Below are 57,100 nucleotides of genomic sequence, written 5' to 3'. Positions count from 1 at the left end.
GGTGCCAGCGCCTGGCCCAGCAGCGTGGCCTGGGCGGCTTCTGGCGCCAGCGCCGTGGATTCGCTGCGGCCGGCCAGCGGCGGCAGGCTGCAGCCTGCCAGCAGCAGGGCCAGGACGAGCGCCTGGGTGGTGGCAAGGGCGCGGCGCAGCAGGGGCATGGTGCGTTCGGTGTTTGCGATGGTCAGTGCAGCCAGCGGATGAACAGCTGGATCACCGTGGCATTGACGATGTCGACGAAGAAGGCGCCCACCATCGGCACGATGAGGAAGGCCTTGTGCGAGGGGCCGTACTGGTTGGTGATGGCCTGCATGTTGGCCACGGCCGTGGGCGTGGCACCCATTCCGAAACCGCAGTGGCCGGCGGCCAGCACGGCCGCATCGTAGTTGCTGCCCATGATGCGGAAGGTCACCAGCGCGGCATACAGGCCCATCACCAGGGTCTGGGCCGCCAGGATCACCATCAGCGGCGCCGCCAGCCCCGCCAGCTCCCACAGCTTGAGCGACAGCAGGGCCATGGCCAGGTAGATGGACAGCGAGGCATTGCCGAAGACGTCGATGGCCCGGTCGAATACCTGGAAGTGAAAGACATAGTCCAGCGTATTGCGGATCACGACGCCGCCTGCCAGCGCCCAGACGAAGGTGGGCAGGGAGAACAGGGTGCCGGCGGTGAACTGCGCCATGAACTCGGCAAAGCCCAGGCAGCCTGCGAACAGGGCCAGTGTTTCTATGGCCGCGCTGGTGGTGATCAGGCGCGTCTGCTCGGGATTCTCGAAGCCGCCGTGGCTTGCACTTTCGCCCAGCGGGGGCTGTTTTTCGGGGGCGGCTGCGGGGTCGTGCACGGCAAGCCTGCGGCGCGTGATCAGGGCCTTGGCCAGGGGACCGCCGATCAGGCCGCCGATCACCAGTCCGAAGGTGGCACAGGCAATGCCCAGCGTGACCGCGCCCTGGATCCCGTATTCGCGCTCGAAAACCTGGCCCCAGGCGCCTGCCGTGCCATGGCCGCCCGTCAGGGTGACGGAGCCTGCGATCAGCCCGAACAGCGGGTCGAGCCCGAGCATCGTGGCCAGGCTCACGCCCACCAGGTCCTGCAGGCCGATGAAGACGGCGACCACGGCCAGGAACAGCAGCAGCGAACGGCCGCCTTCGCGCAGCTTGGCGAAATTGGCGCTCAGCCCGATGGATGAGAAAAACACCAGCATGAAGGCCATCTGCAGCTCGCTGCTGAAGCTGAAGGTGTAGCCCAGGGTCTGGTTGAGCACGAACAGGGCGACGGCGACGACCAGACCGCCGGCCACGGGTTCGGGGATGTTGAATTCGCGCAGCAGGCGCAGGTGCTGCACCAGCCATTTGCCCAGCAAAAGGACGAGGGCGGCGAAGATCAGGGTGTAGTAGGCGCTGAAAGTCAGGTGCATGGCTTCCGTGTTCTGGTGGGCGGGGCAAGGCAGCTCACCATACGATAGGCGGCATGCCGGGTGGCGATGTCAGGATAGCCACTGGTTCCGAGGCCTGCTGAAAGTGCCCTTCGGTCGTGCCCTGTGTCAGTGCCCTGTCAGCTGGCTACGGGGCCGGGCCGCCTGTCCTCGACGGTGAAGCGGGCCAGCGTGTAGATGCGGCTGTCGGCGCGCATGGGGTTGGCCACGGCACGCAGCTCGCTGGTCCAGCGTTCGGGCGTGATGTCTGCCAGGCCATAGCCGCGTTCCTCGCAGCGTGCGTACAGCACCTGCGGGTTGTGGGCGACGATGGCATCGACCTTGGCCTGTGTGGTGCCGCTGCGCGAGGTGATCGAGGTGCTGCAGAACTCGCTGGCCACGATGGGGTTGCGCCGTTCGGGCGCGGCCTCGGGATCGGCATGCACGGCACAGACGTAGTTCTGGTGCAGGTCGCCGCCCAGCAGCACGCTGTTGCGCGGCGTGGGCTGGGCGCCCGGCGTGAGGTGGCGCACCAGGCGCTGGCGCGCGGCCGGGTAGCCGTCCCAGCTGTCCGTGGCCTGCGATCCCGAGGGCGGCCGGTGCGCCGACAGCAGGGTGGGCTGGGCCAGGATGCTCCAGCGCGGCCCCTCGCTGCCCTGGTGGCGGGCGTCCTCGGCCAGTTGGCGGTACAGCCACTGCTCCTGGGTCCAGCCCAGGAAGCTGCGCGCCGTGTCCGACAGGGCCGCACATTGCGCAGGGCGCACGCTGCCCTTGTCTGCCTCGCCCTCGATGCGGCAGGCCTGGGCGCTGCGGTACTGGCGGCCGTCCAGCAGATGCAGCCGGGCCAGCCGGCCCCATTGCAGGCTGCGGTACAGCTGCAGGCCGCCGCCGCCATGCGATGCCCCGGCGCCCGTCAGCGCGCTGGCACGCAGCGGCATGTTTTCGTAGAAGGCCTGCCAGGCGGCCATGCGCCGGGCCAGGAAACGCGCGGCATCGCCCTGGCCCTGGTCGCCCGCGTAGTTGTTCTCCACCTCATGGTCGTCCCAGCCCACGGACCAGTTGCACAGGGCGTGCGCGGCCTGCAGCAGCGGGTCGCTCTTGTGCAGGGCGTAGCGGTCGCGGTAGTCCTGCAGGGTCTGCGCGGCGCGCAGGTTGTGCGTGCGGGCCAGGCCCAGCGTCATGGCGGGCGTGGCGTATTCGTAGATGTAGTCGCCCAGGAAGATCACCAGGTCCGGCGCATCCTGCACCACCTGGCGCCAGGCCGCGTAGTAGCCGTGCTCCCAGCGCTGGCAGGAGGCATAGGCCAGGCGCAGGCGCTGCGGCATGCTGCCGGGGGCGGGCGCCGTGCGGCAGCGGCCCGTGCCGCTGACCGCCTGTCCCAGCATGAAGCGGTAGTGGTACCAGCGGTCGGGCGCCAGTCCTCCCACCTGCACATGCACGCCGTGGCCCCATTCGGGCTGCGCCATGGCCTCGCCGCTGCGCACGATGTGGCGGAACAGCGGGTCGTGCGCCAGCTCCCAGCGGATCTTGAGCGCAGGCATGGCCGTGGTGTCGGTCTCGCCCAGCTGGGCCAGCGGTGGCGTCAGCCGCGTCCACAGCAGCACGTTGTCGGGTTCGGGGTCGCCGCTGGCCACGCCCAGCGTGAAGGGGTTGTGCGCAGGCCGCTCGCCCAGCCGGGCCCAGGCAGGCAACTGGCCCAGCGCCGTGGCCAGGCCCGAGCCGACCAGAAACTGGCGCCGCGGTGCAGGGACGGAGGCGCTGAAGGGCAGGTGCATGGCGGTTCGGGGCAGGTGGCGCAAAAAAGCGGGGAAAGACGGGGCGTGGCCTTGGGGTGGATCAAAGGCCGGCGCCTGCATTTCCAACTGGCTGCCATTGTGCGCCTGATGCCGTGGCAATGCAGTGCTTGCCGCGCTCCTTGGCCTGCAGCATGGCGGTGTCGGCGCGGCGCAGCACGTCCATGCCGTTTTCGTGGCTTTGCAACTGGGCCACGCCCGCGCTGAAGCTCAGGGGCCGGGGTGCGGGCTGGCCTGGGGGCTGAGCAGATGCGGGCAAAGGCGCCTGCTCCAGCAACTGCAGAAGGCGCTGCAGCGCCTGGGCGCCCGCCGTCTCCGGGGTCTGTGGCAGCAGCAGCACGAAGGCCTGGCCTTCATAGCGGCCCACCACGTCTTCCGGGCGCAGCCCTTGGCGCGCCAGCTGGGCCACATGCACCAGCGCGGCATCGCCCATGGCGTGCCCCAGCTCGGCATTGAGGGCCTGCATGCCGTCCATGTCGACCAGGGCAACGCTCAGCGGCTGGCCATGGCGCTGGGCGCGTGCCACCTCGCGGTCCAGCGCCTCGCTCACGCCCAGGCGGTTGAGCTGGCCGGTCAGCGGGTCGTGGCGTGCGCGGCGCGCGGCCTCGTCCAGCTCCTGCTGCAGTGTTTCGATGCGGGCCTCGCAGGCATCGACATGGGCGCGCAGCGCCTGCAGTTCCTCCTGGGCCACGCGGCTGCCGGCGGCCATGGTGCGCGTGGCCTCCAGCACCTGCTGCAGCAGCGGGGCTGCATCTTCCAGGCGCTGGATGCCGTCCAGCTGGCGTGCCGCCTCTTCCATGCGGGCGCCCAGCGTTTCGTTGCTGCTCGTGATCTGCGCCAGGTGCTGGACGAAGCCGCCCAGCATGTCCCTGAGCGCCTGCTGCGCGGCGGCCATGCCGTCCTGCAACTGCAGGCGCCGGTGGATCACGGTCTGCAGCTCGCGCCGTGCATCGGCCAGGGGTGCGGGCGACAGCGGCGGGGTGATGGCCTGCTCGATGGCCGTGAGCTGCTGCACCAGCCAGCTGCCATGCGTGGGGTCCTGGGCCAGGTGCTGCACCAGGGTCTGCAGCAACTCCTGCATCAACTGCAGGACCTGAAGCTGGTCGGCGATGGCGAACGACAGCTGGTAGTGCTGGTCGTGCAGGCGCCGCGCCAGGGCCTTGGCATCCACGGGCGGCGATTGCAGCTGCTCCATCAGCTGCTGGTGCAGTTGCCCGGTTTTGGTGTCCTGGGTGTCCAGCAGCGTGGACAAGGCCTCGAAGCGCCGCGCCAACTGCTGGGTCAGGTCGTCGGGCAGGGCCTGGACGGGCGGCGGCACGGGCAGCTCCACGGGCCTGGCCTCATGGGCAGGCGGCTGCAGGGCCGCGTTGGCATAGGCGGTGATGACCTGCTGCAGCCCTTGCCAGTCGCTGCGCTCTATGGCGGCGCCCAGCTGGTCGCGCAGGCGCTTCTGTCCGGGCGTCTGCGCAGGCAAAAGCGCATGCACGTGGCGCAGCGGGCCCTGGGGAAAGCTGGCGGGGCCGGGCTCGCCAGCCGCCTGTTCATAAAGGCGGGTGTAGTTTTCCGGGGTGGGCGGCAGGCGGTTCAGCGCCAGTTGCCGCAGGGTTTCGCGTGCCAGTTCGGAAGCGGAGCGCTCGGCCATGGGTGGGCAGTTGTTTCAGAATGCAATGCCCTCCAGTGTGGCATGGCCAGCGCCCGGTTCACTGCTCGTTGACCATCACCAGCTTGCCCTGCACCTGGCGCGATCCCATGCGCGCATAGGCGGCGTGCAGCTCGGCCATGGGCATGGTGCGGTCGATCACGGGCTTGATCTTTCCCTGGCCGTACCACTGCGCCAGCTCCTGCATCATGGCCGCATTGGCCTTGGGCTCGCGCCGGGAAAACTCCCCCCAGAAGACGCCCACCAGCGATGCGCCCTTGAGCAGCGGCAGGTTCAGCGGCAGGGCAGGAATCGGGCCTGCGGCAAAGCCCACGATCAGATAGCGGCCGCGCCAGGCGATGGAGCGGAAGGCCGGCTCGGCGAAGTCGCCGCCCACGGGGTCGTAGACCACGTCGGGGCCCTTGCCGTCGGTGGCTTCCTTGATGGCGGCGCGCAGATCGCCCTGGCTGTAGGTGATGGTGGCATCGGCGCCCTGTGCCTTGCACAGCGCGCATTTCTCGTCGGTGGAGGCCGCTGCGATCACACGCGCACCCGCCGCCTTGGCGATCTGGATGGCGGCCGTGCCCACGCCGCCCGCTGCGCCCAGCACCAGCACGGTCTCGTCCGCGCGCAACTGGCCGCGGTCGATCAGCGCATGGTGCGAGGTGGCATAGGTCATGATGAAGGCCGCAGCATCGACGAAGCTGAAACCGTCTGGCAGCGGCATGCACAGCGCGGCCGGCGCCAGCGTATGGGTGCCGAAGCCCCCGGTGCCCGACAGGCAGGCCACGCGCTGGCCCACGGCCAGGTGGCTCACGCCTTCACCCACGGCCTGGACCACGCCCGCGTATTCCGAGCCCGGCACGAACGGCAGCTCAGGCTTCATCTGGTACTTGTTCTGCACGATCAGCAGATCGGGAAAGTTCAGGCTGGCCGCCTTCACTTCGAGCAGTACCTGCCCCGGGCCCGGCGTGGGCGTGGGCAGCTGCGTCCACTGCAGTTGATCGACGCCTGTGGGCGTGGTGCAAAGCCAAGCGTGCATGGTGGTTGTCTCCTGTGATTGAATGCCTGGCCGATGATAGGAGTGTGGTGGGAATGCCTCCTGTCCCTCGGGCGACGAGACGCCCGCCTACAATCGCCCGCAATCCCTGCTGTATCCATGAAGATTCTCATTTGTAACGACGACGGCTACCAGGCGCCCGGCATCCAGGCCCTGTACGAGGCGCTGCGCACGGTGGCAGACGTCGAGGTGGTGGCACCGGAGCACAACAACAGTGCCAAGTCCAACGCCCTGACGCTGAACGCGCCGCTGTATGTGCACCAGGCCCACAACGGCTTTCGCTATGTCAATGGCACGCCTGCGGACTGCGTGCACATCGCCCTGACCGGCCTGCTGGGCTACCGGCCCGACCTGGTGGTCTCCGGCATCAACAACGGCGCCAACATGGGCGACGACACCATCTATTCCGGCACCGTGGGCGCCGCCATGGAGGGCTTTCTGTTCGGCATTCCCTCCATTGCCTTCTCGCAGGTTGACAAGGGCTGGTCCGAGATCGAGGCCGCTGCCGCCGCCGCGCGCCAGCTGGTCATGGACATGCAATCGCAGGAGCTGATCGGCCTGTCGCCCTGGCTGCTCAACGTGAACATTCCCAACATGCCCTTGTCCGCGCTCAAGCCCCTCAAGCTGTGCCGGCTGGGCCGCCGCCATGCGGCCGAACGCGTCATCACCCAGGAGAGCCCGCGCGGCGAAATGATGTACTGGATAGGCAGCGCAGGCGCGGCCAAGGATGACTCGGAGGGCACGGACTTCCATGCCACGGCGCACGGCCATGTGTCCGTCACGCCGCTGAAGGTGGACCTGACCGACCACGACAACCTGGGCTACTGGGCACAGACGGCGGCCAGGCTGGCGTCGGCCGGCCAGGGCGTGCAGGCGGCCCAGTGCGGGGTGGTGCAACCGTGAGCGAGCGCCGTCCCGGAGTTCCCTCGTGGGTGGCGCGCTCGGTGCAGACCCCTGCGCCGGCCTCGCGCGCGGCGCCTGCGCGCTCTGCGCTGGCGCCGGCCGGCGCCCATGCCCCGCAACAGCCTTCGGGCATCGGCCTGGACTCGGCCGCCGTGCGCGCGCGCATGGTGCAGCGGCTGGCTGCCACCGGCATACAGTCGCCGGCCGTGCTGGCCGCCATGGGATCGGTGGAGCGCCACCGCTTTGTGGACAGCGCCCTGGTCAACCAGGCCTATGAAGACACCAGCCTGCCCATTGGCCTGGGCCAGACGATCTCCAAGCCCAGCGTGGTCGCCCGCATGACCGAGCTGCTGCTGGGTTCGGAGGCCGCGAAGTCGGGCCTGGGCCGCGTGCTGGAAATCGGCACGGGCTGCGGCTACCAGGCGGCGGTGCTGGCCCGCGTGGCACGCGAGGTCTATTCGATCGAGCGCCTGCGCGGCCTGCACGAGAAAGCGCGCAGCAACCTGCGGCCCTGGCGGCTGACCAATGTCCATCTGATCTTTGGAGATGGCATGGAAGGCTATGGCAGCGGCGCGCCGTATGCGGGCATCATCTCGGCCGCTGGCGGCGAGAGCATGCCCTCGGCCTGGTGCGACCAGCTGGCCGTGGGCGGGCGGCTTGTCGCCCCCATGGTGGTTACGGGTGGTAAGCAGGCACTGCTGGTGATTGACAAGAGTTCACACGGGTTTACGCAGTCGATTTTGGAGGCCGTGAACTTTGTCCCCCTAAAATCGGGCATCGCCTAGAAGGGAATAACTTATGTTGGTATCGCGAAGTCTTGGGGCTTGGGGAACGGTGGTGCTGGCCGGCATGGTTCTGGCAGGCTGCACATCCCAAGTGAACAGGGCTCCCGTGGAGGACCGTGGAACGACCACCACCTCCTCCACCTCTTCCTCGCCATCGGCAGCCGTCAAGCCGCTGCCCGGCGTCGAAAACGCCGGCAAGCCCGGCTACTACACGATCAAGCCCGGTGACACGCTGATCCGCATCGGCCTGGAAACCGGCCAGAGCTGGAAGGACATCGCGCGCTGGAACAATCTGGAGAACCCCAACCTGATCGAAGTCGGTCAGGTGGTGCGCGTCGTGCCGCCGACCAGCTCGGACAGCGTCGGCACGCGCCCCTCGTCCACCGCCTCCTCCACGCCCAGCGGCTCGCCCGTGGTGGCAACGCCGCTGCCGCCCGTGGCATCGTCGGGCGGCTCCACGGCAACGCCTGCACCCGCACCGACCCCGGCACCCGCCCCTGCACCCGCAGCCGGCAAGGGCGCCGACGATGTGGACTTCATCTGGCCTGCATCGGGCAGCCTGATCGCCGGTTTTGACGAGGCGCGCAACAAGGGCTACGACATCGCAGGCAAGGCCGGCGATCCCGTGATGGCCGCTGCCGATGGCCGTGTGGTCTATGCCGGCGCCGGCCTGCGTGGCTATGGCAACCTGATCATCCTCAAGCACAACAACACCTACCTCACGGCCTACGCGCACAACCAGACGCTGCTGGTCAAGGAAGACCAGACCGTGCGCAAGGGCCAGAAGATCGCCGAGATGGGCAGCACCGACGCGGACCGCGTGAAGCTGCACTTCGAGGTGCGTCGCCAGGGCAAGCCTGTCGATCCTTCGCGCTACCTGCCTTCGCGCTGATGAGCCGCAGCACCAGGCAAACCGGACAAGCCCCTGCCCCGCAGGGGCTTGTTTCTTCTGCGCCCGGCGAATCGCCGTGGGAGCCGGTCGAGGACGAGGCCGAAGGCGGCGAGGTCGAGGCTGCCGCAGCCGAGCTGCGCGAGATCACCGTGCCGCCGGCCCAGCACGGCCTGCGCGCCGACAAGGTGCTGGCCGAATGCGTGGCCGAGTTCTCCCGCAGCTATCTGCAGCAACTGCTGGCGCAGGGCGCGGTCACGCTCAATGGGCGTGTGCTGGTCAAGCCGGCCACCAAGGTGGCCGCCGGCGACCGGATGGTGCTGGAGATGCGGCCCACGCAGCAGAGCATGGCCTTCCAGCCCGAGGACATGGCGCTGGACGTGGTGTATGAGGACGAGCACCTGCTGGTCGTCAACAAGCCGGCTGGCCTGGTCGTGCACCCGGCTCCGGGCAATTGGACTGGAACCCTGCTCAACGGCCTGCTGGGGCGCGACCCCAAGGCGCGGGAGGTGCCGCGCGCCGGCATCGTCCACCGCCTGGACAAGGACACCAGCGGGCTCATGGTGGTGGCACGCAGCCGCGCCGCCATGGACGCGCTGGTGGCCATGATCGCCGCGCGCGATGTCAGCCGCCAGTACCTGGCGCTGGCCCACAAGGCCTGGGGTCCGCGCAAGCGCCGCGAGGTCGATGCGCCCATCGGCCGCGACCCGCGCAACCGCCTGCGCATGGCCGTGGTCGACCTGGCGCAGCATGCAGGCAAGACCGCGCGCACCGACATCGACCTGCTGGCCGGCAACGAGGAAGTCAGCCTGGTGCGCTGCACGCTGCACACGGGCCGCACCCACCAGATCCGCGTGCATATGGCATCGCTGGGCCACCCGCTGGTGGCCGATGCCGTCTACGGCGGCAAGGAGGCTGGCGGCATGGCGCGCCAGGCGCTGCACGCCTTCCGGCTGGCCTTCACCCATCCCATGACAGGCCAGGCCCTGGTGCTGCGCGCGCCGCTGCCGCCCGATATGGCACAGGCGCTGGAAAATTGGGGGCTGAGCTACAATCCCGCCGAAAGCCTCTGACCATCTCTCGCATGGCATCCGTGGAGCGCTTGCTTCCTCTTCTTTGATTCGGCGCACCCTGGCTGCCACCTCTGGTGGCACGCGCGCCTTTGTTCCCGAGACGCTGAGCCATGAATACGGTAGATGCCAAGCGGGTCCTGGAAACTGCATTGATCTGTGCGCCGCAGCCTGTCACGCTGCGTGAGCTGCGCTCGCTGTTCGATGACGTGCTGGGCTCCGACACGCTGAAGGACCTGCTGCTGGACCTGCAGAAAGACTGGGCGCAAAAGGGTGTGGAGCTGGTGCAGGTGGCGTCTGGATGGCGCTTCCAGAGCCGGCCCGAGATGCGGGTCTATCTGGACCGGCTGCATCCCGAAAAGCCGCCACGCTACACCCGCGCGACCCTGGAGACGCTGGCGATCATCGCCTACCGCCAGCCAGTGACGCGCGGCGACATCGAGGACATACGCGGCGTGACGGTCAACAGCCTGCTGATCAAGCAACTGGAAGACCGGGGATGGATCGAGGTCATTGGCCACCGGGAAACCGTGGGCCGGCCCTCTTTGTTCGCCACCACGCGCCAGTTTCTGGACGACCTGGGCCTGCAGTCGCTGGACCAGTTGCCCATGCTCGAGGAGCCCGAATCCCAGCAAAGCCTGTTCAAGGCGCTGGAAGAGTCGGGTGCGCAGGAATTGGCAGCGGACGAGGCCGCGCCAGCCGGTGACGCTCCCTTGCCCGAAGAGCCCCCGGGCGAGGCAGATGCCGCGGGATCGGACGGGGCAGATGCCGCAATGGCAGCAGATACGGCTCAAGCAGATACAGCAGACCTGTCGGATGCAGCGGATGCGGCAGACGCAGCGGATGCGGCAGAGACAACAGACGCAACGGATACAGCGGATACAACGGATACGGACGGCGCTGCAAAGCAGGCCGAAGAAGGAAAGCCATGACGGGTAGTGATATCTCCAAAGACCAGGACGCCCAGCCGGCGTCCGATGAGGCCGGCGCGCAGCGCAAGGCCCGCCCTGCGCGCTCGCGCGCTCCCAAGGCCGGGCCGCGGCCCGGCGCCAAGCCTGTGCGCAAGCCGCGTCCGGCCGCCGAGGCGGTGCATGCCGAAGACACCGTGCAAGAGCTGGTGACGGCTGATGCATCAGAGCCGACCGACTCAGGGTCTGTCGAAGGCTACGATTTTGCGGACGTCATCTCGGGCGAACTCGACGCCGCCGAAGAGCGCGACGATGCCGCGCCTGCCAAGCGTGTGCTGCTGCCCCAGGTCGATTCGCCCAAGCTGCACAAGGTGCTGGCCCAGGCCGGGCTGGGATCGCGCCTCGAAATGGAGCAGCTCATTCTTGAAGGCCGCATCTCGGTCAACAACGAGCCTGCCCACGTGGGCCAGCGCATCCAGTTCGGCGACCAGATCAAGGTCAATGGCCAGCCCATCCGCTTTCGCATCGACCCGCCGCCGGCGCGTGTCATCGCCTATCACAAGCCCGTGGGCGAGGTCGTCACGCATGACGATCCGCAAAACCGTCCCACGGTGTTCCGCAAGCTGCCTCGCCTGCAGCATGGCAAATGGCAATCGGTGGGCCGCCTGGACCTGAACACCGAAGGCCTGCTGCTGTTCACCAGCTCGGGCGAGCTGGCCAACTCCCTGATGCACCCGCGCTTCGGCCTGGAGCGCGAATACGCAGCCCGTGTGCTGGGCGCGCTCAGCAAGGAAGAAAAGCAGCGCCTGACCGACGGCGTGCAGCTGGAAGACGGCGTGGCCGCCTTCGGCTCCATTGAGGACGGCGGTGGTGAAGGCGCCAACTGCTGGTACCGCGTGACCATTTCCGAAGGCCGCAACCGCGAAGTGCGCCGCATGTTCGAGGCGGTGGGCCATGCCGTGAGCCGGCTGATCCGCATCCGCTACGGCGCCATGGTGCTGCCGCGCGGCCTCAAGCGCGGCGCCTGGGTGGAGCTGGACCAGGCCGATATCCAGTCCCTGGCTTCGGCAGCCGGCATGCAGGCGCGTGCGCCCGCTGCACCCAAGCCACCGGCCGGAAGCCGCCGTGGTGGCCCGGCCGACCGCAATACCGTTCGCCGCGAAGGCGGCGGCCGCTACTTCGACGGCAATCGCCCGGCGCCCAACGCCATGCTCGACGGCCCGCGTGCCAAGCCTGCCGCCAAGGGCGGCAAGGCTGACGGCGGCCAGGGACAGGGCAAGGGGCAGGGCGGTGCAGGCGCGCGTGGCAAGGGCGGCGGCAGCCAGCAGCCCGATCCGATGCGTACATCGGTGGGCTACATCGGCTCCGACAGCCTGTCGCGTGCACGCCAGAACGCCAAGCGCAAGCCGGGAGGACGCCGCTGAAAGGCGGCCGGGCCGTCCGCCTTCTGTTTCATCCAGAGGTGGTCGGCCCGCCCTGTAAGCCTGCCATTTGGCAGCACCATGTCATCAAGGACTTTGATGGCACAGCTAGAATCAACGGTTTTGTCCAATTGACAAAAATCCATAGTAACCCTGATTAGGAACCATTCAAATGGCCATCGAACGCACTCTTTCCATCATCAAGCCCGACGCCGTTGCCAAGAACGTGATCGGCCAGATCTACGCACGCTTCGAAGGCGCTGGCCTGAAGGTCATCGCTGCCAAGATGGTGCACCTGTCGCGCGGCGAAGCCGAGCAGTTCTACGGCGTCCACAAGGAGCGTCCTTTCTTCAAGGACCTGGTGGACTTCATGGTCTCCGGCCCCGTGATGATCCAGGCTCTGGAAGGCGAGAACGCCATCCTGAAGAACCGCGAACTGATGGGCGCCACCGACCCCAAGAAGGCTGAGAAGGGCACGATCCGCGCCGACTTCGCCGACAGCATCGACGCCAACGCCGTGCACGGCTCTGACGCCGCTGAAACTGCAGCCGTGGAAGTGGCTTTCTTCTTCCCCGGCATGAACGTCTACTCGCGCTAATCCCCGCGTCTTCCGCGGCCGTCATGGTCTGTCCGGTGCAGGCCGTGCCTGCCGCGGAAGAGCCGAGAGCGGCGTGGCACCGGCCTGCCGACATGAATACCAATTTGCTAGATTTTGATCTCGACGGACTTGCCGCTTACTGCGAGCAACTCGGCGAGAAGCGTTTCCGCGCGACGCAGCTGTTCCGCTGGATCCACCAGCGAGGCGCCAGCGACTTCGACCAGATGAGCGATCTGGCCAAGTCCCTGCGCGAAAAGCTCAAGGCGTGTGCCCACATCACGGCCCTGCCGGTTCTGACCGAGCATGTGTCTGCCGATGGAACAGTCAAGTGGCTGTTCGACGTGGGAGGCGGCGATGCCGTCGAAGCCGTTTTCATTCCCGAAGATGACCGGGGCACGCTGTGCGTGTCGTCCCAGGCGGGCTGCGCCGTGGGCTGCCGCTTCTGCTCCACGGGTCACCAGGGCTTCAGCCGCAACCTCAGCACGGGCGAGATCCTGGCCCAGCTGTGGTATGCCGAGCATGCGCTGCGCAAGCGCCTGGGCACGGGCGGCGAGCGCGTCATCTCCAACGTGGTGATGATGGGCATGGGCGAGCCGCTGCAGAACTACACGGCCCTGGTGCCGGCGCTGCGCGCCATGCTCGATGACCATGGCTACGGCCTCTCGCGCCGCCGCGTGACCGTGTCCACCTCGGGCGTGGTGCCGATGATCGACCGGCTGTCCCAGGACTGCGCCGTGGCCATGGCCGTGTCGCTGCATGCGCCCAATGACGAGCTGCGCGACCCGCTGGTGCCGTTGAACCGCAAGTACCCCATCCACGAGCTGCTCGATGCCTGCGAGCGCTACCTGGAATTCGCGCCCCGTGACTTCATCACGTTCGAATACTGCATGCTCGATGGCGTCAATGACCAGCCTGAGCATGCGCGCCAACTGATAGAGTTGGTCCGCGCGCGTGGCGATGGCCGCAGCTGGTGCAAGTTCAACCTGATTCCGTTCAATCCGTTCCCGGCCTCGGGGCTGCTGCGTTCACCCGCAGCGCGGGTGACGGAGTTCGCCAGCCTGCTGAGCAATGCCGGCATCGTGACCACGGTGCGCAAGACACGTGGCGACGACATCGATGCAGCCTGCGGACAGCTGGCTGGCGATGTCAAGGACCGCACGCGCGCTGCCGAGCGCATGGCCAGGCAGCGCACCATTGTTCTCAAGCAGGTGCCTTGAGAAGACCTGGGGCATGCCTGGCATGCCCCGACGGAACAAAGGACAGTTCATGAAGTCAGTGGCTCGGCGGCTGCGAACGGGGGATTTCGGTACAGGCATGCGCTGGGCAGTGCCCGCGCTGGTTCTTTTCTTGGCGGGCTGCGCAGGCAAGCAGCCTTTGGTGCCCCCGACGAATTCTGGCTCCGGCAACGCTTCCTCCGTCTCCAATGCCTCGATGGCTTCTGCCGCCGAGGCCGATCCCCGCCGCCGCGCAAGCATCCGCCTGGAGCTGGCGGCTTCCTATTTCCAGGCTGGCCGCATCGATGTGGCCCTGGAAGAGGTGAACCAGGCGCTGGCCGCTGACCCCAGTTCCGCCGACGGCTACGGCCTGCTGGCCCTGATCTACATGCGCAACCAGGACTGGGACCAGGCCGACGCCAGCCTGCGCAAGGCGATGTCGCTGCGTCCCCAGGACGGCGACCTGCAGCACAACTACGGCTGGCTGCTGTGCCAGCGCAAGCAATACGCGCAAGCCCAGGAATGGCTGGACAAGGCCCTGGCCCAGCCCGGCTACCTGGAGCGCCCCAAGACCTGGATGGCCAAGGGCCTGTGCCTGCAGCAGGCCGGCCTGCTGGTCGAGGCCCAGCAGGCGCTGCTCAAGGGCTATGAACTCGATCCCGCCAACCCGGTGATCGCCTACCACCTGAGCAACGTGATGCTGCAGGGCGGCGACGCCAAGAGGGCGCAGTTCTACATCCGGCGCCTGAACAGCAGTCCCCAGTCCAATGCGGAAAGCCTGTGGCTGGGGATCAAGATAGAGAGGGCGCTGCAGCAATCTGCAGCGATGCGGCAGCTGGCTGACCAGCTGCACCAGCGCTTCCCCGAGTCCCGCCAATGGCTGGCCTACGAGCGTGGAGCATTCAATGAGTGAGGTGTTGGCGGTGCATGACGAAGCAGGTACGCAAGGCGAGAACGCACAAACTTCCATGACGGCGGGCACACTGCTGCGCCAGGCGCGCGAGGCGGCGGGTCTGTCTCTGGCCGGGCTGGCGGCGGCACTTAAGGTGCCAGCCCCCAAGCTGGAGGCGCTGGAGGCGGATGACTACGCTGCATTCCAGGACCATGTCTTCATGCGGGCCCTGGCGCAAAGCGTCTGCCGCACGCTGCGCATGGACTCGGCATCGGTGCTGGCCCTGCTGCCGCGCACCCAGCTCAAGAGCCTGGCCGATGATCGCGGCAGCATCAACGCCACGTTCAAGGAGCGCTCCTTCAAGGCCACCGGAACATCGCTGGGACGTGAAAACGGCTCGCGCAAGGTGGCCATCATCGTGCTGCTGCTGCTGGCCGCTGCCGCTGCCGTCTACTTCCTGCCCAAGCATGAAGGCGACGCCGAAGAGCCGCAGGCCGGCGCTTCCGATGCCGCTGCCCTGGTGCAGCCTGCAGGGACTGTGTCCGAGCCCGTGGCCGCCCAGGAGCCCGTTGCGCCTGCGGCGACGACGCCGGCCGATGTGCCGGCTGCATCTGCCCCTGCACCTGCATCTGCATCTGCACCGGCAACTTCAGCGCCTGCAGCGGCAGCCGTTCCGGCTCCTGCGTCCACCACAACCCCTGCTGCCCCTGCCGCCGATGCGCCTGCCGAGGGCGCAGCAGCGACATCGGCAGCCACCGCGGCGCAAACGCCTGGTGGCGTGCTGGTCATGAAGGCCAACGCACAATCGTGGGTACAGGTCAAGGATTCCAGCGGCCGCGTGGTGCTGCAAAAGACGCTGGCGGCCGGTGAATCCATTGGCGCCGAGGGCGCCCTGCCGCTGTCGGTCATCGTCGGCAATGCCAGCGGCACCGAGGTGCGTGTGCGTGGCGAATTGCTGGAAGTCGCCAAGACCACCCGCGACAATGTGGCCCGCTTTGAGGTGAAGTGACCGTGCAAGATCTCCCCATCACGCAGCAGCCGATAGCGATTGCCTCGCCGCTGCCGCGCAAGTCCCGCCAGGCCCGTGTGGTCTGGCGCAACAACGTCGTCACCGTGGGTGGCGATGCGCCTGTGCGCGTGCAGTCCATGACCAACACCGATACGGTGGACGCGGTCGAGACGGCCATACAGGTGCGCCAACTGGCCCAGGCCGGCTCGGAGATGGTGCGCATCACCGTCAACACGCCCGAGGCCGCCGCCGCCGTGCCCTACATCCGCGAGCAGCTGGACCGCATGGGCGAGTACGTGCCGCTGGTGGGCGACTTCCACTACAACGGCCACCGCCTGCTCACCGAATACCCGGCCTGCGCCGAGGCACTGTCCAAGTACCGCATCAACCCCGGCAACGTGGGCAAGGGCGACAAGAAGGACAAGCAGTTCGGCCAGATGATCGAGGCGGCGGCCCGCTACGACAAGGCCGTGCGCATCGGTGTCAACTGGGGCTCGCTGGACCAGGAACTGATGGCCCGGCTGATGGACGAGAACTCGCGCCGCGCCCAGCCCTGGGACACGCGCCAGGTCATGTTCGAGGCGCTGATTTCCTCGGCCGTCGATTCCGCGCGCCTGGCCGAGTCCATGGGCCTGAATGGCGACAACATCATCCTGTCGTGCAAGGTCAGCGGCGTGCAGGACCTGATCTCGGTCTACCGGGCCCTTGCGCAACGCTGCGACTATGCGCTGCACCTGGGCCTGACCGAAGCCGGCATGGGCACCAAGGGCACGGTGGCCTCGGCCGCCGCGCTGTCCGTGCTGCTGCAGGAAGGCATTGGCGACACCATCCGCGTCTCGCTCACGCCCCAGCCCGGCGAGGCGCGCACGCAGGAAGTGGTGGTCGCCTCCGAAATCCTGCAGGCCCTGGGCCTGCGCATCTTCGTGCCCAGCGTCACGGCCTGCCCGGGCTGCGGCCGCACCACCAGCACCACCTTCCAGGAACTGGCCAAGCAGATCGATGACTATCTGCGTGGCCAGATGCCGCTGTGGCGCATGAAGTATCCCGGTGTCGAGGCGATGAAGGTGGCCGTGATGGGCTGCATCGTCAACGGTCCCGGCGAGAGCAAGCACGCCAACATCGGCATCAGCCTTCCCGGCACGGGCGAGGCGCCCGCCGCCCCCGTCTACATCGACGGGGAAAAGGCGCTCACGCTGCGCGGCGAGCGGATTGCCGAGGAATTTCAGGCACTGGTCGAAAATTATGTGGCGCGCACCTATGGCGCCACCGCCGCTGCACCCGCCTGATCGGCTGCATCGAGCATTGCAGTTATTGCAAAATAGATAGCGCACCACGCTTTGCCTCATTGGCTCTTACGCGAAACAGGCGTTGAGAGCATGGGGCGAAAAAAGCGGGGTCAGCGCCTGTTTCCGAGCATTCATCGAACGAGAACAACGTGGCCAAACCCGAAAAACTTTCCGCCGTCAAAGGCATGAACGACATTCTTCCCGCCGAGTCCGCTCGCTGGGAATGGCTGGAAGCGCAGGTGCGTGAATTGATGGCGCGCTTTGCCTACCGCAACGTGCGTACGCCCATCGTCGAGCATACGCAGCTGTTCGTTCGTGGCATCGGCGAGGTGACGGACATTGTCGAGAAGGAGATGTACTCCTTCGAGGACAAGCTCAACGGCGAGCGCCTGACGCTGCGCCCTGAAGGCACGGCCAGCCTGGTGCGCGCCACCATCGAGAACAATCTGCTGTACGACGGCGGCAAGCGCATGTGGTACATGGGCCCCATGTTCCGCCATGAGCGCCCGCAGCGCGGCCGTTACCGCCAGTTCCACCAGATCGGCGCCGAGGCCCTGGGCTTTGCCGGCCCCGATGTCGATGCCGAACTCATCATGCTGGCCGTTTCCCTGTGGAAGCAGCTGGGCCTGACCCAGTGGCGCCTGGAAATCAACAGCCTGGGCCAGCCCGAGGAGCGCCAGGCACACCGCCAGGCCCTGATCGCCTACCTGGAGCAGCACCAGGACGTGATGGACGAAGAGGCCAAGCGCCGCATGTACAGCAACCCGCTGCGCGTGCTGGACACCAAGAACCCCGCCATGCAGGACATGGTCAACGGCGCGCCGCGCCTGCTGGACTTCCTGGGCGAGGGCTCGCTGGCCCACTTCGACGGGCTCAAGGCCATCCTGGACGCCAACGGCGTGCCCTGGACCGTGAACCCGCGCCTGGTGCGCGGCCTGGACTACTACAACCTGACGGTGTTCGAGTTCATCACCGACATGCTGGGCTCGCAGGGCACTATCTGCGCGGGCGGCCGCTACGACTACCTGATCGAACAGGTAGGCGGCAAGAGCGCGCCTGCCGTGGGCTGGGCATTGGGCGTGGAGCGTGTGCTGGAACTCGTCAAGGAGCTCGGCACCGACATCCCCGCGCCCACGCTGCATGCCTACGCCATCGTCCCCGATGTGGCGGCCATGCCTGTGGCGCTGCGCACCCTGCAGCAACTGCGTGAGGCCGGTGTTCGCGTGCAGATGCACGCGGCCAGCGCCGAAGGCATGGGCAGCATGAAGTCGCAGTTCAAGAAGGCCGATGCCAGCGGCGCACATTTCGCGCTGATCTTCGGCTCCGATGAGCTGCAGCAGGGCCTGGTCACCGTCAAGTCGCTGCGCGACGGCGCGGGCCAGCAGGTGCAGCAAGCCCTGGCTGATGCGGCCCAATGGGCTGCCACCCTACAATCGGCGGTTTGACCAGCATCCGCAGCTTTTCAAGCGACCGCTCCAGCGGCGACCTCCATACATAAAGCGACACAGGCGATCCATGGCAAACCATTTCGATCTTGAAGAACAAGAGCAGATAGAGCAGCTCAAGCATTTCTGGAATACCTGGGGCACGTTGATCACCGGCGTGCTCGTGGTCATCTTCGTCGGCTTTGCCGGCTGGAATGGCTACCAGTACTGGGAAAAGCGCCAGGCCACGCAGGCTGCCGCTCTGGCGCATGCCGTTGACGTGGCGCTGGCTGGCAAGGACGCGGCGCGCGCCGGCCAGGCCTTCGCCGATCTCAAGGACAAGTACGCAGGCACCACGCAGGCGGCCCAGGCCGGCCTGCTGCTGGCCAAGGCTGCAGTGGACGAAGGCAAGCTCGATGACGCCAAGGCTGCCCTGAGCTGGGTGGCCGACAAGGGCGACGAAGGCTACAAGGCCCTGGCCAAGCTGCGCCTGAGCGCCGTGCTGGAGCAGCAAAAGCAATACGACGAAGCCCTCAAGGCGCTGGAAGGCAGCATGCCCGAGTCCTTCGCCGGCATCGTGGCCGATCGCCGTGGCGACATTCTCGCGGCCCAGGGCAAGCAGGCCGAAGCCATTGACGCCTACCAGCGCGCCCATGCCGCCCTGGACAAGGGCGTGGACTATGGCCGTCTGATCGAGTTCAAGCTCAATGCGCTGGGTGCTGAACCCACCGTGCTGGCACAGGCCAAGACGTCGACTTCGGAGAAGCAACCTTGAAAACCTCGGCTGATCAATTGATGGCGATTTCGCGCCCGCGCGGCGTTGCGCGCTGGATGGCTCTGGGCCTGCTGGCCGGTGCCCTGGGTGGCTGCTCCACCGTGTCTTCGTGGTTCAGCAGCGACACCAAGCCCAAGCCCCAGGAGCTGGGTGCCAACCCCGGCCTGCTGGCCGTGCACCAGGCCTGGACCGCCAAGCTCGGCGCCGAAGTGCCGCTGGCCACCGACATCCATGTGCAGGGCGACACGCTGCTGATCGCTGCCAAGGACGGCAGCGTCACGGCCCTCGATGCACGCAACGGCAGCCAGCTGTCGCGCTTCACTGTTGGCGAGCCGCTGACCGCGGGCGTGGGCGGTGACGCCGAGCGCCAGGCCGTGCTCACGCGCAGCAACCAGGTCATCGTCTACTCGCAAGGCAAGCAGCTGTGGAAGCAGCCGCTGCCCGCAGCCGCCTACACGCCGCCGCTGGTCGCGGGAGGCCGCGTCTTCGTGCTGGCAGCCGACCGCTCGCTGGCCGCTTTCGATGCCGCCAACGGCCGCAAGCTGTGGACCGCACAGCGCCCGGGCGAGCCCCTGGTGCTGCGCCAGCCCGGTGTGCTGATCGCCGTGGGCAACACGCTGGTGGCCGGCCTGTCGGGCCGCATGGTGGGTATCGATCCCGACACCGGCGCCGTGCGCTGGGAGGCTCCGCTGGCCAGCCCGCGCGGCACCAATGACGTGGAGCGCCTGGTGGACCTCGTGGGCCGCGTCAGCCGTGTCGGTGACAGCGTCTGCGCGCGTGCCTTCCAGGCTGCCGTGGGCTGTGTGGATACGCAAAACGCATCGGTGCGCTGGACCCAGCCGTCCAAGGGCGCCGATGGCATCGACGGCGATGGTGATTCCGTGTTCGGCGCCGAGAGCAATGGCACCGTCCAGGCTTGGCGCCGCGGCGACGGCTCGCGCGTGTGGTCCATCGACCAGCTGCAGCACCGCCGCCTGACGGCGCCGTTGATGCTGGGCCGCTCGGTGGTGTTTGGTGATGACTATGGTGTGGTGCACCTGCTGTCCAAGACGGACGGACAGGCGCTGGCACGATTGAAGACGGACGACTCCGGCGTGGCCTCGCCCCCGGTATCGGCTGCCAATACGCTGGTGGTGGTAAGCCGCAGCGGAACTGTGTACGGCTTCAGGCCGGATTGATAGGTATTTTCGGGAATGAAGCCAGTTATTGCCCTGGTAGGGCGACCCAATGTGGGCAAATCGACGCTGTTCAATCGGCTGACCAAGTCGAGGGATGCAATCGTCGCGGATTTCGCGGGCCTCACGCGTGACCGCCACTATGGACAGGGCCGCCAGGGTAAGCACGAGTACATCGTGATCGATACCGGCGGTTTTGAGCCAGATGCATCCAGCGGCATCTTCAAGGAGATGGCGCGCCAGACGCAGCAGGCTGTTGCCGAGGCTGACGTCGTGGTCTTCGTTGTCGATGCGCGCCTGGGCATGTCCGCCCAGGACCACGACATCGCCAAGTACCTGCGCCGGCTGGGCAAGCCCTGCGTGCTCGTGGCCAACAAGGCCGAGGGCATGAAGGAAGGCGTGCAGCTGACCGAGTTCTACGAACTGGGCCTGGGCGACGTGCTGCCGGTTTCCGCAGCACACGGGCAGGGCGTGCGCGACCTGCTCGACCTGGCCCTGGGCCAGCTCAACCTGCCCGAGCCCGAGGAAGACGACCCCTTCGACGATGTGGCCCAAAAGCCCATCCGCCTCACCGTGGCAGGGCGCCCCAATGTCGGCAAATCCACGCTGATCAACACCTGGCTGGGTGAGGAGCGGCTGGTCGCCTTCGACATGCCGGGCACCACGCGCGACGCCATCTCGGTGCCCTTCGAGCGCGCCGGCCAGAAGTTCGAGCTGATCGACACGGCAGGCCTGCGCCGCAAGGGCCGGGTGTTCGAGGCCATCGAGAAGTTCTCCGTGGTCAAGACGCTGCAGGCCATCGAAAGCGCCAACGTCGTGCTGCTGCTCATCGATGCCACGCAGGGCGTGACCGACCAGGATGCGCACATTGCCGGCTACGTGCTGGAAAGCGGCCGTGCCGTGGTGCTGGCCGTGAACAAATGGGATGCGGTGGACGACTACCAGCGCCAGATGCTGGAGCGCTCGATCGAGACGCGCCTGTCCTTCCTCAAGTTCGCTCCCATGCATTTCATCTCGGCGGAAAAGCGCCAGGGCCTGGGTCCGCTGTGGAACTCCATCATCCAGGCGCACAAGGCTGCCACCTGCAAGATGCCCACGCCGGTGCTCACGCGCCTGCTGATGGAGGCCGTACAGTTCCAGACGCCCAAGAAGACGGGCATCTACCGCCCCAAGATGCGCTATGCGCACCAGGGTGGCATGAACCCTCCGGTCATCGTCATACACGGCAATTCGCTCGAGCATGTGACGGAAGCCTACAAGCGCTTCCTCGAAGGGCGATTCCGCAAGGAATTCAATTTGGTTGGCACGCCGTTGCGGATCGAGTTGAAAACCTCTCATAATCCTTTTGCCGACAAGGACAAGTAACAAGCTACGGGATTTCGGGAAAACCCTTGTGCGAACAAGGGCCCCAAAACACTGTGGTAAGGTGTCGGTTTACAACAACACTCTTCGAACACGGAGAATATCGTGAGCAACAAAGGCCAACTCCTCCAAGACCCGTTCCTGAACGCGCTTCGCCGCGAACATGTTCCGGTGTCCATCTACCTCGTCAACGGCATCAAGCTGCAAGGCCAGATCGAATCCTTCGACCAGTACGTGGTTCTGCTTCGCAACACCGTCACGCAGATGGTTTACAAGCACGCCATCTCCACCATTGTTCCCGGCCGCGCCGTGAACTTCTCCACGGCCGAAGCTGCCGGCAGCGACGCCAGCGCTTGAGCTCGCTGCGCCCTGATGCCTCCCCGCACCGCCGGGGAGCTTCCTCACCCTTCGGGAGAGGTTTTTCTTGAGTTCTGAATCTTTTGACCGGTCCACGCCAACGCCAGTGCTGCTGGTGGGCGTGGATTTCGGCTTTCCCCATTTCGATGGCGAGTTGGAAGAGCTGGGCCTGCTGGCCGGCACGGCCGGCCTGCGTCCCGTTGCACGCCTGACCTGCAAGCGCAAGGTGCCCGATGCGGCGCTGTTCGTGGGCAGCGGCAAGGCCGACGAAATCCGCATGCTCGCCCAGATGCACGGTGCCCAGGAAGTGCTGTTCGACCAGGCCCTGAGCCCGGCCCAGCAGCGCAATCTGGAACGCCATCTGCAGATGCCGGTCAACGACCGCACTTTGCTTATCCTGGAGATCTTCGCCCAGCGCGCGCGCAGCCATGAAGGCAAGCTGCAGGTGGAGCTGGCGCGCCTGCAATATGTGGCCACGCGCCTCGTGCGGCGCTGGACTCACCTGGAGCGGCAGATGGGCGGTATCGGCGGCCGTGGCGGCCCTGGCGAGAAGCAGATCGAGCTGGACCGCCGCATGATCGACGAGTCGATCAAGCGTACCAAGGAGCGGCTGCAGAAGGTCAAGAAGCAGCGCGCCACGCAGCGTCGGCGGCGCGAGCGCCATGGCATCTTCAATATCTCTCTGGTTGGCTACACCAACGCTGGCAAGTCCACGCTGTTCAATGCGCTGGTCAAGGCGCGCGCCTATGCGGCCGACCAGCTGTTCGCCACGCTGGATACGACCACGCGCCAGCTGTACCTGAATGAAGCCCAGCAATCGGTGTCCCTGTCGGATACCGTGGGGTTCATCCGCGACCTGCCGCACGGCCTGGTCGATGCATTCCAGGCCACGTTGCAGGAGGCGATCGATGCCGATCTTCTGCTGCATGTGGTCGACGCCTCCAATCCGAATTTCCCAGAGCAAATCCAACAAGTCCAGAAAGTTCTGAAGGAAATCGGTGCCCAGGAGGTGCCTCTGGTACTGGTTTTCAACAAATTGGACGCCGTCGATCCGGAGCGGCTTCCAGCGCAGTTGCAGGACCAGTACGAGCTTGACGGGCTGCCTGTTTCACGGGTGTTCGTCAGCGCCCGCTCCGGCGAGGGGCTGCCGCAGCTGCGGCAGTTGCTGGCCGAGCATGCGCTGCGCGCGGAGGCGGAACACGCCGAAGCGCACGGTGGTGATGAGCGGGATCAGGAGGAGGTGGATGGCGCGATGCCCCCTGGGCAGGACGCCGAATACTAGGGGCTAGCGCCCTGATTGGGCAAAATGCCGATTGGGTCCCTGTCTTTACCGAAGAAACCGAGACTTCTCGCATGAATCTTTCACAACGCGCCCATCGCTGGGCGATGCTGCCGCAGCGCCTTCGCGGGATGTTCAACCTGAATGATCCGCGATGGGGACGTGGCGACGACAAGAACGACGATGCTTCGCGCCCCGATGCCGACCGTCCCGCGCCGCCGCCCCCGCCTGCGGAGCCTGCACGCGACAACCGCGACAGCCGTGACAACCGCCCCTCGTCGGGCGGCGGCCAGCCGCCAGATCTGGATGAGCTGTGGCGCGACCTCAACCGCAAGCTCTCGGGCCTGTTCGGCGGCAAGCCGGGCGGCGGTCGTGGCCAGCCGCCCATCCGCAATGGCGGTGGCAGCCAGCCTCCGGACATGCGCAGCGCCGGCATGGGCGTGGGCCTGATCGCCGGCATTGCCTTCATCATCTGGATGGGCACGGGCATCTTCATCGTCCAGGAAGGCCAGCAGGCCGTCATCACCCAGTTCGGCAAGTACAAGAGCACGGTGGGCGCCGGCATCAACTGGCGGCTGCCGTACCCGATCCAGCGCCATGAACTGGTCTTCGTGACGCAGATCCGCTCGGCCGACGTGGGGCGCGACACCATCATCAAGAGCACGGGCCTGCGCGAGTCGGCCATGCTCACCGAGGACGAGAACATCGTCGAGATCAAGTTCGCCGTCCAGTACCGCCTGAGCGACGCGCGCGCCTGGCTCTTCGAGAGCAAGAACCCGTCCGAGGCCGTAGTCCAGGCCGCAGAGACTGCCGTGCGCGAAGTCGTCGGCAAGATGAAGATGGACACGGCGCTGGCCGAGGAGCGCGACCAGATCGCCCCGCGCGTGCGCGACCTGATGCAGACCATCCTGGACCGCTACAAGGTGGGCGTGGAAGTCGTGGGCATCAACCTGCAGCAAGGCGGCGTGCGTCCGCCCGAGCAGGTCCAGGCCGCCTTCGACGACGTGCTGCGTGCCGGCCAGGAGCGTGAGCGTGCGAAGAACGAAGCGCAGGCCTACGCCAACGACGTGGTGCCGCGCGCAGCCGGCTCGGCAGCGCGCCTGCTGGAAGAGTCCAACGGCTACAAGGCCCGCATCGTGGCCCAGGCCCAGGGTGATGCGCAGCGCTTCAGCTCGGTGTTCACCGAGTACCAGAAGGCGCCCCAGGTCACGCGCGACCGCATGTACCTGGAAACCATGCAGCAGATCTACGGCAACGTGACCAAGGTGCTGGTGGAATCGCGCCAGGGCTCCAACCTGCTGTACCTGCCGCTGGACAAGATCATGCAAGGCGTGAGCGGCAATGTGCCGGCAGCCGACAGCTCGGCGGCCCCCAGCACCCAGGCGCCTGCGCCTGCCGCCATTCCCGGCCTTTCGAACGATGCGCGCAGCCGCGACAGCAGTCGCAGCCGTGACCGCGAAGCACGCTGAGGAGCAGCCCAAGTGAACCGAGTTGGATTTTTCATCACCAGCATTCTTCTGGCGCTAGCGCTGCTCAGCTCCATGCTGTTCGTCGTCGATCAGCGCCAGTTCGGCGTGGTCTATGCCCTGGGTCAGATCAAGGAAGTGATCACCGAGCCGGGCCTGAACATCAAGATGCCGCCGCCGTTCCAGAACGTGCGCTACATCGACAAGCGCCTGCTCACGCTGGACAGCACCGACACCGAGCCCATGCTCACTGCCGAAAAGCAGCGCGTGGTCATCGACTGGTACGTGCGCTGGCGCATCTCCGATCCGTCGGAGTACATCCGCAATGTGGGCCTGGACGAGTCGGCTGGCGCCATGCAACTCAACCGTGTGGTGCGCAATGCCTTCCAGGAGGAAATCAACCGCCGCACCGTGCGTGAGCTGCTGTCCAGCAAGCGCGATGCGCTGATGAACGACGTCAAGCGCGAAGTGCTGGAGACCGTGCGCGGCGCCAAGCCCTGGGGCGTGGACGTGGTCGATGTGCGCATCACGCGCGTGGACTATGCCGAGACGATCACGGAATCGGTCTACCGCCGCATGGAAGCCGAACGCAAGCGCGTGGCCAACGAGCTGCGCTCCACCGGCGCCGCCGAAGGCGAGAAGATCCGCGCCGAGGCCGATCGCCAGCGCGAGATCACCATCGCCAATGCCTACCGTGACGCCCAGAAGGTCAAGGGCGAGGGCGATGCCGAAGCCGCCCGGACCTACGCCGAGGCCTTTGGCAAGGACCCGCAGTTTGCGCAGTTCTACCGCAGCCTGGAGGCCTACAAGGCCAGCTTTGCCAAGAAGAGCGATGTGCTCGTGCTCGATCCTTCGCAGACCGATTTCTTCAAGGCCTACCGCAGTGGTGGAAGCTCTGGAAAATAAGCGCGCCTGAGCGGCAATGCCGCCCGGCCCCTGCACGGCGCCCCTGTTGGGGCGCCGTTTTTTCTTGCGCCGCCGCTGTCGCCCGTGCACCGAATCGATTCGGAATACCGAACACCCGCCGTGGGCCTTGGGTCACCCCCAATTTGGGCTGGCCCGCAACAGCCGGTAGAATCACGTTTTTAACAGCCTCCCCCTTTTCCATGTCTGCTTGGGTCCTGCCGGATCACATCGCCGATGTCTTGCCTTCCGAGGCCCGGCACATCGAAGAATTGCGTCGAGGCCTGCTCGATACAGCGCGTGGCTATGGCTATGAACTGGTCATGCCGCCCATGCTGGAGTACCTCGAATCCCTGCTCACCGGCACAGGGGAGGCGCTGGACCTGCAGACCTGCAAGCTCATCGACCAGCTGACAGGCCGCACCATGGGTCTGCGTGCAGACACCACGCAGCAGGTGGCCCGCATCGACGCCCATCTGCTCAACCGCAAGGGCCTCACGCGCCTGTGCTACTGCGGCCCCGTCGTCCATGCCCGCCCTGACCGCCCCCGCGCCACTCGCGAGCCGCTTCAGTTCGGTGCCGAGATCTACGGCCACCAGGGCATGGAAGCCGACCTGGAGGCACTGCACCTGGCGCTGGACTGCCTGCGCAGCGCAGGCGTCACCAACATCAATGTCGATCTGGCCGATGTGCGCATCGTGCGCAGCCTGCTGGCTGGCGTGATGGTGGACATGCAGGTGCTGCGCGGCGTGCACGCTGCGCTGGCCGCCAAGGATGCGAGCGAACTCGAGCGCCTTACGCGCGACTTCCCTGCCGCCTCGCGCGAGGGACTGATGGCCCTGCTGCAGCTGTACGGCGGCATCGAGGTGCTGGACCGTGCCGAGAAGCTGCTGGCCCGCACCGCAGGCGTGCAGCCTCTGCTGGACCAGCTGCGCTGGCTGGCCCAGCGCCTCGAAGGTGTGAGCGTGAGCTTCGATCTGGCCGATCTGCGCGGCTATGCCTACTACAGCGGCACGCGCTTCGCCATCTATGTGCCGGGTGCCAGCGATGCGCTGGTGCGCGGCGGCCGCTATGACGAGGTGGGTGCGGTCTTTGGCCGCAACCGGCCCGCCGCCGGCTTCAGCCTGGACATCAAGCAGCTCGTCGCCGTCGTGCCCGAGCGCCCGCTCAAGGCTGCCATCCGCGCGCCCTGGGGCGACGATCCCCAGGTTGCGGCTGCCATTGCTGCATTGCGCCGGCAGGGCGAGACCGTGGTCTGCGTGCTGCCAGGGCATGAAAGCGAAGTGGACGAATTCCACTGCGACCGCGAGCTCGTGCAGGTTGCCGGGCAGTGGGCCGTGCAAGCCATCTGACGCATTTGTCAATTTCTTCGGATTTCATCGGATTTGAATATGAAAGCTACCAAAGGTCGCAACGTGGTCGTGGTCGGCACCCAGTGGGGTGACGAAGGCAAGGGCAAGCTGGTGGACTGGCTGACCGAAAGCGCCCAGGGCGTGGTCCGCTTCCAGGGTGGCCACAACGCTGGCCACACGCTGGTCATCAACGGCGTGAAGACCGCACTGCACCTGATCCCCAGCGGCATCATGCGCCCCGGCGTGAAGTGCTATATCGGCAACGGCGTGGTGCTCTCTGCCGCCAAGCTGTTCGAGGAAATCGAAGGTCTGGAGAAGGCCGGCGTGCAGGTGCGTGACCGTCTGCGCGTGTCCGAAGCCTGCCCGCTGATCCTGCCCTTCCACTCGGCGCTGGACGTGGCGCGCGAAGCTGCGCGCGAGCAGGGCGGCACCGAGAAGATCGGCACCACCGGCCGTGGCATCGGCCCCGCCTACGAAGACAAGATTGCCCGCCGCGCACTGCGCGTGCAGGACCTCAAGTACCCCGAGCGCTTCGCCACCAAGCTGCGCGAACTGCTGGCCCTGCACAACCACATCCTGGTCAACGTGCTGGGTTCGAAGAACTTCACCTTCGGTGACGCGCTCAAGCCGTACATCAAGGATGGCGAAGTGCAATTCGACGCGGTGTACGAAGAGGCCATGCGCCATGCCGAGCTGCTCAAGCCCATGATGGCCGATGTCTCGCGCGAGCTGAACGCCGCGCACGCCGAAGGCGCCAACCTGCTGTTCGAAGGCGCGCAGGGCACGCTGCTGGACGTGGACCACGGCACCTATCCCTATGTCACCTCGTCCAACTGCGTCGCAGGCAATGCGGCTGCAGGCTCGGGCGTGGGCCCCGGCATGCTGCACTACATCCTGGGCATCACCAAGGCCTACTGCACCCGCGTGGGCGGCGGTCCTTTCCCCACCGAACTGGATTGGGAAAAGGAAGGCACGCCGGGCTGGCACATGAGCACCGTGGGCGCCGAAAAGGGCGTGACCACCGGCCGCTCGCGCCGCTGCGGCTGGTTCGACGCCGCGCTGCTCAAGCGCAGCGCCCAGGTCAACGGCCTGTCGGGCCTGTGCATCACCAAGCTCGACGTGCTCGACGGCCTGCAGGAGCTGCTGCTGTGCGTGGGCTACGAGCTCGATGGCGAGAAGATCGACCTGCTGCCCATGGGCGCCGACGAGATCGCCCGCTGCAAGCCCATCTATGAGTCCATCCCCGGCTGGACCGATTCCACCGTGGGCGTGACCGACTACGACAAGCTGCCGGCCAATGCCCGCCGCTATCTGGAGCGCATCGAGGAAGTGACGGGCGTGCCCATCGCCATGGTTTCGACCAGCCCCGACCGGGATCACACCATCCTGATGCAAAACCCCTACGCCGCCCAGTGAACCACTGGCGGCTGAACCCCAAGATTGAACCAGGAGCCATTCCATGCTGACGGAAGACGGTCAACACCTGTATGTGAGCTACGACGAATACCACGGACTGATCGAAAAGCTCGCGATCAAAGTGCACCAGTCCGGCTGGGAATTCGACACCATTCTCTGCCTGGCCCGTGGCGGCCTGCGTCCCGGTGACATGCTCAGCCGCATCTTCGACAAGCCGCTGGCCATCATGTCCACCAGCTCCTACCGCGCCGAAGCCGGCACGGTGCAGGGCCATCTGGACATCGCGCGCTTCATCACCACGCCCAAGGGCGAGATCGCCGGCCGCGTGCTGCTGGTCGATGACCTGGCCGATTCGGGCCACACGCTGAACGCCGTGATCGCCATGCTCAAGACCAACTACCCGCCGATCACCGAGCTGCGCAGCGCCGTGATCTGGACCAAGGGCCTGTCGGCTTTCACGCCCGACTACTCGGTGGACTACCTGCCGACCAACCCCTGGATCCACCAGCCCTTCGAGCACTACGACACCCTGCGTCCCGAAAAGCTCATGGAGAAGTGGAAGATCTGATCGCCACTGCGCCTTTGGGTGCATGCCAGCGAAGGGAGCCTGTCGGCTCCCTTTTTCGTTGTGGCGGGTATTTCCATGCGCCGTTGTCATGCCTTGATGCAAGTCATGGATTGGCGCGCTTGCCGCGATATCTCGGGCCAACGTCGCGCAAATGTCGGTTTTTTGCACAGCAGCAAAAGCCGATGCCCCAGAGCGTCCGAGGGGCTGATTGGCGCAGCTACACTGCGCAGATTCTCAGAAGGTGGTGCTTTGTGAAACGTCTTTCCGTCGGGCGCTTGAGCGCGGCTGTGGCTTTGGTTGTGGGCGGCGGTGCGCTGGCCTGGCTGGCCGTGGCATCCCTGCCCGGATCCAAATCGGCCCGCGCGGCCTCGGCCACGTCTGCTGCCGTGCAGGCGCAAGCCGCATCGGCCCAGGCGGCCGCCGTTCCTGCCGCGCCTTCCGTTCCCTCGGCTACGGCAGCTCCCGCGGCCCCGGTCGCGCGTGTCACGCCGCCACCGCAGACTCAGGGCCCCACGCCCATCTTTGTGCTCAACTCGCTTGATGCCAACATCAGCATCGTGGACCCGGTCACCTGGCAGGAGACGGCACGCATTCCCACGGGCAAGGAGCCGCATCACCTGTACCTCACGCCGGACGAGAAATCGCTGGTCGTGGCCAATGCGCTGGGCGATACCCTGACCCTGGTCGATCCGCGCACGGGCGAGGTGCAGCGCGTGATCCGCGACATCATCGATCCCTATCACCTGCGCTTCAGCCCGGACATGAAGTGGTTCGTCACGGCGGCCAACCGCCTCAACCACATCGACATCTATCGCTGGGATGGCCAGAACCCGCAACTGGTCAAGCGCGTGCCCACGGGCAAGACGCCCAGCCATCTCTGGATCGATGCCAAGAGCACGACCATCTATTCCACCATGCAGGACAGCGATGCCCTGGTGGCCATCGACATCGCCACCCAGACCATCAAGGCCCGCGTGCCCACCGGCCCCATGCCGGCCGATCTCTATGGCAGCCCGGACGGCACCAAGCTGTTCATCGGCCTGACCGGCAGCGATGGCGTGGAAGTCTTCGACATCACCGGCCCCGAGCCGCGCAGCGTGGCCCGCATCAAGACAGCCGCTGGCGCCCACGCCATGCGCGCGGCCGGCGACGGCCGCCACCTGTATGTGAGCAACCGCGTGGCCAACACCATCAGCAAGATCGACATGCAGACCAACCAGGTCGTGGCCAACTACCCGGCACCGGGCGGTCCCGACTGCATGGACGTCTCCGCCGACGGCCGCTACCTGCTGGTCAGCTCGCGCTGGGCGCGCAAGCTGTCGGTGATCGACACCGTGGAAAAGAAGGTGGTCCAGCAGGTCAAGGTCGGCAAGTCGCCGCACGGCGTGTGGACGCTGGCCCACGCGCAACGCTGATGGACCGCCGTCTCTTTGCGCAATCGCTGGCCGGTGCGGCGGCTTTCGGCCTGCTGCGCCCCGCCTTGGCGGCGGGGCAGGGCACAGGCTGTGCCAAGACCGTGTATCTGACCTTCGACACGGGCCACATGGGCATTGCCGACCTGGTGGCCGATGTGCTCAAGCGCCATGCGGTGCCAGTGACGTTTTTCGCGGCCAACGAGCCCACCCAGCAAGGCGATGGCAGCCTGGGCGAGACCTGGGCGCCCTGGTGGCGCGCACGCGCTGCCGAAGGCCACGAATTCGCCTCGCACACCTACGACCACATGTACTGGCGCGGTGATCTGCGCGCCTCGAAGAACGGGCCGGTCACGGGTTTTCGCGTGCGCCCCTCGGCAGGGCCTCGCGCCAACGAGAACTTCACGGTCGATGCGGCAGGCTATTGCGACGAGATCCGCCGATCCGCACAGCGGCTGCAGCAGATCACGGGGCGCAAGCCTCTGCCGCTGTTCCGTGCGCCCGGTGGCAAGACTTCGCCCGCGCTGCTGGATGCCGCGCGGCAGGGCGGCTATATGCATGTGGGCTGGGCCAGCGCGGGTTTTCTGGGCGATGAGCTGCCCAGCGACCGCTACCCGAATGCGCAGCTGCTGGCCCAGGCGCTCAAGAACATCCGCAGCGGAGACATCCTGCTGGCCCATCTGGGCATCTGGTCACGCAAGGACCCCTGGGCACCTGCCGTGCTGGAACCTTTGATCACGGGCCTGCTCAAGCAGGGGTTCTGCTTCCGCACACTGCGGGAGCATCCCGACTATCGGGATTGGGTAGCAAAATTCGCATAGTGTCCGCGCGCGCAGCGCGGCGGGCGATGGGAGCGTGGTGTGGACTGGTGGATTCAGTGGTTCGGTAATGCGCAGCAGCGCCTGTTCGAGGGCGTTGTCCAGCCCCTGCTGTTCGGCCTGGGGCAGGCCAGCCTGCTGGAGGACGCCTATGGCGCCACGGGCTGGCTGCTGGTGGGCCTGCTGCAGATCTTCATCATGGTGGCGGTGATCGCGCCGCTGCAGTACTGGCGGCCGGTCGAGCCCGTCACCGACCGGCGCGCCATCCACGTGGACATCATCTATACCGTGGTGCACCGGCTGGGCCTGTTCAGGCTGGCCCTGTTCTTCACGCTGGACCCGCTGTGGGACGAGCTCATGGGCCGCCTGCATGTCTGGGGCCTGCCGAGCTTTCACCTGGACGGTGTCTGGCCCGGCGTCACCGACCTGGCCTGGGTCAGCCTGATCATCTACCTGCTGGCCTTCGACTTCCTGGACTACTGGATACACCGCGGCCAGCACAGCATCGGCTGGTGGTGGAAGCTGCATGCGCTGCACCACTCGCAGCGCCAGATGACGGTGTGGAGCGACAACCGCAACCACCTGCTCGACGATGTCATCCGCGACACCATCATCGTGCTCGTGGCCCAGCTCATCGGCGTGGCGCCAGGCCAGTTCGTGGCCATCGTGGCCTTCACCCAGCTCAGCGAGAGCTTCCAGCACGCCAACCTGCGCGTCTGGTTCGGCACCATTGGCGAGCGGCTGTGGATCAGCCCGCGCTTTCACCGCCGCCACCACGCCATCGGCATAGGCCATGAGCCCATGGCGCCCGTGCGCAACAAGAAGGCGCATGGCAACAACTTCGGCGTGCTGCTGCCCTGGTGGGACATGCTGTTCGGCACCGCCAACTTCGAGCTGCGCTTCGATCCCACCGGCGTGCGCGACCAGGTCCAGCCCAATGCCCAGGGCCAGCTGCGCGACTACGGCCAGGGCTTTTGGGCCCAGCAATGGCGTGGGTTCCTAAGGTTGATGGGTCGCGCTTGAGGCTGGGCTCGGGGTATGCTTGCCGGCATGGGCTTGCTACTCGATTCCTTCTGGCGTGCGACGGCGTATTGCCTGCATAAGCGGGTGATTGCATGGTCGCTGTTTCCCTTGCTGTTCATGGCCATCACGGCCTGGCTGCTGGGCTATTTCTTCTGGGCCGATGCCGTCGTCTGGACGGAAGGGGTCCTGCAGGGCGTGGGCTGGCTGCACACCGTCTGGTCCTGGATGGGCGTGCAATCGCTGCCCGAGCTGGTGGCGCCGGTGCTGGTCGTGCTCTCGGTCACGCCGGTGCTGGTCGTGGTCTCGCTGCTGCTGGTGGCGCTGTTCATGACGCCGGCCCTGGTCGAGCTGGTGGCCCAGCGGCGTTTTCCCGCGCTGGAGCGCAGGCAGGGCGCCACCCTGGTCGGCAGCCTGGTGTGGTCCGCAGGCTCTTCGCTGATTGCCTTGATTGCGCTGCTGGTGTCGGTGCCGCTGTGGTTCGTGCCGCCCCTGGTGGTGGTGATCCCGCCGCTGATCTGGGGCTGGCTGACCTACCGCGTCATGGCCTTTGACGCGCTCTCTGCCCACGCCAGCAAGCCCGAGCGCCGCAGCCTGTTCCTGCGCCACCGCCTGGCGCTGATGCTCATGGGCGTGGTCTGCGGCTATCTGGGCGCGGCGCCGGCCATTGTCTGGGCCTCCGGCGTGGTCTTCATCGCGGCCTTCTGGATACTGATTCCGGTGGCCATCTGGATCTATGCGCTGATCTTCGCTTTCTCCTCGCTGTGGTTTGCCCACTTCTGCCTGGCCGCGCTGCAGCGCATGCGCGAGGAGGAACCGGCGCTGCCCGACACTCCCATCGTGCCCTACGCTCCCGACGCGCCGCTCGGAGCCGGCGCGGCCTCTCCCCCCTCCACCCCGCAAGAAAAGACCTCATGACCCTTCAAGTAGGCGCACTCATCATCGGAGACGAAATCCTGTCGGGCAAGCGTGCCGACAAGCACCTTCCCAAGCTGATCGAGCTGCTGGGCGCGCGCGGCCTGTCCCTGGCCCATGCCGAGTACGTGGGCGATGACCGGGCGCGCATCACCGACGCCCTGCGCCGCGCCTTCGCATCGCAGGCCGTGGTCTTCAGCTTTGGCGGCATAGGCGCCACCCCCGACGACCACACGCGCCAATGCGCGGCCGAGGCCCTGGGCGTGCCGCTGGCACTGCACCCGGAAGCCGTGGCCCTGATCCGCGAGCGCATGCGCGATGTGGCCACCGAAGAAGGCAAGCCCTACGAACCCCAGCGCGCCGACAACCTGCACCGGCTGCAGATGGGCAACTTCCCAGAAGGCGCGCGCATCATCCCCAACGTCTACAACAAGATCCCGGGCTTTTCCTGCTCGGGCGCAATGGGCACCGTGCACTTCGTGCCCGGTTTCCCTGTCATGGCCTGGCCCATGGTCGAGTGGGTGCTGGAGCAGCGCTACGCCAAGCATTTCCACAGCTCGGTGCAGCGGGAGCATTCGGTCATCGTCTACGGCGGCATGGAGGCCACGCTGACGCCGCTGATGGTGGCCATAGAGCGCGACCACCCGGGCGTCAAGGTGTTCAGCCTGCCCAGCGTGGATGATTCCAAGCACGGCCGGCACATAGAACTTGGTGTCAAGGGCGAAGCTGGTGCCGTCACCAAGGCCTGGCCCACGCTGCTGGAAGGTTTGCACTCATTTGGTGCAAGTCTTGGCCCTGAATTGGTGCGCAATATCTGATTTACGGGCCGGCCCCTGAATCTGCACCGATTTGGTGAAGATGCCGGGCGGTGGATCGAATGCCGACAGAGGCCTCAATGTCATCCACAAGCCCTTCCCAAGGCGGCAGAATCACGGGGCTGGCGCGCCAAGCAGGTGCCAGTCTGCAGGCATGCACTCAATGGATGCAGCCTGGCACGCAAACTGCTTAAGAGTATTTATCTTTTTTGATCAGCCAGATTGGCAGGAGAGATCTGATGGCAAAGACCGTTGCAGACGTGTTGAACATGGTGAAGGAGAACGAGGTCAAATTCGTGGACCTTCGTTTTACGGACACCCGTGGCAAGGAGCAGCACGTCACGGTGCCGGTGTCGCACTTCGACGAAGACAAGTTCACCTCGGGCCACGCCTTCGACGGCTCGTCGGTGGCAGGCTGGAAGGGCATTGAAGCATCTGACATGCAGCTGATGCCCGATCCCGCTACCGCGAACATCGACCCCTTCTTTGAAGAGACCACGCTGTTCCTGCAGTGCGATGTGATCGAACCCGGTGATGGCAAGGCCTACGACCGCGATCCCCGCTCCGTGGCCAAGCGCGCCGAAGCCTATCTGAAGGCATCGGGCCTGGGCGACACCGCCTACTTCGGACCCGAACCCGAATTCTTCATCTTCGACGGCGTGCGCTGGAACACCGAACCCGGCAGCACCTTCTACGAAATCGAAGAGTACGAAGCACCCTGGAATTCGGGCGCCAAGTTCGAATCCGGCAACCGCGGCCACCGTCCGCGCAACAAGGGCGGCTACTTCCCCGTGCCCCCGGTGGACAGCACCCAGGATCTGCGCGCCGAAATGGTGCTGCTGCTCGAACAGCTGGGCATTCCCGTCGAAGTGTTCCACCACGAAGTGGCTGGCGCCGGCCAGAACGAGATCGGCACCCGCTTCAGCACCCTGGTGGAGCGCGCCGACTGGACACAGGTCATGAAGTACGTGATCTGGAACGTGGCCAACACCTACGGCAAGACCGCCACCTTCATGCCCAAGCCCTATCCGGGCGACAACGGCTCGGGCATGCACGTGCACCAGTCCGTCTGGAAGGATGGCAAGAACCTGTTCGCAGGTGACGGCTACGCCGGCCTGTCCGACTTCGCGCTGTACTACATCGGCGGCATCATCAAGCACGCCCGTGCCCTGAACGCCATCACCAACCCCGGCACCAACAGCTACAAGCGCCTGGTGCCCGGCTTCGAGGCTCCGGTCAAGCTGGCCTACTCGGCCAAGAACCGCTCGGCATCGATCCGCATCCCCTACGTGGCCAACCCCAAGGGCCGCCGCGTCGAGGCACGCTTCCCCGATCCGCTGATGAACCCCTACCTGGGCTTCTCGGCCCTGCTGATGGCAGGTCTGGACGGCGTGGAAAACAAGATCCATCCCGGCGAAGCCGCGACCAAGGATCTGTACCACCTGCCCCCGGAAGAGGACAAGCTGGTGCCCACGGTCTGCCACAGCCTGGACCAGGCCCTGGAAGCGCTGGACGCGGACCGCTCGTTCCTGACCAAGGGCGGCGTGTTCTCGGACAGCATGCTCGATGCCTACATCGAGCTGAAGATGGGCGAAGTGACCCGTTACCGTCAGGCCGTGCATCCGGTCGAGTACGACATGTACTTCTCGCTGTAAGGCGAGTCGGCAAAAAGGCGGCGCAAGCCGCCTTTTTTGCTTTCGGCCAGGACCTGGGTATGCTGGGCGCGGAACCAAAAGGGGTTGGCCCGCTCAAGAAATGACGTCCAGCCCGGAAGATGGAGCGATACTTGCCCGGATAAGCCGGGCCCTTCCGATCTGGCTACCCGAGGGAATGGAATGAAGAAACTGTTTGTGTCACTGCTGCTGCCCCTGCTGTCGGTGGGAGCCTGGTCCCAGGACGTGATCTACCGCTGCGGCAACGAGTACACCAACAACGTCAGCCAGGCCAAGGCCAAGGACTGCAAGCCGGTGGACGGCGGGCATGTGACGGTGATCCATGGCGGCAGCAAGCCGGCGGCCTCGGGCGGCAGCCAGGCACCGCGCACCTCCGCCGCTCCGGCCGCAGGATCGCCCGCTCCGGCCAAGGTCAACAGCAGCGCCCAGAAGGCCCGCGACTCCGACGCGCGGACCATTCTGGAAAGCGAGCTGGCCCGCGCCCAGGAGAAGCTGACACAGCTGCGTCAGGAGTACAACGATGGCAATCCCCAGCGCACCGCATTGGAGTTGCGCAATCCCCAGGGCTATCTGGAACGTGTCGAGCAGCTCAAGAGCAGCATCTCGCGGCAGGAAGGCGATGTCGCCGGCATCCGCCGTGAGCTGGATCGACTTCCCAAGAACTGACGGGCCTGCGCGGCCCACCGGAGCCCGGCCATGATCCAGGACGACCGGCCGGCGCCCCCGGCCTCCTATCAGGCGCTTGACCTGCTGTGCACGCTGATGACCGTGCTCGACGAGCAGGGTGCCGTGCTTTTCGCCAACGCAGCCCTTGAGAACGCACTGGGCCTGTCGCGCCGCATGCTCGAAGGCAGCGAGCTGGCGGCCTGCTTCACCGAGCCGGCCTTGCTGGACAAGGCCTTGCGTGGCGCCCAGGACAACGACTTCGCGGCCCTGCGCTTCGAGGCCAGCCTGCACCGCGTGGGCGGCGATGCGCTGCCCGTGCACGTCACGGTCTCGCTGGCCGAGCGGCCCGGCCATGTGCTGGTCGAGTTCTGGCCGCTGGAGCAGCAGGCCCGCCAGGACCGCGAGGAGCGGCTGCGCGAGCAGGCCCAGGCGCACAAGGAGCTGATCCGCAACCTGGCCCACGAGATCAAGAACCCGCTGGGCGGCATCCGTGGCGCAGCCCAGCTGCTGCAGATGGATCTGGACGCCCCCGAGCTGCGCGAGTACACCGAAGTCATCATCCACGAGGCCGACCGGCTGCAGGCGCTGGTGGATCGGCTGCTAGCGCCGCACCGCCATCCGCATGAGGTGGGCGACGTCAACATCCACGAAGTCTGCGAGCGCGTGCGCTCGCTGGTGCTGGTCGAGCACCCTGCCGGGCTGACCATCACGCGCGACTACGACATCTCCATCCCGGAGTTCCGGGGCGACAGCGCCCAGCTGATCCAGGCCGTGCTCAACATCGTCCAGAACGCCGCGCAGGCGCTGCAGGAGCGCATCGCCGCCGGTGATGCCGAGATCATTTTGCGAACGCGTGTGGCCCGGCAGGTAACTTTTGGTCGCCAGCGCTATCGGTTGGCATTGGAATTGCATGTGATCGACAACGGGCCAGGCGTTCCCGATGCCATTAAGGAGCGGATCTTCTATCCGCTGGTATCGGGAAGGGATGGCGGTTCGGGACTGGGGCTGACGCTGGCGCAGACCTTCGTGCAGCGCCACCAGGGGCTGATCGAATGTGAAAGCCAGCCGGGCCGCACGGATTTCCGCATCCTCATTCCCCTGCCTTGAGGCCCACGGAAGTCAACACTGCAACAAGGGAAGGATGCACCACCAATGAAACCGATCTGGATCGTGGATGATGACCCTTCCATCCGCTTCGTGCTGGAAAAGGCACTGGGCCGGGAAGGCTGGGCAACGCGCAGCTTCATCCAGGCTCGCGATGTGCTCACGGCACTGTCCGATGTCGATGCCGGCGACCCGGCGCGCCAGCCACCCCAGGTGCTGGTGAGCGACATCCGCATGCCCGGCGGCTCGGGGCTGGAGCTGCTCGAGCAGATCCGCGCCCAGCAGCCGGGCCTGCCCGTCATCATCATGACCGCGTACTCCGACCTGGACAGTGCCGTCTCGGCCTTCCAGCGCGGAGCCTTCGAATACCTGCCTAAACCCTTCGACCTGCCCAAGGCCGTGGAACTCATCCGGCGCGCCGTCGAGGAAAGCCTGCGCGAGGATGTGGCCGAGGCCCAGGCCCCGCTGCAGGCCGAGATGCTGGGCCAGGCGCCTGCCATGCAGGACGTGTTCCGCGCCATCGGCCGGCTCAGCCAGAGCCAGGTCACGGTGCTGATCACGGGCGAGTCGGGCTCGGGCAAGGAGCTGGTGGCGCGCGCGCTGCACAAGCACTCGCCCGTGGCGGGTGGCCCCTTCGTGGCCATCAACACCGCCGCCATCCCCAAGGACCTGCTGGAGTCCGAACTGTTCGGCCACGAGCGCGGCGCCTTCACGGGCGCCCAGACGCAACGGCGCGGACGCTTCGAGCAGGCCGAGGGCGGCACGCTCTTTCTCGATGAAATCGGCGACATGCCCTTCGACCTGCAGACGCGCCTGCTGCGTGTGCTGTCGGACGGGCACTTCTACCGCGTGGGCGGCCACCAGGCCGTCAAGGCCCATGTGCGCGTCATCGCCGCCACCCACCAGGACCTGGAGCAGCGCGTGCGCAACGGCGGCTTCCGCGAGGATCTGTTCCACCGCCTCAACGTCATCCGCCTGCGCCTGCCCGCGCTGCGCGAGCGCAATGAAGACGTGCCCATGCTGGCTCGCCACTTCCTGCAGCAAAGCGCGCGGCAACTGGGCGTGGAGCCCAAGCGCATGGGGGTCGATGCCATGCAGCGGCTGCAGACCTTCGCCTTCCCCGGCAACGTGCGACAGCTGGAGAACATCTGCCACTGGCTGACCGTCATGGCCCCTGCCCAGGTCATCTCGGTCAAGGACCTGCCCCCCGAGGTGCTGGGCGAAGCCGCCCCGCCCGTGGGCGGTGGCAACGGCGGCGTGCCTGCGCCGGCCACGCTGCCGCATGCGCCGGCGACGCTGGCGGAAGAGGGCCTTGGCCGACTGGCCGTGCCCGTGTCCGCGCTGGCCCCGCCGCATGACACCGCCCTGGCCGCTTCCGACCTGGACTGGGTCCATCTGCTGGGGCAACAGGCGCGCCAGCTGCTGGAGCACACCCACGCCCAGGGGCATGGTGAAGTCTGGGACCAGCTGTCCCGCCGCTTCGAGGCGCAGCTGATCCGCTCGGCCCTGGCCGTCACCCACGGCCGCCGGGTCGAGGCCGCCCAGCGCCTGGGCATTGGCCGCAACACCATCACCCGCAAGCTGCAGGAGCTGGGCATGGACGAGGACGCCTTCGAGTAAGGTAAGCCGGCGGGCGGCCGGGCCCTTGCCTTGGCAAGGGTCCGGCTCCTACAGGCCGGCGCCCGGGGTGCTGACGGGCCCGGCCGCCCGGGCTTGGGACAATGGAGTCCTCTTCGCTGGAACGGCCTACGTCCCGACCTATCGTGCCCACAGTCCTCTCCAACCTCTGGCAAAAAGCCAAGCCCGCTCGTCCGGGCCTGATGTACCCATCGACACCGCGCACGCTTGGCGAGCCGGTCGATGCGTACTGGCACGACCGCTACTTCCTGGAGCCTTACTTCGTTGCGGGGCGTGGTTACGACCAATACCGTCCCGCCTACGCACTGGGCTGGAAAGCGTCACTTGAACCCGAGCACGCGCAGCAGGATTTCGACGATGTCGAATTCGAGCTCGAAGAGCGCTGGGAGCAGGTTCGGGGCAGCAGCCTGCTGCGCTGGAGCCAGGTGCGCGAGGCCGTCGAGGCCTCATGGCTGCAGGCGCGCCAGCGCACGCCCACACAGCCAGTGGCCACCACGCTGGAATTGCAGAGCACGGCCCTGCTCAATGCCGTGCTGGCCCTGGGCCGCCAGGCGCATGCACGCCTGGGTGAATGCATGAATCCCATGCCCCAGGGGCTGATCGGACAGGTGCTGGCGCGGCATTTCAATGCCAGCCAGATCCTCGTCGAAGACCTGGAACGTGCCATCGGCTCCAGCGGCGGCGTGGTCCTGCCCGTGCGCGACAGCCGTGCCGCACTGCGTCGCAACGCCTTCTGGGACGGGCTGCTGGGCAGGGAAGAGGGCGCGGACTACGTGCTGGACCAGGCCGAGTCCTGCCAGCAGCAATGGCTAAGCGCCTATGAGGCCGCCGAGCAGGTACGTCTGCCCAGGGCGCTCAGCGAGATTCTTCACCGCCAGTCCCTGATGCTGCGCGGCCATATCGAGGCCATCCACTGGCTGCGCCGCTACATGCTGTAGCCGGCTGGCTGGAATTCAGCCCAAGGTCACGACCACGGGCGCGTGATCGCTGGGCTGAGGGTTCTTGCGCGGCGCGCGGTCCACGCTGCAGGCGCTGACGCTGGGACTGGGACTGGGTCGCAAGGCCTCGGTGACAGCCACCGGATGATGTCCATTGCAACGCCACTCCATGCCCATTGCCTCGCCAAAGGCTTTGGTGTCTTCGCGCAAGCCCGGCTACGATTCGATGATTGAGGGGGATTCCCGGTCGCAGGTCGCATTGCCCGGGATGTCACCAGATCTGTCGATTCCATAAAACGCATACCAATTCATGACCTGGCTCTCACAGGCACTGCCCTTGCTGGCACTCTTGGCCGCTTTGCCCCTGCTGTATGCGCTTTCGCTGGTGCTCACGGCGTTGAGCTATATGCGCCTTCGCCTGCGTACGGCGCCTGTGACGCTGGTGGATCGACAGGCTCTGACCCCCGAGTCGCGCACGGTGCTCGATGCCATGCGACCGCAGTTGCAGGCCCTGGGCTTTAGCTGGTGCGCCAGCCTGAAAGGACGGCATCCGCAGGTCATGGAGCCTGATCTGCCGCTGGAGCTCGATCTGTATGTTCACGCCGGCGGGCGGGCCTGGGCCCTGGCCCAGCCCGAGCAGGCTGAGAGCGCAGCGCATGGGCGTACCGTGGGCAGCGTGACCTGGCTGAGCTTCTTTGCCGATGGTTGCTGCTGGGTCGGCTTCAATGGTCGGCTTGCGTTGACGCCGGCTGCGCCGCCGGGCTGGACCTATGTTGACGATGCCCAGCCCGGCACGGCGCAGGCCTGGGCAGCCTATGAACGACGCCTGTCCGAAGACCCCGCGCCGGTGGTCCATGGCCTGGATGAGGTTGTGCAACGCCTTGGGTCACTGGCCCAAAGTCAGGCCGAGACTCTGCAGGCGCAGGGGCGGGCACTGCCGGCAGGGCAGGATTGCTGGAGGCTGACGTGGCGGCAGTCGCTGCGCATGGCCTGGGGTGCGCTGCAGCACGCAAGAAGGGAAAACAAGGCCACACCCGCAGCGGTGTCCGATGCGCTGGCAGATGCCCATGTCAGTGACGCCGGCGCCCGCCAACAGTCCGAGGCGCTGCGCTTCGCGTACCAGAAGGCGCTGATGCGCGCCCTGGGTTCCGCGCACAACCGCCACCGCAGCTTCTGGGTCACGGCGGTACTGTTCCTGGCGGTGGGCGCCGTGCTGTTTTCTTGGGATATGGCATGGATGCTGCTGCTGGTGGTCGCCGTGCATGAAGGCGGGCACTGGCTGGCCATGCGCTGGGCGGGCTACCAGCGGCAATCGGTCTTCTTCATTCCCGGCCTGGGCGGGATGGCCACCGGCGAGAAGCCGGATGCCACGCCGCTGGAGAAGGTGGGCGTCTTTCTGGCCGGCCCCATGCCGGGGCTGGTACTGGCCGTAGGTGTGATGGCCGCCGTCGGCTGGGGCCTGGCCCCGCTGCCGCCCGCATGGGCCATGCAGTTGCTGCTGTTGACCCTGCTGATCAATGCCTTCAACCTGCTGCCCATCACGCCGCTGGATGGCGGGCGCGTGGTGGAAGCTCTGCTGTTCGCGCGCCTGCCCGTGCTGCGGTTGGTGTTCGCGCTGGCGGGCATGGCCGCGTTGGGAGGGCTGGCCTGGTTCAGCCGCGACCCCTTGCTGTCCGTCATCGCGGGCGTGCTGTTGCTGGGCCTGCCGTGGCAATGGAGGGTGATGCGACTGGAAAGGGCCATCCACCTCACCGCGCGCACGTCCCCTGCCGCAGGGAGCTCAGGCGGTCAGGCGCCAGCGGCCAGCTTTGCTCCTGCCTGCGAAGCCGAGGCCGTGCGCCGCCTGTTCGGCGTGCTGCAGCAGCCGGCCTTCGCGCGCTGGCCCTTCATGCGGCGCGCCGCCGCCGTAGGTGCATTGCTGCCGGGCCAGCAGGCGCGGGCGCCCGGGTGGGGCGAGGGCGCGGCGGGCCTGCTCATCTACCTGGCCTGCCTTGCGCTCCCGGTGGCGGCGTTGGTTGGCATTTACAAGACGGCGCCGCAAGGGCGGCAGGCCATGGCTGCGCTGTGGGATGTGGAGCTTGAGCCAAGCCGCGGGTATTCGCCCGAAACGCATATGGCGGACATCGAGGATCGCCTGGTCCAGGCCCTGCAGCGGCCTGCGACGGACCCGACGCAGCAGGAGCAACAGGTTCAGGCCCGGCTCGATGCGGCCGAAGAGATGCTCTCCATCGAGGACTACCCGGCAGCCTCCGAGCGTGCCCGGGAGCTTTACCAGTCGGCCTGGGCGCTCGCGCGACCACGCGGGCTGCATGACTTGCTGCGCGCGCAGGCGTTGAAAGGCATGGCCGATACGGCCGATGAGCCCGAGCAGGCCGCGCAGTGGCACCAGCAACTGGTGGCTGAGCTGCAGGGGGCGCAAGGCCCTGTCCGCCTGGTACTGGCCAGCGCGCAGGCGCACCTCGCGCAATTCCCCATGCCGGGCGTGTCCATGGCCCAACGGCTTGGACTGATGGCACAAGCAGTGGAAAGCCACCGTGCCGAGGCCGACACGCTGGATGACGCCATGCTCTTGCATGCGCGCGTGAAATTGGCCCGCCTGCTGGACGTCAGCGGTCACCCTGAGGCGGCGCAAGCCCAGTTGTATGCCAACGTGGTCGCGCTGCAGGCCGCACAGAACGTACGGAGGATTGCCATGGGTTTGCCGGAGTACCAGGACTTCCAGCGCGGGATGCTTATGCAGGCCGAAGCGCTGTACGCGCGGTTCCTGGCCAGTCACGGCCAGGCTGAGGAGGGTGTGAAGCTGGCCCGCAACAGCCTGCAGCGGGCCGGGCGGCTGCAAGCCGACCATTACGCCAGCCGTGACAGCCAGAGTGCCTGGCTGTGGGCAGCCATGGCGACCGGGCAGCCGCTAGCAGTTCGCCAGGCCCTGGCAGGGCAGCATCCGGCGGGCCATGCGCAAGGCAAGATTGAGGCCGCCCGCGATACGCTCGCCGTTGCGCAATGGCTCGATGATCCCCAACTGCACAGTCAGGCGCTGACCGTATTGCAGCAACTGCCTGCGGCGCGCCGCGCCGGCCTGTGCCGCAGCCTGAGCCCGCGCGCTGACATCCACATCGACTGGCGCGACATGGAACGCCTGCGCCGTTACGAGTCGGTGCAGGCCGCAGGCTTGTGCAGCGGTTGATCGACCGCTGTCACAGCGCGGCCGGGTTCAGACCAACGTCACGACGACCGGCGCGTGGTCGCTGGGCTGCGGGTTCTTGCGCGGCGCGCGATCCACGCTGCAGGCGCTGACGCTGGGGCGCAATGCCTCGCTGACCAGGATGTGGTCGATGCGCAGGCCCCGGTTCTTCTGGAAACCCAGCATCCGGTAGTCCCACCACGAATAGCTTTTCTCCGGCTGGTCGAACATGCGGAAGGCATCGGTCAGGCCCAGCTGCAGCAGCGCCTGGAAATGCGTGCGCTCTTCCACCGTGTGGTGGATCGTGTCCTTCAGGCCGATGGGATCGTAGGAGTCGCGGTCCTCGGGCGCCACGTTGAAGTCGCCCACCAGCACCAGGCGCGGGTGGGCCGCCATTTCGCTTTTCACCCAGTCCTGCAGCGCCTGCAGCCAGCGCATCTTGTAGGCGAACTTGTCGGTGCCCGGCGCCTGCCCATTGACGAAGTAGCCGTTGATCAGGCGCACAGGGCCGCCTTCGGCATCGAGGGTGGCGGCAATGATGCGGGCCTGCTCGTCATCCAGGCCCGGAATATTGCGCACCACGTCGCGCACCGGCGTGCGCGTCAGCCAGGCCACGCCGTTGTAGGTCTTTTGTCCATGGCTGACCGCGTGGTAGCCGGCCTCCTGCAGCGCCTGCAGCGGAAACTTGTCGTCGGTGAGCTTGAGTTCCTGCAGAGCCAGCGCATCGACAGGGTTGGCCTGCAGCCAGGCCAGCACCTGCGGCAGGCGCACGGACAGGGAGTTGACGTTCCAGGTGGCGATTTGCATAAATAAATCCAATTAAATCAAATGATTGCGTGATTTTCGATGGTTGCTCTTGTGGTGGTTGCCAGCCTGTTCACCCGAAAAATCATGCCCTTGCCGCAGCAGTCAGCCCCTATTTTGATGCGCGATTGCGCTTGGGTGTTTTTCAGGCGATTCGGCAGCGCGGCTGTCAGCCCTGGCTTCGGCCAGCGTATCGGCATGCGGGGCCGTTGACGTGATGGGGCCTGCCTCGCCACGACCTTCATGGCACCGGGCAGACCTTGAATCAGATTGATCTGATTTCATCTCGGATGAAAGATGTCTACGATTGAAAATTTTCCAAGGAAATGCGGCCTTGGAATTTTTTCATTATCCGGAGGTATTCAAAATGCATATATTCATAGGTGCTTTTTGCAGAATAAACAAGGCTGTCATGATATTTATTTTGGCAATGATGGCCACCTCCGCATGGTCCGCATGCGCAATTATAGATACAAGTGATGGGTCAGGCTATTACAAGTATATGTTCAGTAATTTCAATCCTCCAGAATTCAATCCCAATGTGGCCAAGAACACGGTGATTTACTCAAAAACCGCTATAGCGGTAATGAGTAATGGGGTTGGCGCTAGATTGATGAATTGTAGTCCAATGGTCACGGGCTATATTGTAGGTAAATCTACACCAGTCAATAATATATACCCGACGACAGTCGAAGGTATTGGAATCAGGGTTTCGTCTGGATATGGTGCTGCGCCTGTAAGTACTGCGCAGTATTCCAATCACCCCGGATCTTTTGCATATCAATATTCCGTTGTCACAGTTGAGTTGATCAAGACCACAGATGGCGATATCACTGCAGGTGGCGTGCTGGACAGCGATTTCCTGTACGAACGCGCGACTGATGCATTTGGCCAGCTTCTCGCTCAATACAGCTTTTCCTCGCCCGTCGTCCTCCGGCCCAAGGTGCCCACCTGTACCCCACAGGCGCCGGAGCCCGTGCGCATGGCCCAGACTGTCACTCAAAAACTCACCTCAATCGGCTCAACCGGTGCTCCCCGCTCCTTCCTCATCTCGTTGTTGTGCAAGGGCGGCATCCCAGGTTCGTTGACCAACGCCTATGTCACCCTGACGGATGTGGCAAATCCTGGAAATATCGGCAATGCTCTGACCCTGTCGAAAACCTCGGTGGCAAAAGGTGTGGGTGTGCAGATCCGCAAGGATGACCAGATACTGGGCTTTGGCCCGGACTCCAATGCCGCCGGCAACAGGAATCAATGGTTTGCAGGGTCTGTTGCCTACGGGCAGGAGCGGTTGGATATCCCGCTGACGGCGCGCTATGTCAAGACCGAAGAGAACGTGACCATAGGCAGTGCCAATGCGGCGGCGACCTTCACCATCAGCTACCAGTAGTTCCCCCTGATCCCTTGCGCTTTCGGTCTGACCGCTGGCAGGCCATTCAGCGTGGTCAGGCAAGTCTGCGGGGGCGCGGCCATGCCCGCAGAATACGCAGATGCTTGATCTACTCGTCATTCACGCCACGCTGCCCGACGGCCGCCAGGACATGTCCATCGCCGTGCAGGGCGGGCGCATCGTCGAGGTCGCGGCCGGTCTTTCGGCGCCTGCCCATCAGGTCATCGATGCACAGCACCAGCTGGTGTCGCCGCCCTTCGTCGATCCGCATTTCCACATGGATGCGACGCTGAGCCACGGTCTGCCGCGCGTCAACCGCAGCGGCACGCTGCTGGAGGGCATTGCGCTGTGGGGCGAGCTCAAGCCGCTGCTCACGGCCGAGGCGCTGATCTCGCGCGCGCTGGAGTATTGCGACTGGGCGGCGGCCAAGGGGCTGCAGGCCATCCGCAGCCATGTGGATACCAGCGATGCCCGCCTGCTGGCCGTCGATGCGTTGCTGGAGGTCAAGCGCCAGGTGGCTCCCTATATCGACCTGCAGCTGGTGGCGTTTCCGCAGGACGGCGTGCTGCGCTCGCCCGGCGGCGTCGCCAACCTGCGGCGGGCGCTGGACAAGGGCGTGGACGTGGTGGGCGGCATTCCCCACTTCGAGCGCACCATGGCCGAGGGTGCCGACAGCGTCAGGCTGCTGTGCGAGCTGGCGGCCGAGCGCGGCCTGCTGGTGGACATGCACTGCGACGAGTCCGACGACCCGCTGTCGCGCCACATCGAAACCCTGGCCTTCGAGGCGCAGCGCCTGGGACTGCAGGGCCGCGTCACGGGCTCGCACTGCACCTCCATGCACAGCATGGACAACTATTACGTGAGCAAGCTGCTGCCGCTGATCGCAGAAAGTGGCGTGGCCGTGATTGCCAATCCGCTGATCAACATCACGCTGCAGGGCCGCCAGGACAGCTATCCCAAGCGCCGCGGCATGACGCGCGTGCCCGAGCTGCTGGCCGCAGGCGTCAACGTGGCCTTCGGCCATGACTGCGTGATGGACCCCTGGTACGGCATGGGCTCGGGCGACATGCTGGAGGTCGCCCACATGGGCCTGCATGTGGCGCAGATGACCAGCCAGGACGGCATGCGCGACTGCTTCGACGCCGTGACCACGCGCGCGGCGCGTGTGATGCACCTGGACGGCTATGGCATCGAGGCCGGCTGCGATGCCAGCTTCGTGCTGCTGCAGGCGCGCGATGCGGCCGAGGCGATACGGCTGCGCGCCACGCGCCTGAAGGTGTTCCGCAAGGGCCGGTTGCTGGCCGAGGCGCCTGCTGCAACGGCTGCGCTGCATCTGCCGGGCCGCCCGGCAAGAATCGACTGGCGCCGCTGAACCGGCGCCGGCCTCAGGCGCCGGCCAGGCTGGCCTCGCGCACGATGGTCTGCAGGGCCACCAGATCCCTGACCACCAGGCCCTGGGCTTCCACGCGAATGCAGGCGTCGCGCTCCATGCGCTTGAGTTCCTGGTTCACGCGCTGGCGCGAGGCGCCCAGCAACTGGGCCAGCTCCTCCTGCACCAGTTGCAGGCCTATGCGCAGCTCGCGCGGGTCGTCCAGCACCTGTGTGCCGTAGCTGCGCGACAGGTGCAGCAACTGCTTGGCCAGGCGTGCGCGCAGGGGCAGGGTGTTGAGGTCTTCCACCAGCCCGTAGGTCTGGCGTATGCGGTGGGCCTGCAGGCGCAGCAGGGCGTCGTAGAACTCCACATGCGTGGCCAGGATGGCGTGAAAGCTGTCCTTGTCCACGCACAGCAGCGTGGTGTCGCCATGGGCATAGGCATCGCGCGTGCGGGGCTCGTCAAGAAAGGTGGACATGGCACCGAACCAGGCACCCGGCTCCACATAGGCCAGCGTGGTCTGCCGACCCGACAGGCTGGTCGAGCTCATGCGCACGGCGCCCTGCGCACAGGCATACCACCTGTGCGGCACATCGCCGCGTGCATAGATCAGTGCCCCGTCCTTGAGCCGCCGGACCGTGGTCTGGCGCAGGATGTCATGGCGCAGCGAGGGCGAAAGGCTGCAGAACCACTGGCCGGAATTGATGGCCTCGCGCTCGGCGGGGGTGAGCATGGGCTCGTGGGTACTCGTTTGCAAACCGCTTGTCTCCAATCGGCCGCAATTTTAGGGCGTGCGGGCCTGCGGATAGGCGTGCAATTGCTCGCGCAGCAACTGCACGAAGCAGTCAGCCCTTTCGGTGGGCGCGTATTGGGGCGGCAGGGCCAGCACCACCTCCACCGCGCAGGCTGGAAGCAGTGGCAGCACACGCAGGTCGCGCGCGAACACCGAGGCCACGTAGGGGTTGACCACGCCCAGCCCCAGCCCCTGTGCAGCCAGGCTGCAGATGGTGGAGGAGTAGGTGGTCTCCATGGTGGAGCCGGCTTCTATTCCGTGTTCCTGCATGGTGTGGCGCAGTTGCAGGCAGATATCGTCATCGGCGTTGAGGGTCAGCAGCAGCTGGCCCTGCAGGTCGCGCACATGCAGCCGCGTGCGCGTGGCCAGCGCATGGTCCGGGTGCATGACGCAGACGGCGCGGCTGCGGTGCAGCACGGTGGCATCCAGCTCGGGCGTGCTCAGCGCCATGGTGCTGACCACCAGGTCGAAGTGGCCATGCAGCAGGCCCTCGCGCAAGGGCGTGGAGCCCAGGGTCTGCAGGCTGATGTGGGTGCCCGGGTAGCGCTGCGCGAAGCTGCGCACCACGGCCGGGATCACGCTCAGGCCCAGGGCCGGCGTGCAGCCTATGCGCAGCGTGCCGGCGCCGGACTGGCGCAGTGCGGCCAGGTCGCGCTCTATGCGCTCGCGCCCCAGGAAATGCTGCTGCACGGTGGCGAACAGTTCCACGGCCTCGGCCGTGGGGCGCAGGCGGCCCTTGTGCATGTCGAACAGCTTGAGCCCTGCGGCCGCCTGCATCTGGGCCAGCAGCCGGCTGACCGAAGGCTGCGTGGTGTGCAGCAGCCGCGCGGCGGCCGTGGTGGTGCCGGTCTGCATGACGGCACGGAAGGCCTCGATCTCTCGGGCGCTCAGGGGTCTGGACATGGCGATTCGGTCCTGCTCGGGGTGGCTGGCAATGTATATCTTTTCTGTATAGAGGCCACGGAAAAATGCATTTTTCCAAAGATGACAGGCTTTCTACACTGCCTCCATTGCATCGATTGCCCAGGCGCGGCAGCGCCGTCGAAAGGATTCCATGAACAAGACAACAGCACGTCGCACGGCCGCCGCAGTAATCGCCGCCGTCGTGGCGGGCATGGTGCCGGCAGCCGCCCTGGCACAGGACGGCTTTCCCCAGCCCGGCCGGCAGCTGCGCATCATCGTGCCGTTCACTGCAGGCGGCAGCTCCGACGTGCAGGCACGCATGCTGGCCGACCGCCTGAGCCGGCTCTGGGGCCAGCCGGTGGTGGTGGAAAACAAACCCGGCGCGGGCGGTCATCTGGGAGGCCGATATGTGGCCGATCAGCCGGCCGACGGCTACACGCTGATGGTGGGCTCCATCGGCCTGCATGCCGCCTATGGCGTGTACGGCAAGCTGGCCTATGACCCGGCAAAGGATCTGCGCGTGGTGACCGTGCTGGCCGAGATGCCGCATGTGGTGGTGGCCACGCCCAGCCTTCCCGCCAGCAACCTGGCCGAGCTGACAGCGCTGGCCAAAAAGGCGCCTGGCACGGTCAACTTCGGCTCGGCCGGCGTGGGCTCGTCCGTGCACATGATGGGCGAGCTGTACAAGCTGCAGGCAGGCGCGCCCATCGTGCACGTGCCTTATCGCGGCAGCTCGGCCGCGCTCAACGACCTGCTGGGCGGCCAAATCCAGCTCATGTTCGAGAACCCGCCCACGGTGCTGTCGCACATACGCGGCGGCAAGCTCAAGGCGTTGGCCGTCACGGGCAGCCAGCGACTGCCGGCCCTGCCGGACGTGCCCACGGCGGCCGAGTCCGGGCTCAAGGACTATGTGGCCACCTCCTGGACCACGGTGGCCGTCTCCTCCAAGGTGCCCGAGGCCATCGTCAAAAAGCTCAATGACGACATCCGAAAGGTCGTGGCCACGCCCGAGTTCCGCAAGGGCCTGCAAGAGCAGGGCATGAGCGCCGTCGCCAACAGCCTGCCTGAGGCGCAATCCTTCGTTGCCCGCGAAAAGCAGCGTTGGGACCGCGTGATCGCCGAAGGCCACATCTCCGCCCAATGAAACGCTCCATGACTTCGAACACCCCCGCATCCTTCGTCCCCTGCCGTCGCCTGGGCGATGGCCGCCAGCACCACTTCTTCGGCTACTACAACAAGTCCAGCTGGGACCGCAGCAATCGCCTGGTGCTGGCGCAGCAAACGCCGTGGATGGACCAGTACCTCACGCCCCAGGCGCGGGCGTCCATCGGCTACTTCGATACCGAAAATGGCGACCGCTTCCACGCCGTGGGCGAGACAGGCGCCTGGAACTGGCAGATGGGCAGCCAGCTGCAGTGGCTGGACGGGCTGGCGGGCCGCCAACTGATCCACAACGACAGGACGGCAGATTCCGGGGGGCGCTATCCGGGGTTCGGCTCCGTGGTCATCGATGTGGACAGCGGCGCGCGGCGCATGCTGCCCATGCCTGTGTATGTGGTGGCGCCCAGCAGCGCCTGGGCGCTGTGCGTGGACTACCGTCGCCTTTACATCACGCACGAAACCATTGGCTATAGCGAAGAGGGTGGTCCCTTCGCCTTGCCCCTGGCGCCCGAGGACGACGGCATCTGGCGCATGGAGGTCGCGACGGGCGAGGCAAGGCTGCTGGCCAGCTATGCGCGGCTCAAGGCCTTTCATCACCGCACATCGATGGACAAGGCCATCCACTGGGTCAGCCATATCGAGGTCAACCCGTCGTCATCGCGCATCCTGTTCCTGCACCGCTGGACCGAACGCGTCAAGGACGAAACCTGCTTTCTGCACCGCCTCATCACCATGGCGCCCGACGGCTCCGACATGCGCCTGCTCGAATGCTCGGACCATCCGCTGCCCCAGCTGGCCGCCGACTTCGACCCGATGGCCGTGGGCACGTTCGACTACGAAAAGTCCGAATACCAGATCTCGCATCCGCTATGGCAGGACGACAGCCACATCATTGTGTGGGGCCCGCATGCCGGGGAGATCCACTATCACCTCTATGACGATGTGGAGGGTGGTGACGTGCAAGTGGTGGGCGCAGGCGTGCTGGTGGAGAACGGCCACATGAGCTTCTCGCCCGTGGACACGCGCTGGCTGCTCAGCGATACCTACCCCGACGACCGCACGCACGAGCGCTTCCTGTTCCTGTACGACATGCACACGGGCGAGCGCCACGACCTGGGCAGCTTCTACGCCTCGCCCGATCTCAGCAAGGAAAACCGCTGCGACCTGCACCCGCGCTGGAGCCGTGACGGGCGCCAGGTCTGCATCGACTCCGTGCACGAGCACCAGCGGCAGATGTATGTGCTGAATGTGTCGGGGATCGTGGAGGCCCCGAGATAGCTATTTGCGGGGCCTTGGAACCTCAGCGCCCCCAGCGCAGCACCAGCGGATCGAGCCGCCGTGCAATGTCCAGCAACTGGCGGCGCACCTCGGGGTGCATGGGCGGCCAGGGCGCGCGCGGCGCGTCGCAGGCGATCACGCCGCCGGCCTTCATCAGCGCCTTGGCGGCCAGGAAGCCGGCCTGGCGGTTTTCGTGGTTGATCAGGGGCAGCCAGCGCTGGTAGAGGGCGAATGCGGTGTCGGGGTCGCCGTTTCTGTGCGCTTCGATGATGGGGCGTATGCCGTCGGCAAAGCCGCCGCCCGTCATGGAGCCCGTGGCGCCGGCCTCCAGGTCGGCCAGCAGTGTGATGGCTTCCTCGCCATCCCAGGGGCCTTCGATGGCCTCGCCGCCCAGGGCGATGAGCTCGCGCAGCTTGCCGGCGGCGCCTGCGGTTTCCATCTTGAAGTAGCAGACCTGCTCGATCTCGCGGGCCATGCGCGCGAGGAAGGCGGGGGACAGCGGCGTGCCTGCGGCCGGCGCGTCCTGGACCATGATGGGAATGGCGATGGCATCGGACACGGCCTGGAAGAAGCCCTGGATCTGGGGCTCGCCGAAGCGGAAGGTGGCGCCGTGGTAGGGCGGCATGACCATCACCATGGCCGCACCCATGTCCTGCGCGCGGCGGCTTCGCTCGGCGCACACTCGCGACGAGGTGTGCGTGGTGGTGACGATCACGGGCACGCGGCCCGCCACATGCTCCAGCGCCGTGCGCGTGAGGACCTCGCGCTCGTCATCGGCCAGCAGGAACTGCTCGGAGAAGTTGGCCAGGATGCACAGGCCGTCCACGCCCGAGTCGATCATGAAGTCCAGGCAACGCTTCTGGCTGGCCAGGTCCAGCGTGCCGTCCTCGTGAAAGGTGGTGGGTACCACGGGGAAGATGCCGCTGTAGCGCGGCCGAGAAATTCCGGGCATGGCGTGCTCCCTCATTCGACGATGCGGAACTGGTCCAGGTACTCGGTCTTGAGCGTGAGGCCCAGGCCCGGCACATCGTCCCTGAGCTGCAGGAAACCGTTCTCGGCCACGGGCTCGCCGTCGAAGATGTACCAGAACAGCTCGTTGCCCACCTCCACGTCGAAGATGGGGAAGTACTCGGCCATGGGCGAGGCCAGCGTGCTCATGGTCAGGTGGTAGTTGTGCATCTGGCCCGCATGCGGGATGACGGGCACGCTGAACGCCTCGCACAGCGCATTGATCTTGTGCGCGGCCGTGATGCCGCCCACGCGGTTGGTGTCGTACTGCACGACGCTGACGGCCTTTTTGTCGAGCAGTTGCTTGAAGCCGTAGAGGCTGAACTCGTGCTCGCCGCCCGAGATCGGAATGCTGGTGAGCCGGTTGAGTTCGGCGTAGCCGTCGATGTCGTCGGCGATCACGGGCTCCTCCAGCCAGCGCGGCTCGAACTTCTCCAGCTTGGGCAGCATGCGCCTGGCGTACTCCAGGTTCCAGCCCATGTAGCACTCCAGCATCAGGTCGCAGTCGTAGCCTATGACCTCGCGCACGGCCTCGACCGAGCGCAGGTTCTCGCGCACACCTTCCTGCAGATGGGCCGGGCCGTAGCCGAAGCGCATCTTGAAGGCCTTGAAGCCCTGGTCCAGGAATTTTTGCGCCTCTTCCTGCATGGCCTTGAGGTCGGTGCGGTAGAGCTTGCTGTAGTAGCAGGGAATCCTTTCCTTGGTGCGCCCGCCCAGCAGCTTGAACACAGGCTTGTTCACGCTCTTGCCCAGGATGTCCCAGATGGCCAGGTCCACGGCCGAGATGGCGGCCATGGTCACGCCCTTGCGGCCCCAGGCGTGCGTGGCGCGGTACATGCGCTGCCACAGGTATTCGTAGTCCCACGGGTCGTGGCCGACGACCAGGGGCGCCAGGTACTCGTCGATGATGGCCTTGGCGATGCGCGGTGCCAGCGCCACGTTGCCCAGGCCGACGATGCCGTCGTCGGTCTCGATCTCCACCACCGTCCAGGAATGGAAGCGGAAGGTGGACATGGTCTCCTGCGGCGCATAGAGCAGGTCCATGGCGTTGGAGCAGAAGTTGCCCTGGGGCGGCACGGTCTTGCCTTGCCATTCGTAGACGCGGGCGCGGACGGATTTGATTTTCATGATGGTGATGGCGAGGGTGTGAAGTCAGTCAGGGCAGGCGCGCGGCGCCCATGCGGCAGGCGATCAGAAAGGCCTGCCAGGTGGCCTCCACGCTGGCCCGGCCCTGGCCCGCGATGTCATAGGCCGTGCCATGGGCCGGCGTGGTGATGGGGATCGGCAGGCCGCCCTGCACGGTCACGCCGCGCGAGAAGCCCAGCAGCTTGATGGCGATCTGGCCCTGGTCGTGGTACATGGTCACGATGGCCTGGTACTCGCCGGCCTGGGCCTTCAGGAAGATGGTGTCGGCCGGGAAGGGGCCGTGGAACGGATCGGGCGTAGGCCAGTCGCGGGCCTGCAGCGCGCGCACGGCCGGCGCGATGATGTCGATCTCCTCGCGCCCGCAGGTGCCGCCATCGCCGTTGTGCGGGTTGAAGCCCGCCACCGCCACCTTGGGGGCTGCCATGCCGCTGGCCAGCAGCGCGCGGTAGATCAGCTCGGCCGCCTGCGCGATGCGCTCCTGGCTCAGATAGCCGGCCACGTCCCTGAGCGGCACATGCGACGAAATGCGCGAGGTCCACAGATCGCCCAGCGTATTGAATTCGCAGAAATAGCCGGTGACGCCCAGGTGCTCGGCAAAGTGGTGCAGCTCGTCCTCATGGCGCAGGCCGCCCAGCTTCATGGCCTGCTTGTTGAGCGGCGCAAAGCAGATGGCGTCGATCTGGCCGGCCTGGGCCGCGTCCATGCACCGGTCCAGCACCTGCAGCACCGAGCGCCCGCCTGCGGCTTCGGCACGGCCCTGGTGCACGGCATCGGGGGCCACCGTGTCCATGGCCAGGAAGGCGGGCAGGGCTGTGTCGGTGCGGCCCCGTGCATGGGCCATGCTGGCGATGGGCGCGGTGGACACCTGCAGGCCCGCGATGCGCTGGCCCTGCTGCCACAGCCAGGGGTCGCCGGCCAGCACGATGTTGGCCTTTTGCATGGCCTCGGGCCGCGCCAGCAGGCGTGCGATCAGTTCGGCGCCTATGCCGGCGGGATCGCCCAGGGTCAGGGCGACGACGGGAAGTTCGGATGCGGGCATGTGCGGCTCAGTCGATCTTGATGTGGTTCTTGCGGATGATTTCGCCAAAGCGCTGGTACTCGGCGTTGTGCAAGGCGATGAACTCCGCCTGGCCCATGGGCTGCAGTTCGGCGCCCACGGCCTCCAGGCGCGTGCGCGTCTCGGGCATGGCCAGCACCTTGTTGACCTCGTCGTGCACCCGGGCCTGCACGGCTCGGGGTGTGGCCGCTGGCATGTAGATGCCGTACCAGGCGCCTATCTCCACGCCGGGCAGGCCGGCCTCGGCCAGCGTGGGCACCTGGGGCAGCTGGGCGTTGCGCCGGTGCGATGTCACGCCCAGGGCGCGCAGCTTGCCGGCCTTGATCTGGCCGATCACCGAAGGCATGGTGTCGAAGCTCATCTGCACCTGGCCGCTGACCAGATCCACCAGGGCGGCGGCGCTGCCCTTGTAGGGCACGTGGGTCAGTTCAATGCCGGCCGCGTCCTTGAACATCTCGGCCGCGATGTGCTGGGTGCTGCCCGTGCCGCTGCTGGCGAAGTTGATCCTGCCGGGCTCCTTGCGGGCCAGGGCAACCAGTTCCTGCACCGAGTTGGCGGGCAGGTTGTTGCCCACCACCAGCACATTGGGCACTGCGCCCACATAGGCCACGGGCACCAGGTCGCGGTTGCTGTCGTAGCCCAGCTTGAGCAGGTGCGGGGCAATGGCATGGGCCGTGACGACGCCCATCACCATGGTGTGCCCGTCCGTGGACTTGGCCGTCATGTCCACGGCCAGGGTGTTGGAGACGCCGGGGCGGTTTTCCACGATCACCGGCTGGCGCAGCAGCGGCGCCAGCCGGTCGGCCACGGCACGGGCCATGGCGTCGGTGCCGCCGCCCGGGGCCGAGCCCACAAGCATGCGCACAGGCCGCGTGGGCCAGTCCGGCGGGGTTTGGGCCAGGGCGATGGCGGGCAGCAGGGCAGCTGCGGCCAGCAGCAGGGGGCGGCGTTGCATGTCTTGTCTCCGGTGCTTTTGTTGTGGACCCATGCTAGGCAGATGATTGATTGCCGTAAACTGAAAGTTACTGATGAATCAATAACCTTGGGTAATCAATTCACGGGATATTCCTATGGGCTCCATCGACCGCAGGGACAGCACGCCGCAACTGCTCAACCGCCTGCGCATGCGGCAGGTGGCGCTGATGCTGGCCATCGACCAGAAGGGCACGCTGCGCGGCGCCGCAGCCGAGCTGGGACTGAGCCAGCCGGCCGCCACCAAGATGCTGCATGAGCTGGAAAGCGCGCTGGGCCTGACCCTGTTCGACCGCGTGGGGCGCGGCCTGCAGCTGAACGCGGCGGGCGAGCGCGTGACGGGCTACTTCCGCCATCTGCGCGGCGGCATGGAGGCGCTGAACCGCGAGCTGCAGGAACTGCGCGAGGGCTGTGCGGGGCGGCTGGCCGTGGGCAGCATCATGGCGGCCTCGCCGGGGCGGCTGACACAGGCGCTGCTGGCGCTCAAGCGCCAGTGGCCGCTGCTGGCCATCGAGGTGGCCGTGGACACCAGCGACCGGCTGCTGGCCCAGTTGCAGGACGGCGTGCTGGAGGTGGTGGTGGGCCGGCAGACCGGACAGGCCGATCCCGCCCATCTGTTCCGCACGATTGATGACGAGGCCTTGTCCATCATCGTGGGCTGCAACCATCCGCTGGCGCGTGCCCGCAGCGTGGGCTTTGCGCAGCTGCAGGCCCATGGCTGGGTGCTGCAGCCGCCCGGCAGTCCCATGCGCGCACTGATCGACCAGGAATTCCAGGCCCATGGCCTGGCGCTGCCGCGCGGCCTGATCGAGACGGGCTCCATCCTCACCACCATGAACCTGGTGCGCAACTCCGACCTGATCGCCGTGATCCCGCAGGCCGTGGCCCGGGACAGCGCCGAGCACGGCATGGTCCGCATCCTGCCCTATCGCATGCGCCGCAACCTGCAGGCCTACGGCAGCCTGGTGCGCCGCGACCGGCCGCTGAGCCAGGCGGCCGCCAGCTTTCTGGCGCTGCTGCATGGGCAGGAGCCGCCGCCGGCATCCGCGCCCTAGCCGATGTACCGCGCCAGATGCGGGCTGACCCGCTTGCAGTAGCTTTTGCAGACCCGGCGCAGCACCTGGGCGGTGTCGGTGACGCCGGGCGGCGGGCTCTTGGGGTACCAGGTGGTGATGCGAAAGGAGGGCGGCGTGGGCAGCTCCAGCTCCACCAGCTCCCCGCTTTCGAGCTGCGGCGCCACCAGCATGCCGTGCATGATGGCGACGCCCAGGCCCTCGCGCACCAGCGAGACCAGGGCCGCCAGCGAGGGCGATCCCGAGATGCGCAGGTCGCTGGAGACCATGCCGCTTTGCACGGCCAGCTGCTGTGCCATGGCCACGGCCTGCTCGTAGGGGCCGGTGCCGCGCATCTGGGTCAGCAATTGCTTGCCCAGCGCCTTGTGCAGTCCATCCTTCCTGGGCACCAGGCCCCGCCTGGCAATCCAGTGCACGGGTACTTCCAGCAGGTTCTCGACCACGGCGAACTGGGGGTCCACGCCGCTGCCGGTGCGCACGATCAGGTCCAGGTCGCGCCGCATCATCTGCTCCGACAGGTGGGTGCTCAGATCGACGGTCAGGTCCAGCTCGATGTGCGGCAGGCTGGCGCCCATCGCCTTGACGAATTCGGGCAGGAAGGTGTGTACCGCCGTCTCCAGCACGCCGACCCGCAGGCGGCAGCCGATGGCGTCGTCGGACCTGGCGGCACGCTCCAGGGTGCGTGTGGCTTCGATGACGGCTTCCGCATGCCGCAGCAAGCGGGCGCCGGCATCGGTGATCTGCAGCGTCTTGCGGTCCCAGTGGAACAGGGTCACGCCCAGGTCCGACTCCAGCCCGCGTATGCGCATGGAGACGGCGCCGGGGCTGGCGTGCACCAGTTCGGCCACGCGGCGCACGCTGCCGATGCGTGCCAGCAGCACAAAAGTTTCAAGAAAACGGATGTTCATGGGGAGGCTGCGCGGGCTGCAGTGGCTGTTCAGTTTTCCTGGGGGAGGCTGCGCACAATTCCTGAGTGGACCGGTGGCCTGCTGCTTTTTACATTGGGGGGCA

The 57,100-nt window shown here is 66.5% G+C and carries 51 protein-coding genes and 1 pseudogene (1 of these 52 running past the window's edge); 38 read left to right on the top strand and 14 right to left on the bottom strand.

The window, feature by feature from the left end; all coding sequences use genetic code 11:
- The 5 genes from A4F85_RS00730 to A4F85_RS00710 all read right to left on the bottom strand — a co-directional run.
- Window positions 1-158 carry the beginning of a phospholipase D family protein gene (locus A4F85_RS00730; RefSeq protein ID WP_063325340.1) on the bottom strand. Its footprint begins 1,474 nt before the window's first position, so the window shows 158 of its 1,632 coding nt (coding positions 1-158); it begins with the start codon at window positions 156-158; its stop codon lies off the left edge, out of view.
- Between the two features lie 23 nt (window positions 159-181).
- A complete protein-coding gene (gene gltS, locus A4F85_RS00725) occupies window positions 182-1,411 on the bottom strand; it encodes a sodium/glutamate symporter (RefSeq protein WP_012206832.1) in 1,230 nt (409 codons plus the stop codon).
- Between the two features lie 137 nt (window positions 1,412-1,548).
- Window positions 1,549-3,183: an alkaline phosphatase D family protein gene (locus tag A4F85_RS00720; protein WP_063325339.1), complete on the bottom strand. Its 1,635-nt coding sequence runs from the start codon at window positions 3,181-3,183 to the stop codon at window positions 1,549-1,551.
- Window positions 3,184-3,244: 61 nt separating this feature from the next.
- Window positions 3,245-4,843, bottom strand: a complete 1,599-nt coding sequence (locus A4F85_RS00715) for a GGDEF domain-containing protein (protein WP_063325338.1) — start codon at window positions 4,841-4,843, stop codon at window positions 3,245-3,247.
- A 58-nt stretch (window positions 4,844-4,901) separates the two neighbouring features.
- The gene (locus A4F85_RS00710) at window positions 4,902-5,882 is read right to left on the bottom strand and encodes an NADPH:quinone oxidoreductase family protein (RefSeq protein WP_063325337.1); all 981 of its coding nucleotides are present in this window, start codon (window positions 5,880-5,882) and stop codon (window positions 4,902-4,904) included.
- Between the two features lie 117 nt (window positions 5,883-5,999).
- On the opposite strand from A4F85_RS00710, the gene surE reads away from it, so the two are divergent.
- From surE to A4F85_RS00550, 32 genes are all read left to right on the top strand, one after another.
- The gene (surE, locus tag A4F85_RS00705; RefSeq protein WP_063325336.1) at window positions 6,000-6,803 is read left to right on the top strand and encodes a 5'/3'-nucleotidase SurE; all 804 of its coding nucleotides are present in this window, start codon (window positions 6,000-6,002) and stop codon (window positions 6,801-6,803) included.
- Window positions 6,800-7,588 (top strand): protein-L-isoaspartate(D-aspartate) O-methyltransferase, encoded by a 789-nt coding sequence (locus A4F85_RS00700; RefSeq protein WP_063325335.1) that lies wholly within the window; start codon window positions 6,800-6,802, stop codon window positions 7,586-7,588. Before surE ends, A4F85_RS00700 begins: the two co-directional genes overlap by 4 nt.
- A 13-nt stretch (window positions 7,589-7,601) precedes the next feature.
- Entirely contained in the window at window positions 7,602-8,480 is an 879-nt protein-coding gene (locus A4F85_RS00695; protein ID WP_012206826.1) for a peptidoglycan DD-metalloendopeptidase family protein, read from the top strand.
- Window positions 8,480-9,550: an RluA family pseudouridine synthase gene (locus tag A4F85_RS00690; RefSeq protein WP_034396294.1), complete on the top strand. Its 1,071-nt coding sequence runs from the start codon at window positions 8,480-8,482 to the stop codon at window positions 9,548-9,550. The genes A4F85_RS00695 and A4F85_RS00690 overlap by 1 nt, the downstream gene beginning before the upstream one ends.
- Before the next feature lie 110 nt (window positions 9,551-9,660).
- Window positions 9,661-10,479, top strand: coding sequence for an SMC-Scp complex subunit ScpB (scpB, locus tag A4F85_RS00685; protein WP_063325334.1), 819 nt, complete (start codon window positions 9,661-9,663; stop codon window positions 10,477-10,479).
- The gene (locus A4F85_RS00680) at window positions 10,476-11,879 is read left to right on the top strand and encodes a pseudouridine synthase (RefSeq protein WP_063325333.1); all 1,404 of its coding nucleotides are present in this window, start codon (window positions 10,476-10,478) and stop codon (window positions 11,877-11,879) included. Before scpB ends, A4F85_RS00680 begins: the two co-directional genes overlap by 4 nt.
- Window positions 11,880-12,048: 169 nt before the next feature.
- The gene (ndk, locus tag A4F85_RS00675; protein WP_012206822.1) at window positions 12,049-12,474 is read left to right on the top strand and encodes a nucleoside-diphosphate kinase; all 426 of its coding nucleotides are present in this window, start codon (window positions 12,049-12,051) and stop codon (window positions 12,472-12,474) included.
- A 92-nt stretch (window positions 12,475-12,566) separates the two neighbouring features.
- Window positions 12,567-13,691 carry a 23S rRNA (adenine(2503)-C(2))-methyltransferase RlmN gene (gene rlmN, locus A4F85_RS00670; protein WP_034396288.1) on the top strand — a complete coding sequence of 375 codons (1,125 nt, stop codon included), beginning with the start codon at window positions 12,567-12,569 and terminating at the stop codon, window positions 13,689-13,691.
- A gap of 49 nt (window positions 13,692-13,740) precedes the next feature.
- Window positions 13,741-14,601, top strand: a complete 861-nt coding sequence (gene pilW / locus A4F85_RS00665) for a type IV pilus biogenesis/stability protein PilW (RefSeq protein WP_232245236.1) — start codon at window positions 13,741-13,743, stop codon at window positions 14,599-14,601.
- Window positions 14,594-15,589: a RodZ domain-containing protein gene (locus A4F85_RS00660; RefSeq protein WP_063325332.1), complete on the top strand. Its 996-nt coding sequence runs from the start codon at window positions 14,594-14,596 to the stop codon at window positions 15,587-15,589. The genes pilW and A4F85_RS00660 overlap by 8 nt, the downstream gene beginning before the upstream one ends.
- Before the next feature lie 2 nt (window positions 15,590-15,591).
- Entirely contained in the window at window positions 15,592-16,875 is a 1,284-nt protein-coding gene (ispG, locus tag A4F85_RS00655; protein ID WP_012206818.1) for a flavodoxin-dependent (E)-4-hydroxy-3-methylbut-2-enyl-diphosphate synthase, read from the top strand.
- Window positions 16,876-17,060: 185 nt separating this feature from the next.
- The gene (gene hisS / locus A4F85_RS00650) at window positions 17,061-18,320 is read left to right on the top strand and encodes a histidine--tRNA ligase (protein ID WP_216595210.1); all 1,260 of its coding nucleotides are present in this window, start codon (window positions 17,061-17,063) and stop codon (window positions 18,318-18,320) included.
- Window positions 18,321-18,390: 70 nt separating this feature from the next.
- Window positions 18,391-19,074, top strand: coding sequence for a YfgM family protein (locus tag A4F85_RS00645; protein WP_012206816.1), 684 nt, complete (start codon window positions 18,391-18,393; stop codon window positions 19,072-19,074).
- Between the two features lie 20 nt (window positions 19,075-19,094).
- Entirely contained in the window at window positions 19,095-20,252 is a 1,158-nt protein-coding gene (gene bamB, locus A4F85_RS00640; RefSeq protein WP_043782580.1) for an outer membrane protein assembly factor BamB, read from the top strand.
- Window positions 20,253-20,267: 15 nt separating this feature from the next.
- Window positions 20,268-21,614, top strand: a complete 1,347-nt coding sequence (gene der / locus A4F85_RS00635; protein WP_012206814.1) for a ribosome biogenesis GTPase Der — start codon at window positions 20,268-20,270, stop codon at window positions 21,612-21,614.
- Between the two features lie 102 nt (window positions 21,615-21,716).
- A complete protein-coding gene (hfq, locus tag A4F85_RS00630; protein ID WP_012206813.1) occupies window positions 21,717-21,968 on the top strand; it encodes an RNA chaperone Hfq in 252 nt (83 codons plus the stop codon).
- Window positions 21,969-22,035: 67 nt separating this feature from the next.
- On the top strand, window positions 22,036-23,250 hold the full coding sequence (hflX, locus tag A4F85_RS00625; protein ID WP_012206812.1) for a GTPase HflX: 1,215 nt from the start codon (window positions 22,036-22,038) through the stop codon (window positions 23,248-23,250).
- 71 nt (window positions 23,251-23,321) lie between these two features.
- Window positions 23,322-24,716 carry an FtsH protease activity modulator HflK gene (gene hflK / locus A4F85_RS00620; protein ID WP_012206811.1) on the top strand — a complete coding sequence of 465 codons (1,395 nt, stop codon included), beginning with the start codon at window positions 23,322-23,324 and terminating at the stop codon, window positions 24,714-24,716.
- A 12-nt stretch (window positions 24,717-24,728) separates the two neighbouring features.
- A complete protein-coding gene (gene hflC, locus A4F85_RS00615) occupies window positions 24,729-25,619 on the top strand; it encodes a protease modulator HflC (RefSeq protein ID WP_063325331.1) in 891 nt (296 codons plus the stop codon).
- Between the two features lie 200 nt (window positions 25,620-25,819).
- Window positions 25,820-26,968 (top strand): ATP phosphoribosyltransferase regulatory subunit, encoded by a 1,149-nt coding sequence (locus tag A4F85_RS00610; RefSeq protein ID WP_012206809.1) that lies wholly within the window; start codon window positions 25,820-25,822, stop codon window positions 26,966-26,968.
- A 39-nt stretch (window positions 26,969-27,007) separates the two neighbouring features.
- Window positions 27,008-28,384 carry an adenylosuccinate synthase gene (locus A4F85_RS00605; protein WP_012206808.1) on the top strand — a complete coding sequence of 459 codons (1,377 nt, stop codon included), beginning with the start codon at window positions 27,008-27,010 and terminating at the stop codon, window positions 28,382-28,384.
- A gap of 43 nt (window positions 28,385-28,427) precedes the next feature.
- Window positions 28,428-28,952 carry a phosphoribosyltransferase gene (locus A4F85_RS00600; protein WP_012206807.1) on the top strand — a complete coding sequence of 175 codons (525 nt, stop codon included), beginning with the start codon at window positions 28,428-28,430 and terminating at the stop codon, window positions 28,950-28,952.
- A 182-nt stretch (window positions 28,953-29,134) separates the two neighbouring features.
- A complete protein-coding gene (locus A4F85_RS00595; protein ID WP_012206806.1) occupies window positions 29,135-30,367 on the top strand; it encodes a YncE family protein in 1,233 nt (410 codons plus the stop codon).
- On the top strand, window positions 30,367-31,185 hold the full coding sequence (locus A4F85_RS00590; RefSeq protein WP_043819097.1) for a polysaccharide deacetylase family protein: 819 nt from the start codon (window positions 30,367-30,369) through the stop codon (window positions 31,183-31,185). The genes A4F85_RS00595 and A4F85_RS00590 overlap by 1 nt, the downstream gene beginning before the upstream one ends.
- A gap of 39 nt (window positions 31,186-31,224) precedes the next feature.
- Window positions 31,225-32,205 carry a sterol desaturase family protein gene (locus A4F85_RS00585; protein ID WP_012206804.1) on the top strand — a complete coding sequence of 327 codons (981 nt, stop codon included), beginning with the start codon at window positions 31,225-31,227 and terminating at the stop codon, window positions 32,203-32,205.
- 15 nt (window positions 32,206-32,220) lie between these two features.
- On the top strand, window positions 32,221-33,120 hold the full coding sequence (locus A4F85_RS00580; RefSeq protein WP_043782572.1) for an EI24 domain-containing protein: 900 nt from the start codon (window positions 32,221-32,223) through the stop codon (window positions 33,118-33,120).
- On the top strand, window positions 33,117-33,935 hold the full coding sequence (locus tag A4F85_RS00575) for a competence/damage-inducible protein A (protein WP_063325330.1): 819 nt from the start codon (window positions 33,117-33,119) through the stop codon (window positions 33,933-33,935). The genes A4F85_RS00580 and A4F85_RS00575 overlap by 4 nt, the downstream gene beginning before the upstream one ends.
- Before the next feature lie 236 nt (window positions 33,936-34,171).
- Complete coding sequence (glnA, locus tag A4F85_RS00570) at window positions 34,172-35,587, top strand: type I glutamate--ammonia ligase (protein WP_012206801.1); 1,416 nt, start codon at window positions 34,172-34,174, stop codon at window positions 35,585-35,587.
- Window positions 35,588-35,767: 180 nt separating this feature from the next.
- On the top strand, window positions 35,768-36,271 hold the full coding sequence (locus A4F85_RS00565) for a hypothetical protein (RefSeq protein ID WP_013801180.1): 504 nt from the start codon (window positions 35,768-35,770) through the stop codon (window positions 36,269-36,271).
- Between the two features lie 30 nt (window positions 36,272-36,301).
- On the top strand, window positions 36,302-37,378 hold the full coding sequence (gene glnL, locus A4F85_RS00560) for a nitrogen regulation protein NR(II) (RefSeq protein WP_012206799.1): 1,077 nt from the start codon (window positions 36,302-36,304) through the stop codon (window positions 37,376-37,378).
- 45 nt (window positions 37,379-37,423) lie between these two features.
- A complete protein-coding gene (gene ntrC / locus A4F85_RS00555; protein WP_063325329.1) occupies window positions 37,424-38,995 on the top strand; it encodes a nitrogen regulation protein NR(I) in 1,572 nt (523 codons plus the stop codon).
- A gap of 143 nt (window positions 38,996-39,138) precedes the next feature.
- Window positions 39,139-39,951 (top strand): hypothetical protein, encoded by an 813-nt coding sequence (locus tag A4F85_RS00550; protein ID WP_224986152.1) that lies wholly within the window; start codon window positions 39,139-39,141, stop codon window positions 39,949-39,951.
- A gap of 15 nt (window positions 39,952-39,966) precedes the next feature.
- Here the strand turns inward: A4F85_RS00550 and A4F85_RS30950 are convergent.
- Window positions 39,967-40,092: pseudogene (locus A4F85_RS30950) on the bottom strand (exodeoxyribonuclease III); the annotation flags it as partial.
- Between the two features lie 169 nt (window positions 40,093-40,261).
- On the opposite strand from A4F85_RS30950, the gene A4F85_RS00545 reads away from it, so the two are divergent.
- Window positions 40,262-43,135 carry a site-2 protease family protein gene (locus tag A4F85_RS00545; protein ID WP_063325328.1) on the top strand — a complete coding sequence of 958 codons (2,874 nt, stop codon included), beginning with the start codon at window positions 40,262-40,264 and terminating at the stop codon, window positions 43,133-43,135.
- A 27-nt stretch (window positions 43,136-43,162) separates the two neighbouring features.
- Here the strand turns inward: A4F85_RS00545 and xth are convergent, their stop codons facing one another.
- On the bottom strand, window positions 43,163-43,939 hold the full coding sequence (xth, locus tag A4F85_RS00540; RefSeq protein WP_063325327.1) for an exodeoxyribonuclease III: 777 nt from the start codon (window positions 43,937-43,939) through the stop codon (window positions 43,163-43,165).
- 304 nt (window positions 43,940-44,243) lie between these two features.
- Between xth and A4F85_RS29975 the strand changes: the two genes are divergently transcribed.
- Window positions 44,244-45,326, top strand: a complete 1,083-nt coding sequence (locus A4F85_RS29975) for a fimbrial protein (protein WP_156516861.1) — start codon at window positions 44,244-44,246, stop codon at window positions 45,324-45,326.
- Window positions 45,327-45,426: 100 nt separating this feature from the next.
- Window positions 45,427-46,698 (top strand): amidohydrolase family protein, encoded by a 1,272-nt coding sequence (locus A4F85_RS00530; RefSeq protein ID WP_063325326.1) that lies wholly within the window; start codon window positions 45,427-45,429, stop codon window positions 46,696-46,698.
- A 13-nt stretch (window positions 46,699-46,711) separates the two neighbouring features.
- Here the strand turns inward: A4F85_RS00530 and A4F85_RS00525 are convergent, their stop codons facing one another.
- Both A4F85_RS00525 and A4F85_RS00520 read right to left on the bottom strand, forming a co-directional pair.
- Window positions 46,712-47,431, bottom strand: coding sequence for a Crp/Fnr family transcriptional regulator (locus A4F85_RS00525; protein WP_063325325.1), 720 nt, complete (start codon window positions 47,429-47,431; stop codon window positions 46,712-46,714).
- A gap of 51 nt (window positions 47,432-47,482) precedes the next feature.
- Window positions 47,483-48,394, bottom strand: coding sequence for a LysR family transcriptional regulator (locus A4F85_RS00520; RefSeq protein ID WP_063325324.1), 912 nt, complete (start codon window positions 48,392-48,394; stop codon window positions 47,483-47,485).
- Window positions 48,395-48,545: 151 nt separating this feature from the next.
- Between A4F85_RS00520 and A4F85_RS00515 the strand changes: the two genes are divergently transcribed.
- Entirely contained in the window at window positions 48,546-49,538 is a 993-nt protein-coding gene (locus A4F85_RS00515; protein WP_063325323.1) for a Bug family tripartite tricarboxylate transporter substrate binding protein, read from the top strand.
- Window positions 49,535-50,833, top strand: coding sequence for a hypothetical protein (locus tag A4F85_RS00510; RefSeq protein ID WP_063325322.1), 1,299 nt, complete (start codon window positions 49,535-49,537; stop codon window positions 50,831-50,833). Before A4F85_RS00515 ends, A4F85_RS00510 begins: the two co-directional genes overlap by 4 nt.
- A gap of 22 nt (window positions 50,834-50,855) precedes the next feature.
- Here the strand turns inward: A4F85_RS00510 and A4F85_RS00505 are convergent, their stop codons facing one another.
- From A4F85_RS00505 to A4F85_RS00490, 4 genes are read right to left on the bottom strand one after another with little or no spacing between them, the layout of a single operon-like run.
- Complete coding sequence (locus A4F85_RS00505; protein ID WP_063325321.1) at window positions 50,856-51,785, bottom strand: dihydrodipicolinate synthase family protein; 930 nt, start codon at window positions 51,783-51,785, stop codon at window positions 50,856-50,858.
- A gap of 11 nt (window positions 51,786-51,796) precedes the next feature.
- A complete protein-coding gene (locus A4F85_RS00500; RefSeq protein ID WP_063325320.1) occupies window positions 51,797-52,969 on the bottom strand; it encodes an L-rhamnonate dehydratase in 1,173 nt (390 codons plus the stop codon).
- Window positions 52,970-52,997: 28 nt separating this feature from the next.
- Window positions 52,998-54,026: a 4-hydroxythreonine-4-phosphate dehydrogenase PdxA gene (locus tag A4F85_RS00495; RefSeq protein ID WP_063325319.1), complete on the bottom strand. Its 1,029-nt coding sequence runs from the start codon at window positions 54,024-54,026 to the stop codon at window positions 52,998-53,000.
- Between the two features lie 7 nt (window positions 54,027-54,033).
- Window positions 54,034-54,999: a Bug family tripartite tricarboxylate transporter substrate binding protein gene (locus A4F85_RS00490; protein ID WP_063325318.1), complete on the bottom strand. Its 966-nt coding sequence runs from the start codon at window positions 54,997-54,999 to the stop codon at window positions 54,034-54,036.
- Between the two features lie 115 nt (window positions 55,000-55,114).
- On the opposite strand from A4F85_RS00490, the gene A4F85_RS00485 reads away from it, so the two are divergent.
- Window positions 55,115-56,071, top strand: coding sequence for a LysR family transcriptional regulator (locus A4F85_RS00485; protein ID WP_063325317.1), 957 nt, complete (start codon window positions 55,115-55,117; stop codon window positions 56,069-56,071).
- Here A4F85_RS00485 and A4F85_RS00480 read toward each other — a convergent pair.
- On the bottom strand, window positions 56,068-56,997 hold the full coding sequence (locus A4F85_RS00480) for a LysR family transcriptional regulator (RefSeq protein WP_013801416.1): 930 nt from the start codon (window positions 56,995-56,997) through the stop codon (window positions 56,068-56,070). The two genes, A4F85_RS00485 and A4F85_RS00480, sit on opposite strands and share 4 nt — an antisense overlap.
- Between the last annotated feature and the right edge of the window lie 103 nt (window positions 56,998-57,100).

Origin of the sequence: Delftia sp. GW456-R20, assembly GCF_001622915.1 — a bacterium.
In the GTDB taxonomy this organism is placed as follows: domain Bacteria; phylum Pseudomonadota; class Gammaproteobacteria; order Burkholderiales; family Burkholderiaceae_C; genus Comamonas; species Comamonas acidovorans.
This window is presented reverse-complemented; position numbering and strand designations above follow the sequence as displayed.

Excerpts from the sequence above, each read along its gene's own strand:
- A4F85_RS00715 (WP_063325338.1), bottom strand. The coding sequence starts at position 4,843 with ATGGCCGAGCGCTCCGCTTCCGAACTGGCACGCGAAACCCTGCGGCAA.
- A4F85_RS00520 (WP_063325324.1), bottom strand. The coding sequence starts at position 48,394 with ATGTCCAGACCCCTGAGCGCCCGAGAGATCGAGGCCTTCCGTGCCGTC.
- A4F85_RS00720 (WP_063325339.1), bottom strand. The coding sequence starts at position 3,183 with ATGCACCTGCCCTTCAGCGCCTCCGTCCCTGCACCGCGGCGCCAGTTT.
- A4F85_RS00605 (WP_012206808.1), top strand. The coding sequence starts at position 27,008 with ATGAAAGCTACCAAAGGTCGCAACGTGGTCGTGGTCGGCACCCAGTGG.
- hisS (WP_216595210.1), top strand. The coding sequence starts at position 17,061 with ATGAACGACATTCTTCCCGCCGAGTCCGCTCGCTGGGAATGGCTGGAA.
- A4F85_RS00580 (WP_043782572.1), top strand. The coding sequence starts at position 32,221 with ATGCTTGCCGGCATGGGCTTGCTACTCGATTCCTTCTGGCGTGCGACG.
- A4F85_RS00695 (WP_012206826.1), top strand. The coding sequence starts at position 7,602 with ATGTTGGTATCGCGAAGTCTTGGGGCTTGGGGAACGGTGGTGCTGGCC.
- der (WP_012206814.1), top strand. The coding sequence starts at position 20,268 with ATGAAGCCAGTTATTGCCCTGGTAGGGCGACCCAATGTGGGCAAATCG.
- A4F85_RS00645 (WP_012206816.1), top strand. The coding sequence starts at position 18,391 with ATGGCAAACCATTTCGATCTTGAAGAACAAGAGCAGATAGAGCAGCTC.
- scpB (WP_063325334.1), top strand. The coding sequence starts at position 9,661 with ATGAATACGGTAGATGCCAAGCGGGTCCTGGAAACTGCATTGATCTGT.
- A4F85_RS00480 (WP_013801416.1), bottom strand. The coding sequence starts at position 56,997 with ATGAACATCCGTTTTCTTGAAACTTTTGTGCTGCTGGCACGCATCGGC.
- A4F85_RS00575 (WP_063325330.1), top strand. The coding sequence starts at position 33,117 with ATGACCCTTCAAGTAGGCGCACTCATCATCGGAGACGAAATCCTGTCG.
- surE (WP_063325336.1), top strand. The coding sequence starts at position 6,000 with ATGAAGATTCTCATTTGTAACGACGACGGCTACCAGGCGCCCGGCATC.
- pilW (WP_232245236.1), top strand. The coding sequence starts at position 13,741 with ATGAAGTCAGTGGCTCGGCGGCTGCGAACGGGGGATTTCGGTACAGGC.
- A4F85_RS00495 (WP_063325319.1), bottom strand. The coding sequence starts at position 54,026 with ATGCCCGCATCCGAACTTCCCGTCGTCGCCCTGACCCTGGGCGATCCC.
- A4F85_RS00500 (WP_063325320.1), bottom strand. The coding sequence starts at position 52,969 with ATGAAAATCAAATCCGTCCGCGCCCGCGTCTACGAATGGCAAGGCAAG.
- glnA (WP_012206801.1), top strand. The coding sequence starts at position 34,172 with ATGGCAAAGACCGTTGCAGACGTGTTGAACATGGTGAAGGAGAACGAG.
- hflK (WP_012206811.1), top strand. The coding sequence starts at position 23,322 with ATGAATCTTTCACAACGCGCCCATCGCTGGGCGATGCTGCCGCAGCGC.
- xth (WP_063325327.1), bottom strand. The coding sequence starts at position 43,939 with ATGCAAATCGCCACCTGGAACGTCAACTCCCTGTCCGTGCGCCTGCCG.
- A4F85_RS00515 (WP_063325323.1), top strand. The coding sequence starts at position 48,546 with ATGAACAAGACAACAGCACGTCGCACGGCCGCCGCAGTAATCGCCGCC.
- A4F85_RS00710 (WP_063325337.1), bottom strand. The coding sequence starts at position 5,882 with ATGCACGCTTGGCTTTGCACCACGCCCACAGGCGTCGATCAACTGCAG.
- gltS (WP_012206832.1), bottom strand. The coding sequence starts at position 1,411 with ATGCACCTGACTTTCAGCGCCTACTACACCCTGATCTTCGCCGCCCTC.
- A4F85_RS00660 (WP_063325332.1), top strand. The coding sequence starts at position 14,594 with ATGAGTGAGGTGTTGGCGGTGCATGACGAAGCAGGTACGCAAGGCGAG.
- A4F85_RS00510 (WP_063325322.1), top strand. The coding sequence starts at position 49,535 with ATGAAACGCTCCATGACTTCGAACACCCCCGCATCCTTCGTCCCCTGC.
- A4F85_RS00610 (WP_012206809.1), top strand. The coding sequence starts at position 25,820 with ATGTCTGCTTGGGTCCTGCCGGATCACATCGCCGATGTCTTGCCTTCC.
- A4F85_RS00490 (WP_063325318.1), bottom strand. The coding sequence starts at position 54,999 with ATGCAACGCCGCCCCCTGCTGCTGGCCGCAGCTGCCCTGCTGCCCGCC.
- A4F85_RS00505 (WP_063325321.1), bottom strand. The coding sequence starts at position 51,785 with ATGCCCGGAATTTCTCGGCCGCGCTACAGCGGCATCTTCCCCGTGGTA.
- A4F85_RS00600 (WP_012206807.1), top strand. The coding sequence starts at position 28,428 with ATGCTGACGGAAGACGGTCAACACCTGTATGTGAGCTACGACGAATAC.
- rlmN (WP_034396288.1), top strand. The coding sequence starts at position 12,567 with ATGAATACCAATTTGCTAGATTTTGATCTCGACGGACTTGCCGCTTAC.
- bamB (WP_043782580.1), top strand. The coding sequence starts at position 19,095 with ATGGCGATTTCGCGCCCGCGCGGCGTTGCGCGCTGGATGGCTCTGGGC.
- A4F85_RS00565 (WP_013801180.1), top strand. The coding sequence starts at position 35,768 with ATGAAGAAACTGTTTGTGTCACTGCTGCTGCCCCTGCTGTCGGTGGGA.
- glnL (WP_012206799.1), top strand. The coding sequence starts at position 36,302 with ATGATCCAGGACGACCGGCCGGCGCCCCCGGCCTCCTATCAGGCGCTT.
- A4F85_RS00590 (WP_043819097.1), top strand. The coding sequence starts at position 30,367 with ATGGACCGCCGTCTCTTTGCGCAATCGCTGGCCGGTGCGGCGGCTTTC.
- A4F85_RS00595 (WP_012206806.1), top strand. The coding sequence starts at position 29,135 with ATGCCCCAGAGCGTCCGAGGGGCTGATTGGCGCAGCTACACTGCGCAG.
- A4F85_RS00545 (WP_063325328.1), top strand. The coding sequence starts at position 40,262 with ATGACCTGGCTCTCACAGGCACTGCCCTTGCTGGCACTCTTGGCCGCT.
- A4F85_RS00485 (WP_063325317.1), top strand. The coding sequence starts at position 55,115 with ATGGGCTCCATCGACCGCAGGGACAGCACGCCGCAACTGCTCAACCGC.
- ndk (WP_012206822.1), top strand. The coding sequence starts at position 12,049 with ATGGCCATCGAACGCACTCTTTCCATCATCAAGCCCGACGCCGTTGCC.
- A4F85_RS00525 (WP_063325325.1), bottom strand. The coding sequence starts at position 47,431 with ATGCTCACCCCCGCCGAGCGCGAGGCCATCAATTCCGGCCAGTGGTTC.
- A4F85_RS00690 (WP_034396294.1), top strand. The coding sequence starts at position 8,480 with ATGAGCCGCAGCACCAGGCAAACCGGACAAGCCCCTGCCCCGCAGGGG.
- A4F85_RS00680 (WP_063325333.1), top strand. The coding sequence starts at position 10,476 with ATGACGGGTAGTGATATCTCCAAAGACCAGGACGCCCAGCCGGCGTCC.
- ntrC (WP_063325329.1), top strand. The coding sequence starts at position 37,424 with ATGAAACCGATCTGGATCGTGGATGATGACCCTTCCATCCGCTTCGTG.
- A4F85_RS00530 (WP_063325326.1), top strand. The coding sequence starts at position 45,427 with ATGCTTGATCTACTCGTCATTCACGCCACGCTGCCCGACGGCCGCCAG.